56 protein-coding genes and 2 tRNA genes (2 of these 58 only partly in view) are annotated in these 55,954 nt (G+C 58.5%); 27 read left to right on the top strand and 31 right to left on the bottom strand.

What is annotated here, in order from left to right:
• The 4 genes from ACYQ0G_RS10785 to lptG form a co-directional block, all read left to right on the top strand.
• On the top strand, window positions 1-172 hold the 3' end of the coding sequence (locus ACYQ0G_RS10785) for a phasin family protein (RefSeq protein ID WP_460102424.1). 683 nt of this gene lie to the left of the window's left edge; only the last 172 of its 855 coding nucleotides appear in the window; the start codon falls outside the window, past its left edge; it ends in the stop codon at window positions 170-172.
• Window positions 173-381: 209 nt separating this feature from the next.
• Window positions 382-744, top strand: a complete 363-nt coding sequence (gene clpS / locus ACYQ0G_RS10780) for an ATP-dependent Clp protease adapter ClpS (RefSeq protein WP_460102850.1) — start codon at window positions 382-384, stop codon at window positions 742-744.
• A gap of 217 nt (window positions 745-961) precedes the next feature.
• Window positions 962-2,185 carry an LPS export ABC transporter permease LptF gene (gene lptF / locus ACYQ0G_RS10775; protein ID WP_460102422.1) on the top strand — a complete coding sequence of 408 codons (1,224 nt, stop codon included), beginning with the start codon at window positions 962-964 and terminating at the stop codon, window positions 2,183-2,185.
• A 2-nt stretch (window positions 2,186-2,187) separates the two neighbouring features.
• Window positions 2,188-3,285 (top strand): LPS export ABC transporter permease LptG, encoded by a 1,098-nt coding sequence (gene lptG / locus ACYQ0G_RS10770; RefSeq protein ID WP_460102421.1) that lies wholly within the window; start codon window positions 2,188-2,190, stop codon window positions 3,283-3,285.
• Between the two features lie 61 nt (window positions 3,286-3,346).
• Here the strand turns inward: lptG and ACYQ0G_RS10765 are convergent, their stop codons facing one another.
• The gene (locus ACYQ0G_RS10765) at window positions 3,347-4,438 is read right to left on the bottom strand and encodes a fatty acid desaturase family protein (RefSeq protein WP_460102419.1); all 1,092 of its coding nucleotides are present in this window, start codon (window positions 4,436-4,438) and stop codon (window positions 3,347-3,349) included.
• A gap of 153 nt (window positions 4,439-4,591) precedes the next feature.
• Here ACYQ0G_RS10765 and ACYQ0G_RS10760 point away from each other — a divergent pair, with 153 nt between their 5' ends.
• Window positions 4,592-5,758, top strand: coding sequence for an N-acetyltransferase (locus tag ACYQ0G_RS10760; RefSeq protein ID WP_460102418.1), 1,167 nt, complete (start codon window positions 4,592-4,594; stop codon window positions 5,756-5,758).
• A 130-nt stretch (window positions 5,759-5,888) separates the two neighbouring features.
• Window positions 5,889-6,317, top strand: coding sequence for a response regulator (locus tag ACYQ0G_RS10755; RefSeq protein WP_460102417.1), 429 nt, complete (start codon window positions 5,889-5,891; stop codon window positions 6,315-6,317).
• Between the two features lie 256 nt (window positions 6,318-6,573).
• Here the strand turns inward: ACYQ0G_RS10755 and ACYQ0G_RS10750 are convergent, their stop codons facing one another.
• The gene (locus tag ACYQ0G_RS10750) at window positions 6,574-7,320 is read right to left on the bottom strand and encodes a Crp/Fnr family transcriptional regulator (protein ID WP_460102414.1); all 747 of its coding nucleotides are present in this window, start codon (window positions 7,318-7,320) and stop codon (window positions 6,574-6,576) included.
• 149 nt (window positions 7,321-7,469) lie between these two features.
• Between ACYQ0G_RS10750 and ACYQ0G_RS10745 the strand changes: the two genes are divergently transcribed.
• Window positions 7,470-8,261 (top strand): response regulator, encoded by a 792-nt coding sequence (locus ACYQ0G_RS10745; RefSeq protein WP_460102412.1) that lies wholly within the window; start codon window positions 7,470-7,472, stop codon window positions 8,259-8,261.
• Window positions 8,262-8,438: 177 nt separating this feature from the next.
• Here the strand turns inward: ACYQ0G_RS10745 and ACYQ0G_RS10740 are convergent, their stop codons facing one another.
• Complete coding sequence (locus tag ACYQ0G_RS10740; RefSeq protein WP_460102410.1) at window positions 8,439-9,938, bottom strand: CHASE domain-containing protein; 1,500 nt, start codon at window positions 9,936-9,938, stop codon at window positions 8,439-8,441.
• 394 nt (window positions 9,939-10,332) lie between these two features.
• Between ACYQ0G_RS10740 and ACYQ0G_RS10735 the strand changes: the two genes are divergently transcribed.
• Genes ACYQ0G_RS10735 through ACYQ0G_RS10725 form a run of 3 tightly spaced genes read left to right on the top strand, consistent with a single transcriptional unit; the run spans window position 10,333 to window position 12,355 of the window.
• Window positions 10,333-10,515: a NepR family anti-sigma factor gene (locus ACYQ0G_RS10735; protein WP_460102408.1), complete on the top strand. Its 183-nt coding sequence runs from the start codon at window positions 10,333-10,335 to the stop codon at window positions 10,513-10,515.
• A complete protein-coding gene (locus tag ACYQ0G_RS10730) occupies window positions 10,515-11,123 on the top strand; it encodes a sigma-70 family RNA polymerase sigma factor (protein ID WP_460102406.1) in 609 nt (202 codons plus the stop codon). The genes ACYQ0G_RS10735 and ACYQ0G_RS10730 overlap by 1 nt, the downstream gene beginning before the upstream one ends.
• A 53-nt stretch (window positions 11,124-11,176) precedes the next feature.
• Window positions 11,177-12,355 (top strand): AI-2E family transporter, encoded by a 1,179-nt coding sequence (locus ACYQ0G_RS10725; RefSeq protein ID WP_460102404.1) that lies wholly within the window; start codon window positions 11,177-11,179, stop codon window positions 12,353-12,355.
• A gap of 56 nt (window positions 12,356-12,411) precedes the next feature.
• On the opposite strand, the gene ACYQ0G_RS10720 is transcribed toward ACYQ0G_RS10725, so the two are convergent.
• Entirely contained in the window at window positions 12,412-13,023 is a 612-nt protein-coding gene (locus ACYQ0G_RS10720) for a superoxide dismutase (protein ID WP_460102403.1), read from the bottom strand.
• Window positions 13,024-13,200: 177 nt separating this feature from the next.
• On the opposite strand from ACYQ0G_RS10720, the gene glmM reads away from it, so the two are divergent.
• The 3 genes from glmM to thiD are packed head-to-tail and all read left to right on the top strand — an operon-like array spanning window position 13,201 to window position 15,579.
• Window positions 13,201-14,538 carry a phosphoglucosamine mutase gene (gene glmM / locus ACYQ0G_RS10715; protein ID WP_460102401.1) on the top strand — a complete coding sequence of 446 codons (1,338 nt, stop codon included), beginning with the start codon at window positions 13,201-13,203 and terminating at the stop codon, window positions 14,536-14,538.
• A complete protein-coding gene (locus ACYQ0G_RS10710) occupies window positions 14,538-14,765 on the top strand; it encodes a DUF1272 domain-containing protein (RefSeq protein WP_460102400.1) in 228 nt (75 codons plus the stop codon). Before glmM ends, ACYQ0G_RS10710 begins: the two co-directional genes overlap by 1 nt.
• Window positions 14,758-15,579 carry a bifunctional hydroxymethylpyrimidine kinase/phosphomethylpyrimidine kinase gene (gene thiD, locus ACYQ0G_RS10705; RefSeq protein ID WP_460102398.1) on the top strand — a complete coding sequence of 274 codons (822 nt, stop codon included), beginning with the start codon at window positions 14,758-14,760 and terminating at the stop codon, window positions 15,577-15,579. The genes ACYQ0G_RS10710 and thiD overlap by 8 nt, the downstream gene beginning before the upstream one ends.
• Here thiD and ACYQ0G_RS10700 read toward each other — a convergent pair.
• Entirely contained in the window at window positions 15,576-16,463 is an 888-nt protein-coding gene (locus ACYQ0G_RS10700) for an LOG family protein (protein WP_460102396.1), read from the bottom strand. The two genes, thiD and ACYQ0G_RS10700, sit on opposite strands and share 4 nt — an antisense overlap.
• A 51-nt stretch (window positions 16,464-16,514) precedes the next feature.
• Window positions 16,515-16,590, bottom strand: a tRNA-Trp gene (locus tag ACYQ0G_RS10695).
• An 89-nt stretch (window positions 16,591-16,679) separates the two neighbouring features.
• Between ACYQ0G_RS10695 and aat the strand changes: the two genes are divergently transcribed.
• The gene (gene aat / locus ACYQ0G_RS10690) at window positions 16,680-17,363 is read left to right on the top strand and encodes a leucyl/phenylalanyl-tRNA--protein transferase (RefSeq protein WP_460102849.1); all 684 of its coding nucleotides are present in this window, start codon (window positions 16,680-16,682) and stop codon (window positions 17,361-17,363) included.
• Here aat and ACYQ0G_RS10685 read toward each other — a convergent pair.
• Genes ACYQ0G_RS10685 through ACYQ0G_RS10670 form a run of 4 tightly spaced genes read right to left on the bottom strand, consistent with a single transcriptional unit; the run spans window position 17,312 to window position 19,302 of the window.
• The gene (locus ACYQ0G_RS10685; protein ID WP_460102393.1) at window positions 17,312-17,818 is read right to left on the bottom strand and encodes a DUF2155 domain-containing protein; all 507 of its coding nucleotides are present in this window, start codon (window positions 17,816-17,818) and stop codon (window positions 17,312-17,314) included. The genes aat and ACYQ0G_RS10685 overlap by 52 nt on opposite strands.
• Window positions 17,800-18,195, bottom strand: a complete 396-nt coding sequence (locus ACYQ0G_RS10680; RefSeq protein ID WP_460102390.1) for an NADH:ubiquinone oxidoreductase subunit NDUFA12 — start codon at window positions 18,193-18,195, stop codon at window positions 17,800-17,802. The genes ACYQ0G_RS10685 and ACYQ0G_RS10680 overlap by 19 nt, the downstream gene beginning before the upstream one ends.
• A gap of 52 nt (window positions 18,196-18,247) precedes the next feature.
• Window positions 18,248-18,697 carry a DUF192 domain-containing protein gene (locus ACYQ0G_RS10675; RefSeq protein WP_460102389.1) on the bottom strand — a complete coding sequence of 150 codons (450 nt, stop codon included), beginning with the start codon at window positions 18,695-18,697 and terminating at the stop codon, window positions 18,248-18,250.
• A gap of 26 nt (window positions 18,698-18,723) precedes the next feature.
• Window positions 18,724-19,302 (bottom strand): regulatory protein RecX, encoded by a 579-nt coding sequence (locus ACYQ0G_RS10670; protein WP_460102386.1) that lies wholly within the window; start codon window positions 19,300-19,302, stop codon window positions 18,724-18,726.
• A 130-nt stretch (window positions 19,303-19,432) separates the two neighbouring features.
• On the opposite strand from ACYQ0G_RS10670, the gene ACYQ0G_RS10665 reads away from it, so the two are divergent.
• From ACYQ0G_RS10665 to ACYQ0G_RS10640, 6 genes are all read left to right on the top strand, one after another.
• Entirely contained in the window at window positions 19,433-21,166 is a 1,734-nt protein-coding gene (locus tag ACYQ0G_RS10665) for a fatty acyl-AMP ligase (protein WP_460102385.1), read from the top strand.
• A gap of 318 nt (window positions 21,167-21,484) precedes the next feature.
• Entirely contained in the window at window positions 21,485-22,732 is a 1,248-nt protein-coding gene (locus tag ACYQ0G_RS10660; protein WP_460102383.1) for a toxic anion resistance protein, read from the top strand.
• Between the two features lie 10 nt (window positions 22,733-22,742).
• Entirely contained in the window at window positions 22,743-23,501 is a 759-nt protein-coding gene (locus tag ACYQ0G_RS10655; protein WP_460102382.1) for a hypothetical protein, read from the top strand.
• The gene (locus ACYQ0G_RS10650; RefSeq protein ID WP_460102381.1) at window positions 23,501-23,803 is read left to right on the top strand and encodes a polyhydroxyalkanoic acid system family protein; all 303 of its coding nucleotides are present in this window, start codon (window positions 23,501-23,503) and stop codon (window positions 23,801-23,803) included. Before ACYQ0G_RS10655 ends, ACYQ0G_RS10650 begins: the two co-directional genes overlap by 1 nt.
• A 186-nt stretch (window positions 23,804-23,989) precedes the next feature.
• Entirely contained in the window at window positions 23,990-24,514 is a 525-nt protein-coding gene (locus ACYQ0G_RS10645) for a biliverdin-producing heme oxygenase (protein WP_460102379.1), read from the top strand.
• Entirely contained in the window at window positions 24,511-27,063 is a 2,553-nt protein-coding gene (locus ACYQ0G_RS10640) for an HWE histidine kinase domain-containing protein (RefSeq protein WP_460102376.1), read from the top strand. Before ACYQ0G_RS10645 ends, ACYQ0G_RS10640 begins: the two co-directional genes overlap by 4 nt.
• A 6-nt stretch (window positions 27,064-27,069) precedes the next feature.
• On the opposite strand, the gene ACYQ0G_RS10635 is transcribed toward ACYQ0G_RS10640, so the two are convergent.
• From ACYQ0G_RS10635 to ACYQ0G_RS10615, 5 genes are all read right to left on the bottom strand, one after another.
• Complete coding sequence (locus ACYQ0G_RS10635) at window positions 27,070-27,789, bottom strand: class I mannose-6-phosphate isomerase (RefSeq protein ID WP_460102375.1); 720 nt, start codon at window positions 27,787-27,789, stop codon at window positions 27,070-27,072.
• Window positions 27,790-27,860: 71 nt separating this feature from the next.
• Window positions 27,861-28,877, bottom strand: a complete 1,017-nt coding sequence (locus ACYQ0G_RS10630) for a mannose-1-phosphate guanylyltransferase (protein WP_460102373.1) — start codon at window positions 28,875-28,877, stop codon at window positions 27,861-27,863.
• A gap of 891 nt (window positions 28,878-29,768) precedes the next feature.
• Window positions 29,769-32,321, bottom strand: a complete 2,553-nt coding sequence (locus tag ACYQ0G_RS10625; protein ID WP_460102371.1) for a TonB-dependent receptor — start codon at window positions 32,319-32,321, stop codon at window positions 29,769-29,771.
• 245 nt (window positions 32,322-32,566) lie between these two features.
• Window positions 32,567-33,496, bottom strand: coding sequence for an isopenicillin N synthase family dioxygenase (locus ACYQ0G_RS10620; RefSeq protein ID WP_460102369.1), 930 nt, complete (start codon window positions 33,494-33,496; stop codon window positions 32,567-32,569).
• 87 nt (window positions 33,497-33,583) lie between these two features.
• Window positions 33,584-34,903 carry a NupC/NupG family nucleoside CNT transporter gene (locus ACYQ0G_RS10615; RefSeq protein ID WP_460102367.1) on the bottom strand — a complete coding sequence of 440 codons (1,320 nt, stop codon included), beginning with the start codon at window positions 34,901-34,903 and terminating at the stop codon, window positions 33,584-33,586.
• A 149-nt stretch (window positions 34,904-35,052) separates the two neighbouring features.
• Between ACYQ0G_RS10615 and ACYQ0G_RS10610 the strand changes: the two genes are divergently transcribed.
• A complete protein-coding gene (locus ACYQ0G_RS10610) occupies window positions 35,053-35,742 on the top strand; it encodes a queuosine precursor transporter (RefSeq protein WP_460102365.1) in 690 nt (229 codons plus the stop codon).
• On the opposite strand, the gene ACYQ0G_RS10605 is transcribed toward ACYQ0G_RS10610, so the two are convergent.
• Genes ACYQ0G_RS10605 through ACYQ0G_RS10595 form a run of 3 tightly spaced genes read right to left on the bottom strand, consistent with a single transcriptional unit; the run spans window position 35,743 to window position 38,708 of the window.
• Window positions 35,743-36,258: a DUF421 domain-containing protein gene (locus tag ACYQ0G_RS10605; protein WP_460102362.1), complete on the bottom strand. Its 516-nt coding sequence runs from the start codon at window positions 36,256-36,258 to the stop codon at window positions 35,743-35,745. It lies immediately after the preceding gene.
• A 48-nt stretch (window positions 36,259-36,306) separates the two neighbouring features.
• Complete coding sequence (locus ACYQ0G_RS10600) at window positions 36,307-37,296, bottom strand: radical SAM protein (protein WP_460102360.1); 990 nt, start codon at window positions 37,294-37,296, stop codon at window positions 36,307-36,309.
• Window positions 37,293-38,708 carry a dihydrolipoyl dehydrogenase family protein gene (locus ACYQ0G_RS10595; RefSeq protein ID WP_460102358.1) on the bottom strand — a complete coding sequence of 472 codons (1,416 nt, stop codon included), beginning with the start codon at window positions 38,706-38,708 and terminating at the stop codon, window positions 37,293-37,295. The genes ACYQ0G_RS10600 and ACYQ0G_RS10595 overlap by 4 nt, the downstream gene beginning before the upstream one ends.
• A gap of 78 nt (window positions 38,709-38,786) precedes the next feature.
• Here ACYQ0G_RS10595 and ACYQ0G_RS10590 point away from each other — a divergent pair, with 78 nt between their 5' ends.
• Entirely contained in the window at window positions 38,787-39,839 is a 1,053-nt protein-coding gene (locus tag ACYQ0G_RS10590; protein WP_460102355.1) for a methyltransferase domain-containing protein, read from the top strand.
• Window positions 39,836-40,849, top strand: coding sequence for an SDR family oxidoreductase (locus ACYQ0G_RS10585; RefSeq protein ID WP_460102353.1), 1,014 nt, complete (start codon window positions 39,836-39,838; stop codon window positions 40,847-40,849). Before ACYQ0G_RS10590 ends, ACYQ0G_RS10585 begins: the two co-directional genes overlap by 4 nt.
• Here ACYQ0G_RS10585 and ACYQ0G_RS10580 read toward each other — a convergent pair.
• The 7 genes from ACYQ0G_RS10580 to ACYQ0G_RS10550 form a co-directional block, all read right to left on the bottom strand.
• Entirely contained in the window at window positions 40,846-41,568 is a 723-nt protein-coding gene (locus tag ACYQ0G_RS10580) for a glycosyltransferase (RefSeq protein ID WP_460102351.1), read from the bottom strand. The genes ACYQ0G_RS10585 and ACYQ0G_RS10580 overlap by 4 nt on opposite strands.
• Window positions 41,565-42,140: a TIGR04282 family arsenosugar biosynthesis glycosyltransferase gene (locus tag ACYQ0G_RS10575; RefSeq protein WP_460102350.1), complete on the bottom strand. Its 576-nt coding sequence runs from the start codon at window positions 42,138-42,140 to the stop codon at window positions 41,565-41,567. Before ACYQ0G_RS10575 ends, ACYQ0G_RS10580 begins: the two co-directional genes overlap by 4 nt.
• A gap of 45 nt (window positions 42,141-42,185) precedes the next feature.
• Window positions 42,186-42,261: transfer RNA gene (locus tag ACYQ0G_RS10570), tRNA-Lys, on the bottom strand.
• 111 nt (window positions 42,262-42,372) lie between these two features.
• Window positions 42,373-42,876, bottom strand: coding sequence for a 2-amino-4-hydroxy-6-hydroxymethyldihydropteridine diphosphokinase (gene folK, locus ACYQ0G_RS10565; RefSeq protein WP_460102349.1), 504 nt, complete (start codon window positions 42,874-42,876; stop codon window positions 42,373-42,375).
• A gap of 19 nt (window positions 42,877-42,895) precedes the next feature.
• Entirely contained in the window at window positions 42,896-43,759 is an 864-nt protein-coding gene (aguB, locus tag ACYQ0G_RS10560) for an N-carbamoylputrescine amidase (protein WP_460102347.1), read from the bottom strand.
• Between the two features lie 11 nt (window positions 43,760-43,770).
• On the bottom strand, window positions 43,771-44,544 hold the full coding sequence (locus ACYQ0G_RS10555) for an SIMPL domain-containing protein (protein ID WP_460102346.1): 774 nt from the start codon (window positions 44,542-44,544) through the stop codon (window positions 43,771-43,773).
• A gap of 81 nt (window positions 44,545-44,625) precedes the next feature.
• The gene (locus tag ACYQ0G_RS10550; protein ID WP_460102344.1) at window positions 44,626-45,462 is read right to left on the bottom strand and encodes a class I SAM-dependent methyltransferase; all 837 of its coding nucleotides are present in this window, start codon (window positions 45,460-45,462) and stop codon (window positions 44,626-44,628) included.
• A 103-nt stretch (window positions 45,463-45,565) separates the two neighbouring features.
• Here ACYQ0G_RS10550 and msrA point away from each other — a divergent pair, with 103 nt between their 5' ends.
• On the top strand, window positions 45,566-46,105 hold the full coding sequence (gene msrA / locus ACYQ0G_RS10545) for a peptide-methionine (S)-S-oxide reductase MsrA (RefSeq protein WP_460102342.1): 540 nt from the start codon (window positions 45,566-45,568) through the stop codon (window positions 46,103-46,105).
• Window positions 46,106-46,160: 55 nt separating this feature from the next.
• Here the strand turns inward: msrA and ACYQ0G_RS10540 are convergent, their stop codons facing one another.
• Together ACYQ0G_RS10540 and ACYQ0G_RS10535 are read right to left on the bottom strand one after the other, a co-directional pair.
• A complete protein-coding gene (locus ACYQ0G_RS10540) occupies window positions 46,161-47,027 on the bottom strand; it encodes an OmpA family protein (RefSeq protein WP_460102340.1) in 867 nt (288 codons plus the stop codon).
• A gap of 265 nt (window positions 47,028-47,292) precedes the next feature.
• Window positions 47,293-48,531, bottom strand: a complete 1,239-nt coding sequence (locus ACYQ0G_RS10535; protein WP_460102339.1) for an RsmB/NOP family class I SAM-dependent RNA methyltransferase — start codon at window positions 48,529-48,531, stop codon at window positions 47,293-47,295.
• Window positions 48,532-48,587: 56 nt separating this feature from the next.
• Between ACYQ0G_RS10535 and ACYQ0G_RS10530 the strand changes: the two genes are divergently transcribed.
• Complete coding sequence (locus ACYQ0G_RS10530) at window positions 48,588-48,746, top strand: DUF1674 domain-containing protein (RefSeq protein WP_460102337.1); 159 nt, start codon at window positions 48,588-48,590, stop codon at window positions 48,744-48,746.
• On the opposite strand, the gene ACYQ0G_RS10525 is transcribed toward ACYQ0G_RS10530, so the two are convergent.
• From ACYQ0G_RS10525 to ACYQ0G_RS10510, 4 genes are read right to left on the bottom strand one after another with little or no spacing between them, the layout of a single operon-like run.
• A complete protein-coding gene (locus tag ACYQ0G_RS10525; RefSeq protein WP_460102335.1) occupies window positions 48,743-50,131 on the bottom strand; it encodes a cytochrome P450 in 1,389 nt (462 codons plus the stop codon). The two genes, ACYQ0G_RS10530 and ACYQ0G_RS10525, sit on opposite strands and share 4 nt — an antisense overlap.
• 44 nt (window positions 50,132-50,175) lie before the next feature.
• A complete protein-coding gene (gene hemH / locus ACYQ0G_RS10520; protein WP_460102334.1) occupies window positions 50,176-51,198 on the bottom strand; it encodes a ferrochelatase in 1,023 nt (340 codons plus the stop codon).
• Complete coding sequence (locus tag ACYQ0G_RS10515; RefSeq protein ID WP_460102331.1) at window positions 51,195-53,474, bottom strand: molybdopterin cofactor-binding domain-containing protein; 2,280 nt, start codon at window positions 53,472-53,474, stop codon at window positions 51,195-51,197. Before ACYQ0G_RS10515 ends, hemH begins: the two co-directional genes overlap by 4 nt.
• On the bottom strand, window positions 53,453-54,418 hold the full coding sequence (locus ACYQ0G_RS10510) for an Mrp/NBP35 family ATP-binding protein (RefSeq protein ID WP_460102330.1): 966 nt from the start codon (window positions 54,416-54,418) through the stop codon (window positions 53,453-53,455). Before ACYQ0G_RS10510 ends, ACYQ0G_RS10515 begins: the two co-directional genes overlap by 22 nt.
• A gap of 117 nt (window positions 54,419-54,535) precedes the next feature.
• Between ACYQ0G_RS10510 and hflK the strand changes: the two genes are divergently transcribed.
• Window positions 54,536-55,657 (top strand): protease modulator HflK, encoded by a 1,122-nt coding sequence (hflK, locus tag ACYQ0G_RS10505; protein ID WP_460102328.1) that lies wholly within the window; start codon window positions 54,536-54,538, stop codon window positions 55,655-55,657.
• Between the two features lies 1 nt (window position 55,658).
• A protein-coding gene (gene hflC / locus ACYQ0G_RS10500; protein ID WP_460102325.1) for a protease modulator HflC crosses the window boundary here: on the top strand, window positions 55,659-55,954 show its 5' portion. The gene runs 538 nt beyond the window's last position; 296 of the gene's 834 nt are visible here — the first part of the coding sequence; the start codon lies at window positions 55,659-55,661; its stop codon lies beyond the right edge, outside the window.

The following is a 55,954-nucleotide window of genomic DNA, read 5'->3' as shown; positions in this document are numbered from 1 at the left end:
GCCGACCGATCTTTTCCAGCTCCAAGGTGAAATCGCGCGTCGCAACTTTGACGCTATGGTCTCGACTGCATCGAAAAACACCGAAGCTATGCTCAAGCTGGTGAACGAAGCATTCGCTCCTCTGTCGAGCCGTATGAGCCTCGCCGCAGAAAAGGTGCGAACGACCGCCTAAGGCAATTTGCTTCATTCAGCCGGGCCTCTCTCCTCTCTCCATCGCCCGGTAGATTAAAGGGTCGGATGACGTTCGATGTCATTCGGCCCTTTTGTTTCGACCAATCGCTCCAGTTCGCCAGCCATCACGATGTCGGCTTGAGTGCACAATTGGAGCAGGATTGTTTACACGCTTGCGATTTCGCGAACCGATACGATATTGGCGCCGTAATGATCCATCCTCTTCCAAACCAGACTACGCGCGGTTCAGCCGGAGACGACGACCCCGGTGAAGGTGACGGTCAGGCCAACGTCGCGACAAAAACGCGTGCGAAACCAAAGAAGCCAAGTCAGTACAAAGTCCTGCTGCTGAATGACGATTACACTCCAATGGAGTTCGTTGTCATCGTGCTCAAACGGTTTTTCCGAATGGATATGGAAGAGGCCACGCGGGTGATGCTCCACGTCCATCAGAAGGGCGTCGGCGTGTGCGGAATTTTCCCATACGAGGTTGCCGAAACTAAGGTGAACCAAGTGATGGACTTCGCTCGTCAAAACCAGCACCCGCTGCAGTGTACCTTGGAAAAAGCCTAGGCCTTTTCCTCGGTCCTATTAGCAAGGACCGACAAGCGCGTCGGCACTCGCGCGGTGAGAGTTTCCCCCTTTACATCGCACAGCAAGATCCATCTTCGCGCCCAAATGCCCGTATCTCTCACAGAGCGCGTGATGGCGTCACCGCCGGTAACGCATGACGCGGGGTTTTTTTCGCGCTAGGGCCTCTGTCTCAAGCGACCTACAGGCCGGATACCGAGTGTTCAATTTCATCCCCGCAATCGACCGCTACATCTTCCGCCTGGTTATCGTGCCAATGCTTGGTGTTTTTGCGCTCGCCGCCTCGCTACTCGTGCTCGACAAGATGCTTCGCCTGCTCGACTTCGTGGCTGTCGAAGGGGGGCCGGTAGGGGTCGTATTCAAGATGCTCGCCACGCTCATGCCGGAATATGCGAGCTTGGCCATTCCCCTCGGCTTGCTACTCGGCATTCTGCTCGCGTTTCGCAAATTAGCGACGACCAGCGAACTGGATGTGTTCAGGGCCGTCGGCATGTCATATGGCCGATTACTGCGCGTACCTTATATGATTACCGCTGTACTTATGGCGGTCAACATCGCCCTGGTGTTCTTCGTCCAGCCCGTCAGTCGCTTCACTTATGAAAGGCTGGAGTACGACTTACGCTCCGGCGCCCTTGGTGCCTCCATAAAAGTCGGTGAATTCAACACGATTGCAGATCGTATGGCTCTGCGTATCGAGTCTAGTGAGGACGATGGCCGGGAGTTGAAGGGCATTTTCGCACGCGTTGCCAACGACAAAGGACAGGTGCTTTCGATAAGTGCGAAGTCCGGGGCCTTCCTCGCGACGACAGATAATCCCGATACCATCATTCTGCGCCTGACTGACGGAACGATAGTTCAGGATACCGGCAGTCAAGATCCCCGCGTTCTGACATTCACCCGCCACGATTTGCCGATCGACCTGCCAGCAATCGAGGAATTCCGTGCACGAGGCGAAGACGAGCGTGAATATATTCTCCCCGAACTATTACGGATGGGCTGGGCTGACGATGAGCCCAAGATCAAGCGCGCTGCTTCGCAGGCCAGCTTCAACTTCAGATTGGTGGAAGTGGTGATGATGGCGCTCATGCCGTTGCTGGCAGTTGCACTTGGCATTCCACCCAAACGAAGCACGAGCGCCTTGGGTGTCTTTATCTCCATCGTGATGGTGGTCGCCTATCACAAGGTCAACCAGTATGGAGAGGATGTGGGCGCGTTGGGCATGGTAGATCCGATATTGGCTCTCTGGATCCCGTTTCTGTTGTTTGCGGCGTTGATTCTGTGGATGTATTATCGGGTCGCCTTCGTTCCCGGCGGCCAGGCAATTGGCGCACTGGAGAACTGGTTCTCGAAAGTCGCCAAGCGCATCACAAAACTGTTCCGAAGGCGGCGCAAAGTGGTGCTTGATGGAGATATCGAGGCCTGATCATGCAGCTGGACTTCTTTCCCTCTCGCACTCTCACCACCTATCTTGCCAAGCTTTTCCTTGTCAGGATTCTTGCAGTACTAGCCATGCTGGTACTGGTGCTGATGATGCTCGACTTGCTATCGACCAGCGGAGAGATCCTGGCTGTTCCTGGAAATGGCCAAGGCGAGTTACTCACCTATGCCGGGCTCCGTATCCCGCAACTGATACAGCGGTTTCTCCCCTATTCGGTATTGCTGGCCACGCTGATCACTTTGGTTACGCTGAACCAGAATTCCGAAGTGATCGCGATGAAAGCCGCAGGACTTTCCGCCCATCAGGTGCTGGCACCGTTATTGCTTACAGCTTTGGTCATGGGCGCAGTCAGCTTCATCTTTAACGAACGTGTCGTTACCCGTTCAACGGCGACGCTCAAGGCTTGGGACGCAGCCGATTTCGGGCCGATCCCGGAAGAATCCCAGGTACGCGCCAATGTCTACCTGACCGACGGAGCCAATATCATCACCGCCGCCCAGCTCACTGGCAGCGGAAAGAACATCCGTATGCGCGATGTTACTTGGTACCGTCGCAGTGCGGACGGCGCTATCGTGGAACAGGTCGACGCCGCAAGCGCGCACTATGCCGAACCAGGTTGGCAGCTGGACGACGTTACGCGTTTTGATATTGCCAGCGCCTCCCAGCGCAAAACCAAGCGTATGACGGTGGGAATGGAGCTTACCCCCTCCCAGATCGATCTCGCAAAGATAGATCCCGATGCGGTGCCCTTCTGGCAGCTAGGTGACCAAATTGCGGCATTTGAGGAAGCTGGACGTAGGACAGGGGAAATGCGAGCCAAATGGTGGCACAAGCTATCAGGCCCCCTCTCTTCATTTTTGATGCCACTCTTGGGCGCGGTAGCGGCCTTTGGGCTTGCCCGATCAGGCGCGCTGTTCGTTCGGGCGCTTATCGGCATGGCGCTTGGGTTCGCTTATTTCGTGGTAGACAACGCAGCGCTCGCTCTGGGGAACTTCGGTGGCTACCCACCATTCCTTGCGGCTTGGGCCCCGTTCTTCCTGTTCGCGTTGATCGGAGAAACCGTCCTGATCCGAACGGAGGAGTGACGGTGCCACTTCCCCTCGTTTTTAGAGCAATCGGTTCATAATATCTAACCGAACAGCAAGGTCAGGGACGACCGCGCATGGTGTTCCGAGCAATTCGCGCGACGAGAACACTCATTCCGGCGTGATTGGCGCCCGCGTAGGTAGATCCCTCGCCCAGTTCACGCGCAAGACGGCGATGCGCTTCGGGTAGCGAATGATAAGGCATCGAAGGCATGAGGTGATGCAGAGCATGATAGCGCAATCCAACAGGTGCCCAAACCTCCGCGATAAACCCAGGCGGTGGCACATTGACCGAGTCAAGGAACTGAGCCGTAACCGTCATGGCATCGCCTTCGTTTTCCCACAAATGGGCAACGAGAGTGCGCAGTTGGTTAAGCAGCGCCACTATGGAAGCAACAGAAAGGGCAATCAACAGAGGCTTCCACCCAAACGCGAACACGCTTCCGATCAGCAACCAAGACCAGACAAAGCCGCCCAGTTCCTGCAGCAATACACGCAACCGCAAATCCCCTTCAGCCGGTCGGCGCCGGAATTCCGGGTTAATCGCCAGCGCGCTCGCCCTCTGCCATGTCAAACGGCGGACGGCCGGAATGAGCGCACCTAGCGGAACGAGAACCGCGAAGCGGAACAAGAGAGCCACTGGGGCAAGAATGGCGACGACAACGAATAGCGGAAGGCTCCACGGCTTCATGAGCGCTAACGGCAAATACTCCGGATCAGCGACTGTACCGTATTGCGTGCGCTTATGATGCAAAGTGTGCACCTGCTCGTACATGAAGGACGGAGTCAGCATTGGAATGCCCACCAGCGCGTTCCAACCGGTACGAAACCCGGGCATTGCGCCGTTCCGGAAATGCGAAATCTCATGGATAAATAATAGCGCCCGATAAAGCGCAAGAACGGCAACCACCGCGAGAACGATCGCAAGAGCAGTATTCTCAATCAGGATAGCCCCAGCCAGAGCACAATAGCCGATGAGCGCAGATCCGGCCATATCTGCCCAGTACACTGCAGCCCGATGATCGGCGATATCCTTGGTTAGATCGCGAGCTGCGCGGAGCATCGCCTTGTCGTCGGCGATCTGCGTCAGCCAGCCTCGCTCGCGATGGGAAGCTGCCTTTCCGGCAGCGGGAAAATTTGGTTCTGCGTTCATAATCTTTGGTTCCGAAGCTGCGCCCTTAGCGCAGAACAGCATGGGATTACAGCGTGCGCATTCGATCACTGAAATCGTCGGCCGATGAGGCTTCCTTGACTTTTAAGTGGTGCCATAGACAGGGCTAACCGCGGCTGAACAAGGACTATACGCGTGAGCAAAAGCAATATCGTCATCGTATCGGTAAAGGGCAAGAAAGATCGGGCAGACTTCGTCGATCTAGGCCGTAAATTTGCGATCCGAGAACCGTATTATGTTCCCCAGCTGCGCTCCGAGCAGCTTGAGCTCGTCGATCCGGTTAAGAACCCATTTTTCCAACACGCAACTGTCGAGCTTTTCATCGCTTATCGTGATGGGCGCGCTGTAGGACGCATATCAGCACATATTGATCACCTGGCCTTGGAGCTGCCACGGGAACAGGGCATGGGACCGGGCACCGGCATGTTCGGTTATTTCGATGCCGAAGACGAAACGACCGCACATGCGCTTCTTTCGAAAGCCAGCGAATGGTTACGGTCGAGAGACATGGCGCGCATGCTGGGCCCGATCTCGCTCTCCATCTGGGAGGAACCGGGGCTACTCGTCCGAGGGCAAGATCATTCACCAATGTTCATGATGGGACATCATCCGGCACATTATCAGGACTGGATGAAGAGCTTCGGCTTGTTGGAAGCAAAACGACTCTACACCTTTGATCTCAACATCGTCCAGGAATTCCCAAAGCTCGTTCAGCGAATTGTGTCGTCGGGAGAAAAGAACGATCGCATCGTCATCCGCCAGATCGATATGCAAAACTGGGACGAGGAAATTCGCACCGTTCTTCACATTCTCAACGATGCATGGTCGGACAATTGGGGCTTCATACCGTTTACCGAAGCCGAAATCTCGCATGCCGCGAAAAAAATGAAGCCGATCATCAAGCCAAGCCTCAACATGATCGCCGAACTCGACGGAAAACCCGTAGCATTTATGATGGTGCTTCCAGACATGAACGAAGTTCTGAAGCAGACCGATGGGAAGCTTTTTCCATTTGGCTGGATCAGGATCCTGCGTTGGCTCAGGAAACCCATGGGCGCTGGAATGCGCGTGCCGCTTATGGGCGTACTTAAAGAATTTCAGAACTCGCGCCTTGCAAGCCAACTCGCCTTCATGATGATTGAATTTATCCGTCGCAGCGCCACAACTGATTACAACAGCAAGCGCGCCGAAATCGGATGGATACTCGACGACAACAAGGGAATGGTAGCGATCGCGGACACTATAGAGAGCAAGATCAATCGTGAATACGTGATCTATGAGAAATCTATTTCTGCGCTCTGAGGCCGTGGCCCATTGGCCACAGCACTCCAGTGGATTAGCCGCCATGGGAACTCGTAGACTTCGCCCGCCGTTCCATGGGAATACAGCGTCCCTTTGCGGCGCTAACCATTGGTAGATTGATAAGGGCCGCGTGAACACTAACTCAATCTCAGCCCGCCTTCCTCGCCATGTGCTGGTCGTCGAAGACGATGCAATAATCGGACTGACGATTGAGCAAACACTCACCGATGCTGGCGTTATCGAGGTGGAAATCTGCCCCACCACTGATGAGGCTTTGGCCGCACTTCGCCGCAAGCAGCCCGAAGTTATCATTCTTGATGTGCATTTGGCTGACCGAGACGACGGTTGGGCGATTGCGGAACTGGTCAGAACGCTAGGCCCCGACAGCCCGCGTATCGTGTTTTCAACGGGTATGCCGGAAGACATTCCCGAAGAGATTGCAAGCATGGGAACCGTCTTGGAGAAACCATACGAGCCGGAAGTTCTCGTTCAACTCCTTCGGGAGCCGAAGCGCGAGGGTATCATCTCGCGTTTGCGGAGCAAGCTGGCACACGATTGAGCGAAAATCCTCGCATAAGAGGGCAATCTCGGCATAAGCCTAAATTGATCGAGATCACCTTTGATCGGATTCATGACCCTTTTAATGAGCAAAAAAAAGGCCTCCGCTCTTTTTGAGCGAAGGCCTTTCGGGATCGTATCACCTGCCGCTTGGACGGGAGGGGGGTCTCGGCGGTGACATAAGGTAAATGAGCCAGCAGATATCGGGTTCCCACCACGTGAGAATTTTTTCAATCCCGGCAAACACACCCGTTGATCTAGATGAAAGGTCGATCGCTATCATCGCTTCGTATGATCCCTACCAGATCTGCAGCACTATTCATGTCGGGCACGCAAATCTCTTTTTGTCCCCAATGTACCAGCCCCTCATTGTGAAGCGCCCGAATCGTTCGGTTAGTATGTACCAGCGACAGCCCGAGCATATCCGCGATCTGTGATTGCGTGATCGGGAGAACTAGCTTGTTACCCTCATCAGCAACCCCGGTGGCCTGTGCCCGGTCAATTAACCAAACCGCTAGAAATATGACTCGCTCTCTCGCGCTGCGCTGGCCCAAGGAAACGATATGGTTCTCAAGCGCGGTTTCTTCCTTTGCCGCGAGCCATGTCACATCATAGCCCAAGCGAGGATTGTCCTTGATAAGTTCAATAAAAGCGCTGCGATCGAAAACACATAGACGCGCTGGTGTGACAGCTTCGACCGAATGGGTGCTGGGATCATCGAATGCTGCCTGCAGGCCCACAAGATCCCCCGGAAACATGAAGTTTACGATCTGTCTGCGACCGTCTTCCAAAGAATGAAAACGGATCAGCACGCCATCGAGAACCGTGAAAAGGTGCGTGGCGCTGGCCTCCTCTGCCAAGACGGTTTCGCCTCTGTCGACGAGTAATTCACCGCCTTTGATCCGATTGATATACTGAGTTTGCGCTTCATCCAGCCGGCGTAGACCGCGGCGTTCTTGAAGTGGACAGTGAACGCAATTATGTGGATTGGCGACGTCGAGCAAGGCAGGCCCCCATGCCTCAGTTGATACAAGCTGATCTCGTTTCCGTCGTAAGAAAAAATCCGTTTGTCAAATCACAGGATTTCCCCGTGATTGCCGGAACCTATGCTGATACGGGGCGTTCAGCACGCGCAAACCACGGAAGGGGTTATATGTCGCTTGGTGACCAGATTGCTAAAAACTTACCTTATCTTCGCCGCTACGCGCGGGCTCTGACCGGCTCGCAAGCTACCGGAGATGCCTTTGTCCGCGCCACCCTCGAGGCGGCGCTGGCTGATGAACAGCTCAAGTCTTCTCTGGAAGGCGGTCGCGTTCCGCTTTATCGCGCTTTCAATAAGGTGTGGTCGAGCGCCTATATGGACGTTCCCGATATCGATAGTGAACAGGGCCACGAAGGTGCTGCTCAGGATCGCCTGAAGTCGATAACGCCCCTCAACCGTCAGGCCCTTCTTCTGACCACACTGGAAGACTTCTCTGTCGAACAGGCAGGCGAAATCATGGAACTGGAAACCGACGAGATCGAACGTCTCGTACAGGAAGCCGTCGGTGAAATTGATCGGGAGAGCGCGACCAGCGTTCTGATTATCGAGGACGAGCCGCTCATATCCATGCAGCTCGAAGATCTCGTAACCTCGCTCGGTCACGAAGTATGTGGCACTGCCGCCACGCGTACTCAGGCCCAGGAAGTCGTGGCTCAGAAAACGCCGGGGCTAGTATTGGCCGATATCCAACTGGCCGATGGCTCGTCGGGGCTGGATGCGGTTGACGACATTCTGGCCATCGATAGCGTTCCGGTGATCTTTATCACTGCCTATCCTGAACGCCTCCTCACGGGTGATCGTCCTGAGCCTACCTATTTGGTAACGAAGCCGTTCCAGGAACAGACTGTTCGCGCCGCAATCAGCCAAGCGCTCTTCTTTGGATCGAGCCGCCCGCTGGGCTGACGAAATAAATCAAAATCTGTAGGCCGCCGGGGGAAATTCCGGCGGCCTTTCTGATTCGCACCCAATATTCCTGAGTTGGCAAGCTTGATGAATGCCGGTCCTCTAAAAATTCGGGCCCGGATAAGCTACATCGCTTAGCGCTACCGTCTCATCGCGAGAACCGAAGGTATCGGCTTCTTATTGTCCGATCTTAGCTACGGAATATTTGCTACGAAGTGCAAATTCGCCTGGCTCGCGCACTGCCGTCATCAATCGGCATCTCACACCCTCAGGATCGAACTCCAATTCCACCGGATGACGAAGTTCATGGGCAACAATCTTTTCGATGAGATCAATGCCGAACCCGCGCTTTGTCGGGGGAGCTACACTGGGTCCGTTGCTCTCGACCCATTCGATACGCGCCAGGTTTGGATTTACGAGCTCCCAGCTGATAGATACCCGTCCGCCACTACATGATAATGCACCGTATTTCGCTGCGTTGGTGGCCAATTCATGAATGGCAAGGCCAAGAGATAGGGCATCATTCGGCGCCAACTCGACATCGGGGCCAGTAGCAACGACCTCGTGATCGTTCGCATTGGTGTAAGGTGCAAGTTCGACCGAAATGACCGCTGCAATCGGCGTCGTGCCCCACTCCGATTGCGTCAAGAGGTCGTGGGTGGCCGACAGCGCGCGGATACGATTGTCGATACCCTCCGCAAATTCGTCAAGAGTTTCCGCCCGACGGCGAGTGAGCGACACGATGGAAAGCACATTCGCGAGGGTGTTTTTAACCCGATGATTTAATTCACGTGTCAGAGAATTACGTATTGAGTTCTGCTGTGCGAACCACTCCAAGGATCGACTGTCTTCCTGGGCCTGCTGCGTGAGTAGACGAGCGACAACAAGGAGAAGGCTCGCAACGGCCAGACCGAACAGCAGGGTAATTAAGGACAATGGCGATAGAGCCATATCCCTTTTTGACTGTACAACGAGCACCATGTGCCGATTTGCCAGATCGACATCGCGTTCGACGGTATGGCCATCATCCGACCAATTTTCCGTTTCGACCATCATCAGCGGTTTACCGCCAGATACATCGTAAAAGCGAAGTGCCGCTTCCGGCGATGCGATTAGCTCGGAAGCGGATGAGAGAAACTGGGAAGCATTAAAGGGGCTATAAACGAAACCTTTTAGGCTGCGCTGGGAACCACTTCCGTCGAACACGGGCATATAAATGATGAAGCCGAATTCGTCAGGACCGGTGTCCTGCACAAGGTTCACGCGCCCACTCGCGGTAGGACGGACAGTGCGTGTTGCCTCATCCATCGCCGCACGTCTCGTAGCTTCTGAATACATATCGAAGCCGAGCGCCCTGCGATTACGTAATGTGTCAGGCTGGAGGAAGAGAATTGGCACAAGCTGGCTGCGCGGGTCCTGATCTAGCGTAGGCCTCACCTGCATCGGACCAATTCGTCCCGAACTGAGCTGCGCTTCCACAGCAGGAAGCTGGCTATCGGTAATCGCGGGTGCCCACCCGATCCCCTCTGCCCCCCGATAATCAGCATCAAGCCTCAGCTCCGAGACGAATTGACGAAAGACATCACTGGTGACGTTTTGTTGTGACCCAAATAATGCCGCGCCAGCGCGCAGAAAGGAGGAACTGGAGTAAGCTCGCCTCTCGATAGCTGAAACCATAGCATCGGCCTGACGGCTGAGATCGGCGCTCTCCCTCACCCTCTCGCCTCTTTCGATGGCGAACACGCTGAGAACGGTGACCGCTGCCACTAGAAGGAAAATAGCTAAGGGTACGGCTCGTGGATAATCCACGAGCCAACGTCTTTTCCTCCCCCGTCGCATGAGTTGTTCTTGTACCAGCGGTATGCCTCGCGAATTCTAAGCCCAGCTTTGCCCATCTATCCGCTGACTGAGAGAAAGTTCCTCTAAATTTCCTGAATTGAACAATAAGTCGAGATTTGTCGGAACCTCTTGCAAGTGACGTCGTTGTCGCACAACTAGGGATCATGATTCAAAGGCACGGGGCGGTAGAAACCTTCCCTCCGGAGAAGGCTAAGGACAAAATCTTTACACAATGACCGTTGATAACTCTTCCGCAAGCAAGCCCGGAACGGGCGCGGGCAAGGAAGCGAAAACTGGCGAAGGCGAGCGCCCCGATTGGGCGCTTGGACTTCGTCGGCTTTATGATTCTGTAGTCGAAGAAGATCTTCCCGACACATTCAAGGATCTCCTTTCTCAACTGGACAGTAAGGACTGATGGGGGCTGAACAACGTACGGCCTCCGAGAAGGCCGATTTCAAAAAGGAACTGACCGATGTCGTTCCTCACTTACGCGCTTTCGCCCGCGGTCTCTGCGGCCGCGCGGACATGGCCGATGATCTTGTACAGGAAACCCTGCTGAAGGCTTGGGCCGCACAAGAGCGGTTCCAGCCCGGAACGAGCATGCGCGCATGGACATTTGTAATTCTGCGCAACGCTTATCTTACCGATATGCGTCGCAACCGCTTCCGTGGGGAATATGATGAAACCGTGGCGGAGCGGATACTGACGGCGCCTGCCGGCCAGGAAGAACCAATCCACTTGTCAGATATGCATCGCGCCCTGCTCACACTCCCGCCAGAACGCCGTGAAGCTCTTCTTCTGGTAGGAGCTGGAGGGTTTTCTTACGAAGAAGCTGCTAACATTTGCGGCTGCGCGGTTGGAACGATTAAAAGTCGTGTTGGACGCGCCCGTTCCGCTCTGAATGCGATGCTAGCCGATGGGTCTATTCCAAAGCGCTCGATAGACGACGATACAGCACATCGAGCTATACTTGAGGAATTGGACGATGTCGCTGCAGGACAGGGCTCTACTTCGCGGAATTGATGGCGAAGCCAGTTCCCTTGTTCGCTTGTCGATCAGGCGCGAGATAAGCTCAAATGACTGACAGCGAGATCAAACAGGAAGGTCTTCCTCCCTCCCTTGGTTCGCAGGGAGACGGTCGCTTTTCGCTCGCCGAACAAGAGCTGCGTTTGATCTCCGCGTTGGTTCTCCTGATCGGCATCGGGCTGTTTCTCGCCCTTCCCTTCGTCCTTTCGATCGGATCGGTAGTCTTTCTTCCGGTTGTCACCGCGATTATCCTCACCGTCATTCTCTCTCCTCTGGCGGACAAGCTAAATGGATGGGGACTTCCCAACGCACTGTCTGCATTAATTTCATTACTGGTTTTTTTCGCGGTCCTGCTGCTTGCGCTCGCTCTGATCCTGCAACCTGCCATTGCACTTTTCGACCAGTTGCCAGCGATGCTGAAGCAAGTCGGCGAACGCTTTACCCAGCTGCGAGACCAGTTCGCATGGATCGGGCAGATAAACGAACAGCTCGCCGAATTAGTGGACCGCGGCGAGTCGCAAGAAGTCGTCGTTGCCACGCCGAGCTTATTGGAAGAACTCGCTTTTGCGACACCTAGCTTGGTGATCGAAACCATTCTCACCTTGTTAATGGCGTTCTTCATGATCGAAGCCCGTATTCGGCTTCGTCAGCGCTTACTGTTTGGCCGGACGAATTTTGGAACCAGCATCAAGGCTGCGCGCGTACTTCGCGAAGTGCAAGACCGAGTAGCGGCGTACATTCTGACGGTCGGGTGGATCAACGCCGCCGTTGGCATCATTGTCGCGCTCGGCGCTTGGGCACTTGATGTCGATGCCCCGATCATGTGGGGCGGCCTCGCCGCAATTCTGAACTTTCTGCCCTACATCGGCCCTACAGTGATGGGTGGACTGCTTGCTCTCTTTGGCATCGGAACCGCAGAAACCATGTTTCTGGGGCTAATACCCGCGGCAGCCTATCTTGGCCTGCATACGATCGAGGCTAATGTGGTCACACCATCTATACTTGGTGCGCGGTTCACTATGAACCCGGTCATGATCCTAATTGCGTTATCCTACTTTACGTGGATCTGGGGCGTTTTCGGCGCCCTTCTATCGGTCCCTATATTACTGATGCTGACCGCATTGTTCGATCATGTCGGAAGGCCCAACCTCGTGGGCTTCATCTTTGGCGAACCGCTTTTTGCCAACAATCTGCTGGATCTTTCTGCCGAATCCGACACCGAAACATAAAAAAAGCCGCCGTGCCATCGCACAGCGGCTTTTTGGGTCTTTGAGGGACTGGCTGCTCAGCCAGGATATTCCCAAGTGGTGCCGCGGGCAAGATTATCGCTCGCGAAGCTCCAGTTAAGCTTGTCACTAACAGCACCCAGATATTCAGGACGTGCGTTCTGGTGATCGAGATAATAAGCGTGTTCCCACAGATCGATGACCAATAGTGGATTAACACCGTCCTGATCCGCCAGCGTATCACCGTCATGGGTTTCTTCGATAGTCAGCTCGCCATTCTTTACCGCGAGCCAAACCCAGCCGCTGGCAAAATGCCCAGCCCCGCGCTCTTTGAGCTCATTCTTGAGTTCGTCGATCGAACCGAAAGCCTTGTCGATCATGCTCTTCAGTTCATCTGAAACAGCGGTTTCTTCGCTGGCCATCGAATGCCAGTAAAATCCGTGATTCCAACTCTGAGCAGAGTTGTTGAAAAGGCCCTGATCACTACCGCGAGCCGACGAAATCACCTCTTTGAGTTTCTTACCCTCAAGGTCGCCGCCTTCGATTGCAGCATTTGTTTTGTCGATATAGGCCTTGTGATGCTTGCCGTGGTGGTAGCTCAGCGTTTTCGCCGACACAGCTGGTTCAAGGGCGGTGTCTTCATAAGGAAGGTCGATAAGCTCGAAAGCCATGGAATGGTCCCCTTTAAGAATTGGTGTTGATAAATTGGGTGTTCGAAACCCTAACGCACATCAGAGCTTGTGGTTGCACATGGTCAAGACAATAGGAACACAACTGTCTGGATAGGGCTTTTCTTTAGGCGACACTGGGCTCTGTAGGCTCACTCAGGATTTTTACGAGAGGTAGCGATGGTCCGCAAATTTTTTGGCACTGACGGTATCCGCGGTCGGGTGAACGACGGCGTTATGACCGCAGAAAATGCAATGAAGGTCGGACAAGCAGCGGGAACACACTTTCTCCGCGGCGACCATCGTCACCGAGTTGTCATCGGTAAGGATACCCGCCTGTCAGGGTACATGGTCGAAAGCGCCCTAGTGGCAGGGTTCGCCAGCGTCGGAATGGACGTGATCATGACCGGCCCTCTACCAACGCCCGCAATTGCCTTGCTGACCCGAGAAATGCGCGCAGACCTCGGAGTCATGATCTCTGCCAGCCACAATCCCTTCGAAGATAATGGGATCAAGTTGTTCGGACCGGACGGCTTCAAATTGTCCGATGCGGCAGAGATGGCCATCGAAACGCTGATGGGACAAGAGCCGTTGCTCGTAAGGCCAGAAATGATCGGTCGTGCACGGCGTATTGATGATGCGAGCGGAAGATATATTCATGCGGTCAAGCAATCGGTTGCAAGCGACATCCGTTTCGATGGCCTTAAGGTCGTCGTCGACTGTGCGAATGGTGCGGCCTATCGCGTTGCCCCCTCTGCCATCTGGGAGCTTGGAGCAGATGTCGTTGCAATGGGCGTCGAGCCGAACGGCACCAATATCAATCGCGGTGTGGGATCAACTTCGCTCGATGCGATCAAGTCTCGGGTTATCGAGGAAAAGGCAGATATCGGAATAGCCCTAGACGGCGATGCGGACCGGCTCATTGTGATTGATGAAAAGGGCCGAGCGGTTGATGGGGATCAGATCATGGCTTTGATTGCCTCACGCTTGCATGAGCGCGGCGACCTTACTGGTGGCGGTGTCGTTGCGACCGTGATGAGCAATCTTGGCCTCGAACGTTATTTACAAGGTATCGGCCTCTCACTCGAGCGAACAAAGGTGGGTGACCGTTATGTGCTAGAAAGAATGCGCGAGGGTGGCTTCAACGTAGGCGGTGAACAATCGGGTCATATGATTTTAACCGATCACGGCACGACGGGTGATGGCACAGTAGCCGCATTGCGCGTACTCGCCAGCCTCGTCCGGTTGGGCAAACGAGCGAGCGAATTGCTGCACGTTTTCGATCCGGTTCCCCAGCTTCTCAAGAACGTTAGGTATTCAGCTGGCGTTCCACTGGAGAATGAAGCTGTTAAAAAAGCGGTAGCCGATTCTGAAAAAGAACTAGAAGGCAAGGGTCGCCTTCTGATTCGGCCCTCCGGCACCGAGCCTGTCATTCGAGTCATGGCCGAAGGTGATGATGCAGGGCAGGTGGAAAAAGTGGTCGACCGTATTTGCGACGCCGTGAAGGCCGCTGCCTGATGCTGGAGATGCGAACCAACTGCGAGAAGTGCGGCGCGCTTACCCCGGCGGAGGCGCCCGGTGCATTCATCTGCAGCCTCGAATGTACGTTTTGCGCTGATTGTGCGGATACTTTGGATGATCTTTGCCCCAACTGCGGGGGTGAACTTATGGACCGGCCGACGAGAAGTTCTCAACTACAGAAGAAATACCCAGCCGCCACTGTCCGGATGGACGAGAATGGCTGATCGGCTGCAAGCGCCTCGTATTCTGGCGATTGCCGGATCCGACTCATCCGGCGGAGCGGGCATTCAAGCCGACATCAAAACCGTTACCATGCTTGGCGGCTACGCGATGACGGCCATAACAGCCGTCACTGCCCAAAATACTATGGGCGTTCAGAACGTCGAAGTGTTCGGCACCGATTTCGTGCTGGAACAAGTTGAAAGTTGCCTTTCGGACATCGGCGCGGATGCCATCAAAATCGGTATGTTGGGATCGCCCGAAATCGCGCTGGCGCTGGCGGAGCGACTGAAGAGTTTCGCCGGAGCCATCGTATTCGATCCGGTAATGGTCTCGACGAGCGGTGCGATCTTAGCCGATGACCATACTGTCGAAGCGTTCAGTGCATTGATGCAGATCGCTACCATCGTAACGCCAAATCTGCCGGAATTGGCGGCTCTTACCGGACGCGCGGATATACCTTCCGACGAAATTTTCGATGCTGCACGCCAACTAGCCGACGCTCAGGATGCGATCGTTTTGGCGAAGGGTGGTCACGCGGATGGTGATCAGGTTATTGACTACGTCGTATCGGCCAGCGGCAAGATTGCCAGCTTTGGCCACGAACGGATTGAGACCAATCACACTCATGGCACGGGCTGCACGCTTTCCTCAGCGCTTGCCACTATGCTGGCACACGGCCAGCCACTCACCCACGCCGTGCGCATAGCTCGCGCTTTCACACGAGCAGCCATCGAAAACGCCCCCGGTTATGGCCATGGAAACGGCCCTCTGGGCCACCAATCAGTCAGGAAGCTTGAGCCGGGCGAAGCGCTCTAGCGATCAAGTTCGTAAAACGCCGAAATATGGTCCCAGGCATCCTCCGCCGTTTCGCACCAGCGGAACAGTTCAAGGTCCTTTTTCGAAATCGTGCCCTCTTCGGCGATTGCTTCAAAATTGACGACCCGTTTCCAGAAATCCTCACCAAACAGTAGGATTGGCATAGGCTTCATCTTTCCTGTCTGGATGAGCGTCAGCAGTTCAAAGAATTCATCGAACGTTCCGAAGCCCCCCGGGAAAACGGCTACAGCTTTGGCGCGCAGCAAAAAGTGCATCTTGCGCAAAGCGAAGTAATGAAAATTCAGTGAAAGGTATGGCGTGACGTAGGTGTTTGGCGCCTGCTCGTGAGGCAGGATGATATTCAGGCCAATGCTTTCGCCACCGGCGTCGCTGGCACCGCGATTGGCTGCTTCCATGATCGAGGGGCCGCCACCCGAACATACGACGAATTGTCGTTTACCATCCTCTATGATCGACTTTTCCGTCACTATGCGCGCGAGCTTGCGTGCTTCGCCGTAATACTTGGATTTCGCTACCAAGCTTTCAACAACCCTGCGCTCGTCCTCGGGCAGATCCTTGGCGCCCGCAAGTGCCTCGTCGGCGGCTTCCGGAGGTGGGATCCTCGCGCTACCGTACATTACCATGGTGGAGCCAACCCCAGCCTCGTCGAGGATCATTTCCGGCTTCAGCAATTCCAGTTGAAAGCGTACGGGGCGCAATTCCTCGCGCAGCAAGAACTCTTTGTCCTGAAACGCGAGTTTATAGGCTGGATGCGCCGTCTGCGGCGTTTGCTTGGGCTGTGATTTCTCGAATTCGGCCTCTTTTTCGGCCGGGTAGAACTTGCGATCCTTGAGATCGCGCTTCTTATTTTCTTCTTCTGTCATGTACCGCGCGATAGTGCGGACGTGGGTCAGCGACAAGTCATGAGAAGAAAATGGCAGGGGTGACAGGATTCGAACCCGTGGCCCTCGGTTTTGGAGACCGATGCTCTACCAGCTGAGCTACACCCCTGCAGCGTCAAGACGGCGCGCATTAGTATGGGTAGCGAGGAATGGCAAGACGCGTATCGCACCCGAGTTCAAACTGTTAGAGATAAATCCATGCATGCCCCCCCTTCCGACCTCATTCCGGTTGAACTCCTGTTGCGCGCCTATCGCAGCGGTGTGTTTCCGATGGCGGATCATCGAAGCGATCGGGAAGTCTATTGGGTCGAGCCTCGGGAACGGGCCATCATTCCGCTCGACGGGTTTCACCTTTCGCGAAGCCTCCGCAAGGTGATCCGGCAAGAGCGCTTCAGAATCAGCTGCGACGAGGACTTTGCGGGCGTGATCTCAGCGTGCGCTCAGCCCCGCGAAGAACTTTCCGAAAGCTGGATCAGCCACCAGATCGAGGCGAGTTACATTGCCCTCCACGAGGTTGGGCATGCACATTCGGTCGAGGTGTGGGACGCTGATACATTGGTTGGCGGCTTATACGGAGTGGCGTTCGACCGAGTATTTTGCGGAGAGAGCATGTTCAGCCGCGCTACCAATGCTAGCAAGGTCGCTCTTACCTGGTTGGTCGCTTCGATGCGTCGCGCTGGATACGTGCTTCTGGATTGTCAGTTCATGACCGGACATTTGGGGTCAATGGGTGCGGTAGCCATGCCACAAGCTGCCTACCTCGAGCGACTCTTTGAGGCCAAAGGGTATCCTCTTATGAGCTTGCCCGACGCATTCGCCGAAATCCTGGCTCACTCTTCGCCAGGGAAGTCCATCGCGCAGGATTTGACCCAGACATCATAAATCGGGTGCTCGACCACGTTCAGCGCCGGTTTGTTCTTGAACAGCCAGCCTGAGAAAACCTTCCGAAAATCATTTTGAGTCCCGCGCTCGCGGACGAGCATTTGCACGAAGGCGCCTTCGTCCTTTTCGAACTCCCACGGTGCAGTGCGTTCGCAGGCGCGCAATCGAATGATCACGTCGCCCACACGTTTTTGCTCGCCGGGCTTAAGTTCCAGATCTTCGCTTAAATTGTTGCGCTTGTTCAACAAGCCGATCGTGGCAACACGTTCGTCCATCGGCGTGCCGATGCCGGCCTCATTTCCTGAAATTTCAGGGAGGTCGATGCTTTCGAGCTCTTCGGGTATCTGCGTTTGTACTGGCGCCGGCTCGGGCGGATCATCCGAGCAGGCGACGACCAGCGACACCGCCACGAAAAGCGCGACCGGCCGAAACATGATCAAGCGTCCGGCGACCAAGCTTCGTAATCGCCTACCGCACGGGCACGCTTACCGCCCCGCTCCAACGCGCCCTGCGGACGGTAGGCCGTAGCCGTGCCGGTTGCGTTGGGCGTGTAATCGGTTTCCCAAATCCGCGCTGGCGGAAGATTGCTCTCCGGCACATCGTCGAAGGCACCATGCAACCAGCCGTGCCATTCGCTCGGCACGCGGCTTGCATCGTTCACGCCTTCGTAGATCACCCAGCGGCGTTCGCGCTGGCCCTTCTTCGGCTTGGACCGGAAATAGGCATTGCCCTGCGCATCGGTGCCGACCTGTTCGCCGTTGCGCCAGCTCCAGAGGTGCGTGCCGATGGTCGCGCCATTCCACCAGGTGAAGATTTTGCCGAGGAAACTCATGGTCGTGCGCCTAGCCGATTCGTGTCCTTGCGCCAAGCTTCTCGTGAGCGTTTCACCACGCAACCCGATCGCCCGGCTCAATACCGAGTTCGGCCGCACGCCCACCGGCAATCTCGAGCACCGCGCTCGCAGAGCCGACCGAATAGACCTGATCTTCGGAATAGGGTTCGGTCATTGCAGCGATATTGGAGATACGGCCATCCAGGCCAATGAAAATGATATCGAGCGGAATGGGCGTGTTCTTCATCCAAAATGCGCGCGCTGTCGGCTGCTCGCTTGGGAAAATCATTGCCTCGTCGGGGCCAAGCTCGGTGCGGTACATCAGGCCTTTCGCCTGACTTTCCGCAGTGTCGGCCATCTCCGCGACGAACTCATGCGCCCCGTCCTTTCCGGTGACGGCAACCGGAACGAGTTCCAGCCCGGAGACCGGGTGGATGTACTGATCCGCTGGTGTAACTTCGGCCCGATCGGCCGCGACATCGGCTGCGGGCGAACAGCCCATGATTACGGCGATCATTAGGGTGGGAATTAGTCTCGTGCTTCTTCGACCCATTCTTCCAGCTCCGCTTCAGCGTTCGCCTCGACTACTCGCCGGGCATGATCGAAGGAATGGCCTGCTCGGAGAGTGGCCGCAAGCTGCTTTTCGCGCTTCTTGCGGGCTGCGTCCGCATTTTCGCCAACATCGCTCATTCCAAACAATCCGAACCGCCTACGTCTCGCATAAGCAACTGCAGCATTTCGTGCCTCCCATTCCCCTGGCGCGTTGGTCTGGCGCAAGTCTTCACCTAGGCCATCGGCCCGCAACTTTTCTTCTACGCGGCGGGCCCCGTACCCCCTCGCTAGCAAACCGGTTGCTTTCGTCCGGGCATAAGCCTCATCATTGACGTAGTTCTTTTCTGCAAAACTGGTGACGAGACCGGCAACATCGGGCTCATTCTCGCCTTCCCAACCTCGTTCGCGCAGTTTGCGGCGTAGATAGGTTTCCAGCTTTCCTGACGACGTTGCGAAGCGAGCCACATAATGAAGCGCGAGGTCGTTCAGCCGCACACGGTCGAGCGGTTTTGGTGTGCGACGAGTGCGCCTGCGTGTTGCATGACCATCAGCCATCGGCCATATTCGTGCCACAAACCCCTTCGAATGGGAAAGTTTGATTAGCCTCCGATATGGATAAATGGACGCTATTCGTCTGAAGGTCGCCTTCTAAGGGCATTGTTTTCAAAAGGTTACAAGAGAAAATATGACCGACGCCGTTTTGACGCCGACGCCGAATGATTGCGATCTTCCCCGCCGACGGAGCGATTTCGCCACGTTTAGCGAAGCTATCGACTACGCAGCGCGCAGCGCGAAGGGTCTAAATTTTCACGATATGCGCGGGGCCCTCGAAAGGGTTTATCCATTCTCTGAGATGCGCGAAGATGCGCTTTCTCTCGCCTACAAACTGGTTGCCGCCGGCATCGGCAAGAACGACCGAGTTGCACTTGTCGCCGAAACCGGTCCGGAATTCTCCGCTCTGTTCTGTGCGTGTATCTATGCTGGCGCCTGGCCGGTCCCGCTGCCTTTGCCGACCACCTTTGGCGGAAAGGACAGCTATATTGATCAGTTGTCCGTCCAGCTGGAGAGTAGCGACCCGACAATCCTTCTCTATCCCCCCGACATCGCCGAGATGGCCAAGGCCGCGGCAGACAAGCAGGGCTGCGATGGAGAAAGCTGGGATGTTTTCGCAAATCGCGAAGGCCCCGAAGTCGAACTTCCCGAGGCGAAGCCCGACGACATAAGCTATCTGCAATATTCCAGCGGATCTACGCGCTTCCCCACCGGGGTCGCGGTGACTCACGAAGCATTGCTCCATAACTTGCGCGGTCATGCCGAAGCGACGGACATTGGCGCAGGCGAACGCGTGGTGAGCTGGCTTCCGTGGTACCACGACATGGGTCTGGTAGGCTGCTTGTTGTCCCTGATCGCCAATCAGGTCAGCGGCGATTACCTGAAGACGGAACATTTTGCACGGCGTCCCCTGGCATGGCTCGATCTCATCAGCCGCAACAAGGGCAATTCGCTCAGCTATTCGCCCACTTTCGGCTACGATATCTGCGCACGCCGCATCTCCAGCCAGAGCAATGTCGCCGAACGGTTCGACCTGTCGCGCTGGCGCACTGCCGGTAACGGGGCCGACATGATCCGTCCCGATGTGATGCAGAACTTCGTCAACGCCTTTGCCGATGCCGGGTTCAAGGCGACGGCCTTCACGCCCAGCTACGGGCTGGCCGAGGCCACTTTGGCCGTCACCGTCATGCCCCCGGGCGAAGGCATCCGCGTCGAACTGGTCGAGGAAGAGCGCCTGTCCGGTCGCCCGCGCGATCTTTCGCGTCCGGCCCGCTATCGCGCCATCGTCAATTGCGGCAAGGCGCTTCCCGGCATGGAAGTGGAAATCCGCGGCGAGAACGGCGACGCGCGCGGCGATCACCAGATCGGCAAAGTCTGGTGCCGCGGCAAGAGCGTGATGCATTCCTATTTCCGCAACGAGGAAGCGACCGAGGAATGCCTCGTGGATGGCTGGCTCGACACGGGCGATATGGGCTATCTTGCCGATGGCTATCTGTTCATCGTCGGCCGCGCGAAGGACATGATCATCATCAACGGCAAGAACCACTGGCCGCAGGATATCGAATGGGCGGTGGAACAGCTGCCCGGCTTCAACCACGGCGATATCGCCGCCTTTTCGATCGAGACCGAAAATGGCGAAGAAGCGCCTGCCGTGCTGGTCCATTGCCGCGTCTCCGAACCGGACGAACGGATCAAACTGCGCGACCAGATTGCCGACAAGGTCCGCGGCGTGACCGGGATGAGCTGCGTGGTCGAACTGGTGCCGCCGCGCACGTTGCCACGGACGAGCTCAGGCAAGTTGAGCCGCGCGAAAGCAAAGAGGCTCTACCTTTCAGGCGAGCTTCAGCCTCTCGATCTGGCTGCATAGGCTAAGCTCACCAAGAGTGCGCCAGCCGCGGTGAGATAAGAGCAATTCCATGAGCTGCCGAAGTTCTTCCGGGAGTTCATAACCTCGAGTCTGCTTATAGCTGATGGAGCGGGTGGCGCGCCGCCCCAAAGCATGGCCGCGCCACATTGGCCTCATTACATTTATGAGGGGCGGCACAGCCGTATCTTGCGATGTACATCGCCCGAAACATTTTTGTGTTTTGTCCGAACGTATCGCTCGCTACGCTCTCAGAGCTTGAACATCCTGTCTTATGTAACTAATACAGGAACGGAACAGATACGGAGGTTTCCGCTAGTCATGAGTGATGCCAAACCGCGGGCAGAAAAGGCAAGCGCGCCTGCCGCTGCACCCACTTCGACAATGGCTCCGCCAGAGTTTGATCTCACTCCTCCTGATCCAGTGCCGGCTGTCTCGGCGGAAAAGGCCGCTGGCCTCGTCCCGGTGTCGGAAGAAGTGAAGAGCAAGCTGGATTCGAAAGTCGACAGCTTCGTTGACGATCTGATCGCGCAGGACGCCAACTCGCCAGAGTTCGGAAAGAAGGTCGACCAGCTCACGAACATGGGCCGCAAGGAAATCATGGCGGCTTCCGGCATGTCCAACAGATTCCTGGACCGCCCGGTTCGCGCGATGGACAAGGATGAAGGCGTCGGTGCGAACCTCGCTGAACTGCGCCGCGTCGTCGAAGATCTCGATCCGGGGAAACGAGGCAAGCTTTCGGGTACCCGCAAGATTTTGGGCATCATCCCGTTCGGCAACAAGCTGACCAACTATTTCCGCAGCTACCAGAGCGCGCAGACGCATATCCAATCAGTTCTTTCCAACCTCGCAAGCGGCAAGGACGAACTGATCATGGACAATGCAGCTATCGATGTTGAACGACAGAAGCTATGGGAAGCGATGGGCAATCTGGAACAGATGATCCACATTTCCAAAGCGCTCGATGCCAAGCTTGAGGACAAGGCCGCCGAACTCGACGCAACCGATCCCGCCAAGGCAAAGGCTGTACGGGAAACGGCTCTTTTCTATGTCCGCCAACGCACTCAGGATTTGCTCACCCAGATGGCGGTCAGCGTACAGGGCTATCTCGCTCTCGATCTCGTTAAGAAAAACAACATCGAACTGGTCAAGGGTGTCGATCGCGCAAGCACGACCACGGTAGGCGCGCTCCGCACCGCGGTAACGGTTGCGGAAGCGATGACCAACCAGCGGCTCGTGCTCGGCCAGATTACCGCGCTCAACGATACGACTGCGGGCATTATCGACTCCACCAGTACGATGCTGCGCGACCAGACTAGCAAAATTCATGAGCAGGCAGCGGCCAGCACCATTCCGCTCGAAACGCTGCAGCGTGCTTTTCAGAACATCTACGACACCATGGACGAGGTGGACCAGTTCAAGCTTCGTGCGCTCGACAGCATGAAGCAGACGGTTGACGTCCTATCTGGCGAGGTCGAAAAATCGAAAGGCTACATCGCCCGGGCAGAAGGTCAGGCTCAAGCGCAAAACCAAGTGGCCGAAAGCGGCTTGCTGAGCATCGAAGGCTAGGGGTCACAAGGTGAACGACCTTACCCGAGAGACTGAAAGAGTTCTTTCCGAGAGCAAGGCTCTGGTTCGGGACAACCGCGAAGGTGGGCGGCATCGCCGCGCGCCCTCGCTCGGCCAGGGATCGGCCAAAGCCAAACGCAAGCATCTAATGCGCAAATTACGCAACCTGCTGCTTGCCGTGTTTGCGATTTGGGTTGCCGGCGGGATTGCAGGAGCGATCCTTGGCGGCATCGGCTTCTGGGGCGTGATGGCTGTGGTTTTGGCTACCGTGATCGCGATTGGGATATTCTCTAGCTTTCCGAAGCTCAAGACGCCGAAGCGGGTCGATATCAACAAAGGAACTGTGCAGCAGATGGTCGGGCAGACTGAACTGTGGCTCGAAGCACAACGCCCCGCCCTGCCGGCGCCCGCAGTGCGTATCGTCGATGACATGGGTGTGCAACTCGATGCGCTCGGTCTGCAGCTCGACGGTCTCGATCAGAACCACCCCAAGGCACGCGAAGTACGCAGCCTCGTCGGTGAGCAATTACCGCAAATGATCGACAGTTACCGGCGCATCCCGGCAAACCTGCGTACCGAAAAGCGCGCCGGAGCGACACCGGACGAACAACTCACCGACAGCTTAGGCAAGATCAGCGGCGAAATTGACTCCATTACCCGGCAGCTTGCCGAAGGCTCGCTAGACGATCTGGCAATCAAGCACCGCTATCTCGATTACAAGTTCGGGGAAGGCGCGGACACCGCTCCGCAACTGGAGAACAAGAACTGATGCGGGTGCCCTTGGAACACAATCTCGGCAAGGAAGAAGTGCGGCGTCGCCTGCACAGTCGGAGCCACGAAATCGGCGATGCTATCCCCGGCGGCGTTGCAGACGTTACGACCAGTTGGCCTAATGAAGACTGCATGGCTCTCGACATCAAGGCCATGGGCAACGTCATGCGCGCACAGGTTCTGATTGAGGACACGCAGGTGATCTTTGAAGTAGATTTGCCCCCTGCCCTGTCGTTCGTCGAGCCGATGATCGCAGCTGCGATCCGTAAGAACGGGCAGAAGCTCTTGGCAAACAAGTAGGCGTTTAAATTCGATCCAGCTTCTCGTTCGAGCATCCATTTGCGGTGTTTGGAACAAACCCCGACCGAGAGCGCTTTCTATCGCGGAAAATGCCGGTTTTTATCGGGTTAAGGTATCGCAGGTTATGCGCAACGGACAGCGCATTTCTTGCGCACACGAATGCGGGGTCGAATTTTGAGAAACCAATTGCGGGACGCTACTGGCGATATTCACGCCCGGCTCGATGAGACTGTCGGCCACATGCCGCTTTCCTCCGATGCCGACTACGGCGCTTTTCTAAGAGCCCAGCACCGCGCGAGACTGGCAGTCGAGAAGGCACTCCAGGGTCAACCTCCCTATGGGCTGGCTACCCCCCCTTCACAAGCGAAGCTCCTCGAGCTCGACCTTGATGACCTCGGGATTCATCCTTCCTCCCAGATCGAGGACGTTGCATTTGGAAGTCCGTTCGAGGCGCTTGGCGCAGTGTGGGTGATAGCGGGCAGTTCGATGGGAAACAGGACGATGCTTCAGCAGCGTCGCAAGAAAGGGCTGGCCGGACCTCAACGCTTCCTTGAAGACTCGCGTCTCGGCGTCTATTTCGTCGAACTCCGCGCGATACTCGGTGAAGATCACGATCACCTCCGTGTTGCCGAGGCGATTGCGGGTGCCACGAAGACATTCGAGGTTTTCGAACGCGCCTTCACGATCGAGCGATTGGGAGTCGCTGCATGAATACCGAGAATATGGACGTCGACCTTTCCAACTGTGACCGCGAACCGATACACCAGCTCGGTATGATTCAGGGCTTCGGTGCCCTGATCGCGATCAATTCCGATTGGTTCGTAGGACAACGATCCGCTAATCTCGAGGAGATGCTGGGCCTCGACGAACCTGTCGAAATCGGCGCCCGGATGTCTTCTTTCGTTTCCCAGAAGGCTTTTGAGCGCCTTCGCAGCGCGGTTGCAGCACTCCTCGATCCCGATCAGGTCGGTCGGCTCTTCGGCCTCGATCTTGTTGGAGATGGAAGACTTTTCGATTGTGCCGTCCACTCGACAGGCGCTTACACGATCATCGAGATAGAGCCGCACGCCGAAGGAGACGTCAATCGTCAGATCGGCCTCCTTCGCCCCATCATGGCGCGTCTGGAAAAGTATCAGGGCGCTGACAGATTGCTGGTCGAAGCTGCACGGCAGCTTCGCATGTCGCTCGATATTGACCGGGTCATGGTCTACAGATTCCACAAGGATCTGTCGGGCGAGGTGGTTGCCGAAGCCAAGCGCGAAGATTTGCATGGCTTCCACGGCCTTCGGTATCCCAAAACCGATATCCCGGCACAGGCACGCGAACTCTACAAGCGCAATCGCTTTCGTATCATCAGCGATGTCACTGAAAAGCCAGTCCCGATCGAGCCAGGCTTTACGACCGAGGGCGATCCGGTCGACTTGTCGATGAGTACCCTGCGCGCGGTGTCGCCGATCCATATCGAATATCTGCGTAACATGGGTGTGGGGGCGTCGCTGTCCATTTCGATCATCATCGAAGGCAAGCTATGGGGCCTGTTCGCCTGCCATCACTATTCGCCTAAAATACTACCGTATTCGCAGCGGACCTCCGCGGAGCTTTTCTCCGAACTGTTCTCCATGATGCTGGAGCGTACCCTCTTTCGCAAACGGGACGAACAGCGCGACGCCGGACGCCGAGTCCACGACCGGCTTATGCGTGATATTGCTGCAGGAACGCCTCTAGCCGAGAGCCTTCCTATGCTCACTCCGGTCATTCAGCAGATCATTCCGCACGACGGTGCCAGCGTTTTCGTCGAAGATGTGTATGATTCAAGCGGCGCGGCTCCCAATGAGGAAGAGTTCCGCGCCATAGTTTCAGGTCTCAACAGTTCGGCCACCAGTCGGGTGCTGGCCATTGACGCTCTGGCCGAACGTTTGCCGAAAGCCGAACGGTTTGCCGACCGCGCTGTTGGCGCTCTCGTAATCCCCGTATCACGCACTCCGCGTGACTACCTCGTCCTCTGGCGCCGGGGATTGACGCAGACGGTAACGTGGGCAGGAAAGCCCGAAAAGACTGTCGAATATGGTCCGAATGGGCCCCGCCTCACGCCCCGGAAGAGTTTTGAGGCGTGGCAAGAATCTGTTGAAGGACGCAGTGAGCCGTGGACGGACGGGGAACTACAAGTCGCTGAAGGTCTACGGGTCACCCTGCTCGAGATTATCTTACGCCTCACCGACGAAGCAGTGAAGGAGCGCGCCAAATCGCAGGCGCAGCAAGAACTGTTGATCGCAGAGCTCAATCACCGCGTTCGCAATATTCTCAATCTTATCCGCGGCCTTATCAATCAGTCCAAGCACGAGGCCGGGACGATCGAGGAGTTTTCAGATATCGTCGGTGGTCGGATATCATCGCTAGCTGCCGCTCACGACAATATCACGAAGGGAAATTGGTCTGCAGCTCCGCTTAGCGAATTGATCGATACTGAAGCTCATGCTTATTTGAGCAGACAGAAAGATCGATTGCGGGTGACGGGGCCAGAGGCCATGGTTTCGCCTGAGGCCTACACGGTCTTGGCTCTAGTCATCCATGAGATGATCACGAATTCCGCCAAGTATGGTTCGCTTTCGGACAGTTCGGGGCATCTTGATATAGCGATAACGCGCAACTCGGATAATTCGCTACAGATCGACTGGAAGGAGTCCGGGGGCCCCCCCGTGAAACCGCCAACCCGCCGTGGCTTTGGATCGACCATCATCGAACGTTCGATCCCATTTGAATTGAATGGCGAAGCGAATGTCGATTACCGGCTATCGGGCCTGGAAGCTTCGTTCTGCATTCCATCTCGCTGCGTCGAGTGGAATGGCGAGCTCGTCGGCGAGCCGGACGGAGACAAAAAGATGCAAAATGAGGACGGCGCTCCACAGGATGTCCCCGATAGCGTCCTTCTGGTCGAGGACAGCATGATCATCGCTCTCGATACGGAAGATTGTCTTCATGAACTCGGCGTCGGCGAGGTTCATGTTCAGAGCACAGTCGCAGGCGCCCTCTCCTTCTTGGAGAAAACGTCACCCGGCCTGGCGATCCTCGATTACAACCTTGGAAACGAGAGTAGCGAGCGTGTCGCGGAGAAGCTGGCAGAGCTGGGTGTCACCTTCTGGCTGGCAACAGGGTATGGAGAAATGGAAGATCGCCTGGAAGAATTGGGCGCTTCTGGTTTGCTGACCAAACCATATGGGAAGGCGGAACTCGCGAAGATTCTGGCGGGACCGGAGTCCTGATCAAATCTACACGGCCGCGAATAAGAGCGCTCGTTCGCAATCTTTGAGATCAATCCTGCGTAGATCGTGTGCCCAACCGGCGCTGCCTGGATAGATCTCAATCTCTCCTATTCGGCAGGACCCTGCCAGGGGCAGCACCTGAACAGCGCTCGCGAAACGTTCACGGATTTTGTGACCAGGCTGCCCTACCGATTGGGCCACGTGAAAATGCCGGCTTTCGAGCAAGATCTGCTCTTCTTCTGGGCTAACGGCGCGCTGAAAACTCTCGGCGGATGGCGGGTCCGCCAGAGATTGAAGGGCCTGCTCTAATTGGAGTTGCCTGCCCCGCCCATGATCGTAGAGGCGATAGGTCGTATCCACGTTCTGCTGCAGTTCCACCAGAGTGACCCCTGCGCCAATTGCGTGGACCGTACCGGATGGAACAAAGATGAAGTCATTCTTCTTGACGGAATGCCATTGGAGCAAGTCTTCCAGCATCCCTTGCATCGCGGCCTCTCGGATCTCCAGCTCGGAAAACGGCTTCCGGAAACCTATGGCCACACGAGCAGCGTCGTCGGCGTCCGTTACCATCCAACACTCATCCTTCCCGGCATTTTTCGGACAGGTTTGTTCGGTCGGATGCAGCTGTATCGAGAGCGTATCACTGGTGAACAGGTATTTACCTAATATGGTTTGAAGGGCGCCGGGCGCCTGGAAGTGAATTTCGCCTATCTCCGTGTCCTGCATTCCATATGGTGGAGGCAGATGCCTACGACCCCAAGGCTTAGGCACAAAGGATACCCTCAAAGCGCCGCCGGTCACTCAAGGTCGCCGTCAAGGTAACTATCCAGCTTGCTGGCACAGTCTGGCGAAATGACGAGGATCTCATCCCCGTCCGCCACTATGATGATGTCTTCCAACCCTATCGCGGACACCCTAGGCCCATCGGAATGAACCATAACGTCCCGGCAGTTTTTCAATCGACTGGTCCCTTCTGAGACATTGCCTTGCTCATCAGAAGGCAAGCTGGCCATAAGGGAATGCCAGTTGCCAACGTCCGACCATTCCATGGCAGTGGTGACGACCGCGGTATTTTCGCTATGTTCAAATACAGCGTAGTCCACACTTTCACCGGTGATTTTTAGATAGGCGTCAGCGGATGGGTAGAATCGTTCATCCACCACCTTTCCACGCTCGACGGACTGTCTAACCAAGTCTGAAGTGCCCGGACGGAATTTATCCAGTTCAGCTAGAAAGTCAGAGGCGCGAAAAACGAAAATACCTGCGTTCCAAAACACATCTTTCTGAGCAAATAGCGCTGCAGCTTTGCCAGCGTCAGGTTTTTCCAGAAAGTTTGCGATCTTATATCCCGGGTCGAGGCGGTCACCCACTGTTATATAGCCATATCCGGTTTCTGGGCGTGCCGGCTGGATACCTAGGCAAACCAGGAGTCCCCGGGTTGCAAGCTCTGCCGCTTCTGCAATGGCTTGGCGAAAGAGTGCATTATCCCCAATCTTGTGATCGCTTGGGCAAACAAGAAGGATATCTTCCCGGTTCGCGAGATGCGCGGCCAAGGCAATCGCAGTTGCAGTGTCCCGTGGTGCTGGCTCCACCACAAGCCGGGATGACCCTGCTTGTTCAGCGGCCAATTCAGCGTGCTGTTTTCCGCAAACGATTATTGGTTGCGAAAACATAGGATGTGATATCCGGCCGATTGCCTGCTGAAAAAGGCTACGTTCGCCTGTTAGTCCCAAGAAAGGCTTTGGCCGACTTGGCCGACTGACTGGCCAAAGACGCTTCCCTGAGCCGCCGCACAGGATCACCGGCTGGATCATCGGATATAAACCTTGCCCATAGCATGGGCATAGCCGCCCTAGCTAAGCTTGTCAGTTAAAGAACCGTTGACGGTATAGGAAGCTAGATGCGACCGGGTTACCCTGTGTATCGCGTGCCGGCTCGAACCTGATGTTCTGGTAGGACAATTCGCAAACACGTGCATCTGTCGCCGGAAAGGGGCTGGCTCGATAAATGTTGCATCCAGTCACCCTGCCTTCTGCCGAGACCGAAAGTCGAACGATTACCGACTTACCGATTCTGGCATCTCGTCCGCCGGGTGGGATCGGGAAGGAACTAGAGTCGGAGATGCTCTGAACGAGTACAGGTTTTGTTGCAGCGACCCCGCCTTGCCCATCGCCGCCGCTACCAGCTCCGGTACCCAAGCCATCCCCTGCAGCACCGGTACCGTCCCCCGACTCAGTCGCACCGGAAGTCGAAGCGTCTCCATCAGAAGACGCGCGTGGCACTGGCCGATCTTGTCTGACCTGCACCTTAGGTGTTGGAGCAGCCACCGGCTTCGGAATAGCCTCCTTACCCGGCTCTCCCTGATAGCCCTGTTCCGGCTCGGGTTCAGCTTCGATGGCTGGTGTCTCCTCTTCCGGCGCGGTCACAGTAACGGTGAATGCAGAGACCACTGAACGCTCAACGTTCACAAGAGAATTTGGTGCGAAGCTTCGCACCAGGAAGTACAAGATTGCAACATGCAGGAGGATAATGGCTGCAACCGCCCAAGGATTTATCCGACGTGTTGCGTTCGTAAAGTTGGTCGGTGTTCCAGACATTGTTCTGAAAACGTCACAGCGTCCAACACCGTTCCAACCGATCTAGCGGGCATCAATTAAATGGGGCGGCCCCAGAAGGCCGCCCCAATCTTAACCATATGGAGGGGCTTAGTATCCGATTACGAGGGAGACACTACCAGCTCGCGGAGCACCGATCTGCGCAAAGCCGAAATCGTCCAGCGATCCGCCGAAGTAACCGATGTAATATTCGTCAAAAGCATTTGTCAGATTGAACTGGAGAGCGACGTCACCTCCGGTCGGGAACTCACCCAGAAGAACCCGGGCATCGAGGTCGACCAGAGTGTAAGACGGTGCCTTATCTTCGTTCAAGTCGTTGATGAAGCGCGGTCCAGTGTGTTTGACCTGTGCTCCCAGCTCAAAGTTGCCGAAGGATATCTGGCCGCGACCGCCGAACGAGAAACGGGGAGCACCCGATTCGCGATTACCTGCGGTTGCGAGGAAGCCGTCATCCGTCTGCACATCTTCTTTGATTTCAGAGTCGTTATACGAACCGAATACATAAAGAAGCGTATTGTTAGTAGGGCGATAGGCGATCGAACCGTCTACCCCGTACTTATCTACCCGGCCCAAGTTACGGAAAACGACTGCGCCTTCGCCGTTGTTCGCATTCGGATCGAATGCGGAGGCCAGACGATTATCGTACAGAGTATAATAACCGCCCAATTGCGCTTCCACCCGACCGAGGGTGTAACGAACGCCCAAGTCGAAGCTGTCAGTGGTTTCTGGAACAGGGCGAGCCCGCTCGGAGTCGGCTAGATAGAGCGAGTCATAGAGCGGGTCGGTACCGGGGACTGACAAGCCTTTTGCATAGTTGCCGAAAACCGAGAACCCGCTGGCGCCAGCTTCGTAAATGAAACCTACATTAGGCAGGACGTCATCGTAATTATATTCACGGGAAAGCGGAGCCACGTGATCCGGATTTGCCGCTTCGTAAGCTGTCAGATCGAAGCCCGGGTTAGGGCAATCGACGAAACCACTTATCGAGGTAGTGTAACAGTTCTGGTTGAGCTCACGTGTGAAGAACGGCGCGCGAACTCCGAGGATTGCAGTTAGATCTCCGAAGGTGCCGCGATACTCACCAGAAACTTGATGAAGGATCGCGTAGGAAAGACGGTCACGCTTGTTCACCTCGTTTCCGTTCACATCCAGTAACGGATTATCGATCGCGAACTGATCGCTGATTTCGCCATTGCCGAGCATATAGGTGATTTGGCCAGTCTGACGGTGGCGCGCACGGTCCCACGTGTATGCGAGACGCACGCGGTGGTCTGAGTTGATGTCGTAGATAAGGTTCGCGACGACACCATAGCGATCGGTCCGAGTCTGGCTCGGGTCGTTACCGGCAATTTCATCGTCGAGGTCGCCATCGCCATTCAGGTCACGACCGAAGAAATAGCCACCATTGAAAGCCCCGGTGTACCCGACACCGTCTACTTCGAAGAAAGATTCACGAAGATCGTCAGGTCCGCCTCCGTTTGCCTTCACGTATTGATAGCTCGGGTCGAACGTAAACGTGAGATTGTCGGTGATCGAAAAGAGCGACGAACCACGAATGTTGCCGGTGTCCGACGGGTTGAACCGACGGTAGAAGGCCGCACCACAGCTTGGTTCACGGTCGCTATAGTCAATGCCTTCACCAGGGCTGCCAATGCCGCCCGCTTCGACAGCGAGAACATTCGGATTCACGCCACAAGGGTAAACGCCCGTCTGCTCATAAATCTGAAAACGACCTTCCTTGTCATTGTAGGTCGCGAGTACATTGCCGTCATCGTCCGTGATATCCACAAAGCCATTATCTGCAATTGCAAGCAGATCCTCGAGGCTTTCCGAACCCGCGAAGTTGTTGCGGTTCTGATTGAAGTGGCCAGAAACCGAAATAAAATCGCCGTCCGAACCAAGATCCTGCCAGATACGCGCATTGAACTGAGTTTTGTCGATGCGACCGTAGGGATTGTAGGGTACGCCGTAGGTCGTATAGCTAACCGAACCAAAAGCCTTGGTGCCCATCCCGGTAATATCGCCAGTGTCGACCATGAGAAAGCCGCGAGTGTACACGGTATCCTCAGCGCCTTCGGCGAGAACATCACCGAAAGTCATCGTGGCCGTGAGGCCCAGCGTATCGCTCGGCTCGCGAGTGCGAATGTTGATGGTTCCGCCTGTCGCCGAAGCGGTTGGGCTGTCCACATCGGTAGTACCGAGATTAACGTTAACTTCTTCAAGAACCTCGGGGTCAACCTGCTGGTTCGTATAGAGAGCATAGTTGCCCGAATCGTTCAGCGGGAGGCCATCCAAGGTTTGGGATACCCGGTCGGCACCAAAGCCCCGAATGGTAAAACCGCCGCCGGAAGAACCCCAAGGGTCGTTGTTCTGAAAACTAACGCCCGGAACAAGGTTCACGATGTCATTGACGGTCTGTCCAGGGCGCTGGCGACGGATTATCTCTTCATTAAGGACCTGCTTCGCCTTCGCGGTATCGGGAATTTCAACGCCGCCAACTCCATTGAAACGGGCGCCCGTAACGATGATCGCATCATCGTCTTCTTCGAAGTCGACCGAACCGGTGGACTGCGCAAACGCTGGCGTAGCTGCCATGGCGGAAAAACTGATCGCGCTTGCGGCCAGGAGATACTTGAACTTCATCGGAGAAGACCCCTTCGTCTCTTCAGATTGGATATATCGGTTAGCACTGGAGATGCGCCGCCCCGCTAGGCTGGCGATGTTTCGCCAAAGCTATCCTTTTGTGACAGAGTCAAGACAACCACAGGCGCAGGTTGGGCCGGCAAGAGGCATGGCCGAAAAACACATGTGTTTTCTGTGCATTACTGTTGTTGCAAAAAGCACACAGGCAGTAAAAACTTTCTCTGGCAGCCAGTTTTCGGCCGAAGTCAGGCCAGATTGATCTCGCGCAAGCGCTGCATCAGGTAATCGTGACTCGATATCGGTTCGGGATGGTCCGCGGGGTTTTCCGCATCGATGCATGACGGCAAGGCCTCGATCACATAGTCTGGCCTGAAGTGCAGGAAGAAAGGCATCGAGTAGCGTGCCCGATAGGCTGCTTCACCACGCGGGTTCACCACTCTGTGGGTCGTGGACCGGAGCTTGTGGTTGGTCAGACGGTCCAGCATGTCGCCAATATTGACGACCAGTGCGCCCGCTGGCGGGTCTACCGCTAGCCATTCCCCGTCCGACGTCAGCAGTTCCAGGCCAGCTTCTTCTGCCCCAAGCAGCAAGGTAATCGTATTGATGTCACCATGGGCAGCTGCGCGAATGGCACCCTCGGCCTCCGCCCCTTCCAAGGGCGGATAGCGCAAGAGCCGCATGACGGAGTTTCCATCTTCGACCGTTGGTACAAAGAAATCGCGCGGCAGATCGAGATGAATTGCGATCGCTTCGAGCACGCGACTGCCCGCCAATTCAAATGCAGAATAAAGCTCGCTGAATGTATTGCGGAAGCCTTCAACTTCCTCGGGCCAGACATTGTCCGGCATATATTCGGAGAGCAGATGGCCGGCTGGCAATTCGCGACCGACATGCCAGAATTCTTTGAGATCATGTACCTTCGCGTCTTTTGCCTTTTCAGTGCCGAAGGGAGTATAGCCTCGCGCACCGCCGCCACCGGGAACATGATAAGCTTTCTTCACATCGTCTGACAGCGCGAAGAAAGCTTTCGAAAGATCTTCCGCTCGATCGATCAATTCCTGCGGAATACCGTGATCGCGAATGACCGCGAAGCCATATTCCTCGAAACTGTGGCCGATTTCCTTGGCGACTTCCTCGAGCGGGCGAGCGATGGATACACTGGCAATGTCAGACATCGCGTCGCGATACGCGCGCCGGCAAGAAGGTGCAATAGTGCCCGGTCGGGCGGCGATCCACTCGCATCTCCTAGTGTCAGCGATTGGCTAATACGGCAGGAACAGCCCTGCCAGAGCAGCACTCATCAGATTGGCGAGCGAGCCTGCAGCAAGAGCCCTTAGGCCGAGTCGTGCGATGACGGGCCTCTGATTGGGTGCCAGGCCGCCGGTCACTGCCATCTGGATGGCGATAGAGCTGAAATTGGCAAAGCCACATAATGCGAAGGTTACGATTGCACGGCTACGATCATTCAGCGCCGTCCCATCCAGAGCACCGAGATCGATGAACGCGACGAACTCGTTCAGCACGATTTTCGTACCGAACAACCCCCCGGCGACGCCTGCCTGATCCCAAGGAATGCCAAGGAGATACATTACCGGAGCGAACACCCAGCCCAGCACCATCTGGAAGCTCAGCGCGTCGTAGCCGAATAGGCCGCCGGCCCAGCCTAACAGTCCGTTAGCCAGCGCGACCAAAGCCACAAAGGCGAGAACCATGGCTCCCACAGCGACAGCAAGCTTCACTCCGGTCTGCGCGCCTTGCGCGGCTGCCTCGATCACATTGGCGGGTTTTTCACCATCCTCGAATGTTTCGGCCACCTCTACTTCGTGCGCCTTTTCGCTCTCGGTAATTGCAGCTGGGCCCTCGCCGCTGATACGACCGCGCGGCAGGGAAAGCTCGCCCTCTGCCTCGGGAGATGGTTCTCCATCGTCAGGCATGATGATCTTGGCCATCAGAATGCCGCCCGGTGCAGACATGAACGCTGCCGCCAGCAGGAACGGCAGATAATCATTCCCCAGCAATCCGGCATAGGCGGCCAGAATGGTCCCAGCGACACCAGCCATTCCCACGCTCATCAAAGTGAACAGGCGCGATGGCGCGAGTGCGGCGAGATACGGCCGAACCACCAGTGGACTTTCGGACTGGCCGACGAAAATATTCGCAGCCGCACCAAGCGATTCGACTTTCGAAATTCCCGTAACCCATCCAATCGCCCCGCCGACCCAGCGCACCACACGTTGCATGATTCCGAGATAATAGAGGATCGAGACCAGCGCCGCGAAGAATATGATTACCGGCAAAGCACCCAAGGCAAACGTATTCGACAAGGGATTATTCTCGGGCGCACCGAAGAGGAACTGGGTTCCTTGGTCTGCATAGGAAAGCAGCGCAGCGACACCGTTCGACATTCCGTGAATGACCGCCCTGCCCCCGCTGGTACCAAGGACGAGGAACGCCATGAGAGCTTGCAATGCGAAAGCGGCCCCCACGATGCGCAACTTGATCCGCCTCTTGCCGGTCGACAGCAGGAAAGCGATGGCAAGGATCACCACGATCCCAAAGATATTGATGAGTACTGGCGGCACGCGGACCCCTTCGCATTGCACTAGGGACAACTGGGACTAGTTGCGGATGAAATCGGCCGCTACCTTGCGCGGCGGCACCGCTTAGTCAATTTATGCCCGCAATTCCAGCTTCGGCTGTCACCAGACATGAAAGCATACCGACCTTCATCATGACCGAACAGCATGGCGAGATTCGCATAAATGCCGCAGCGACACCGCTAGGACTCTTCGTCTATACTCTAGTCTATGGCGGGATGACGGTGCTTGCCGGTGTGCTCGCGTTCAAGCAGGTCCAGCTTTACCCCACCGATCTCGCAGTCGAATCCGGCATATTCGCCTTCTTGTTGCTGGTGGTGATATCGAGCACGATCGCCCAGCTTTACGGTGAAAAACTCGCAAATCGAATTGTTTGGTGGGGGTTTCTGCCCCTCCTGATCGCAGCCCTTCTTATGCAGCTCGTACTGCACCTCCCGGCGTCACCCGAAATGGCTGGTGGTCGAGCGGAGGATCTTGCCGCTTTCGAGCGCGTACATGCCACCATCTGGCGGGTATGGGCGGCGGGGCCGGCCGCCTATCTCGTTTCCCTGCTGTTGAACGTCTGGATTTTCGCCAGATTGCGCGGAACCGATGAGAACACGAGCACCGTCTCTCTGATGATGCGAGGAGCGATCGCTTCCGCGCTCAGCCAGGCAATCGATTCGGTGATCTTCATCACGCTGGCCTTCTATGGGCAATTTCCCATCGGAAACCTTCTGGTCGGCCAGATAATCGCCAAGGTTCTACTAAGCTTTGTGCTGGTTCCGTTCCTGATCACCGGCGGAGTAGCTTTTGCCAAATGGCTGGACACACGAAAAAGCTAATTAGGGTCTTTCGATTCCCTCGATGATGCGGTCTTCCAGCGTATCTCCATGAAGGACCGAGATGTCTCCAGTGGTTTCTAGTACCACCGCCCTTACTTGTTTTAATTCAAGCACGTTTGCTTCGCGAAGCTTGGCAAACAGATCACTCTCGGCGACGCGTGAGACGTTCAGGGCTTTGTCGATGACCTTGCCGTCATACATGAGGATTATGGGGCCGTTTTGGATCGCGTCCTCGAACGCTTGCGAATGGCGTCTGATCCGGGCGATCAGATATTGTACGCCGAACAAACCGCCCGTTGCCAGCAGGGCCTGAGCAAAAGCCGTCCATTCGCTTGCTTGCACTGCACCAGCAAGCAGAGAGCCGGATGCGATCGTTACGACGAAATCGAAGTTCGTCATTTTGGAAAGGGTCCGCAGGCCGATCATTCGGATCAGGGCGGTCACCCAGGCGACGCCGATTATTGAGAGGATCGCTGCGCGGGCAACGATATCGAGCCAGGTTTCTTCGAAGAACATGGTCCCGCAACGCGCGGGATGCGAAACCCTTCCCGAAACTGCCAGATATCAGGTTGAGCAGCTTGCTCCGCCGAGCACGCAGAAGCGGGCGCAGTGGGGATGGTTCAAGGGGACATCGCGATCGGCTTCGGCAAGGGTCTCGCCCAGATCGAAGCCGGGATCGTAAGGGATGAGGGTGCAGGCGACCACGCGCGGTGCGCTTTCCCCCTTCCGATGCACGACCATCCGGCTGGAGCTGCACATGACATCGGTCGGCGACTTGCCAAGAATGTCCCAGCAAGCGGTGGTGATTTCGGCAATGTCCTTGTCGGCATCCATCTCTGGGAAGAGGACAAGTTGGCTAACATCATCCATATCGATGGCGATGCCCTCCTGCTGGAAGAGGGCGGCGTAGTGGTGGCGGGCGGTGGGGTCGTCCTCGCCCGGGAGGAGGCGGCCGGCGACGGCGATCGAGAAGCCGTTCTGCGACAGCCAGCGCAGGCCGTCCATCGCCGCATCCCAGCTGCGCGGCCCGCGTTCGGCCTCGTGGACCGCCTTGCTGTAGTGATCGAGGCTGACGCGCAGGGTCAGCCGGTCGCCGTGTTTCTCGCGCAGGGCCAGCAGCGCGGCCTCGTGGCGGCGCATCGGCTTCATCGCATTGGTCAGCACGAGCGCTTCGAACCCGCGGTCGAGCGTCTCGCCGAGCATTTCGAGCATCCCGGGGTTCAGGAAGGGTTCGCCGCCGGTAAAGCCGATCTCGCGCGTGCCCTTGGCGGCTGCCTCGCCCAGGAACCGCACCGCATCGGCGGCCGACAGATAGACCAGCGCATCGTTGGTCGGGCTGCTTTCGATGTAGCAGCTGGCGCAGGCAAGGTTGCACAGCGTCCCGGTGTTCAGCCACAGCGTGTCGAGGTGTTTCAGCGGCACGCTGGCCCGCGGTTCTCCCTTGGCGGTGACCTGCGGATCGCTGAACTTTTCGCGCGGCAGGCTGGCGGCCTCCACGGCGAAGGGCGAAGGTCCGGCGGGCGCATTGCGCGATCTGGTCCGGGCATCGCTCATGCAAGGCGCCTCCGCATGCGGGCGACGAACCGTGCCCATTTCTTCGGGACCGTTCCGAACACCGTCGGCTCCCACGCGCTGAAAGCCGCCGCTTTCGAGATCTCGCTCCGGGTGGGATAGGCGATCATTGCCGAACCGAGTGCGAACGTGCTGCTTTTGCCCGTAATCGATTGGGCGAAGGGCAGCAGCAGCTCGCCCGCATTCTTGCCGACTATGCTGGCGCCCAGCACCTTCTTGCCCTTGAGGACCAGCTTGAGCTGGCCTGCGTCATTCCCTTCGGCAAGCGCCCGCTCATTATCGTGGAAGCTCTGCGTCACCACGCTGACCTTCTTGCCGTGCCTGCTGCGCGCGTCCTTTTCGGTGAGGCCGATCTGCGCCACTTCCGGATCGGTATAAGTGCACCACGGCAGGGCCGACCAGTCGACCTTGGCGGGCAGCCCCAGAGTAATCTCCAGCGCGACGTTCGAGCCTTCATAGCCCGAGACATGCGTCAGCCGCGGCCCGTCGCGGCAATCACCGATGGCGTAGATGCCCTTCACCGATGTCCGGCGGCGATCGTCCACCACGATGCCGTTGTCGTTCATCGCGACGCCCGCTTCCTCCAGCCCGAAGCCGGTGCAATTCGCCCGGCGCCCCGTGGCGATCAGCAGATGCGAGCCCGCGATCGTCTGGTCCCCGGCCGTGAGGCGAAAGCCCGTGCCATCCGGTTCGACCTGCTGCGCAAGGCCCTTTACGAAGCGCACGCCCTCACGCTCCATCGCGGCGCGAACCACGGCCACGCTGTCGGGATCGTCACGCCCCATCAACTCGCCCGGCTCCACTACAGTGACCGCGCTGCCCAGCCGCCGGAAGGCCTGCGCCATTTCCATGCCGATCGCCCCGCCGCCCACGATGACGAGATGATCGGGCAGTTCCTCCAGATCGAACAATGTCTCGTTGGTCAGATAGGGCACATCGTCCAGCCCCGCGATCGGGGGAATGGCAGGCTTCGATCCGGTGGCGATCACGATGCGCGGCGCGGTCAGCGTGCGCCAGCCCACCTCGACCGATTGCGGCCCGGTGACCTGCGCCCAGTCGCGAAACACCTCGCAGCCCATCTCCTCGAACCGCTCTTCGCTGTCGTGATGCGCGATTGCGGCGATGGCATCGTGGATGTGCTTGTGCACCCCGCCCCATTCCACCGCCGGTTCCGCCAGAGTGACGCCGTGGCGCGTGGGCACCCGCGCCTCGCCCGCGCGCGCGGCGGCAGCAATCAGCGCCTTCGACGGCACGCAGCCATCGTTGAGGCATTCGCCGCCCATCTTGCGCGCTTCGATCAGCGCAACGTCGAGCCCGAACAGCGCGCAGCCGCCCGCAGCAGTCAGACCGGCAGCACCGCCGCCGATAACGATCACGTCGTGAGTGAATTTCATCGCTTGCTCCCTAGGCGAATATGCCTGACAGGCGAAGGGACTTTCCCGAATGCAGCTTTTCGAAAGGCCCACAGCCCCATGAACCTGGCCAATTCGCAGGATTATTACGGCAAGGTACTTGCCTCTTCCGCCGATCTGAAAACCGATGCCTGCTGTACGGCAGAAGCGCCGCCGCCAGCCGTGCTGGATGCGATGCGCAATGTGCATGAAGACGTGCGCAGCCGCTATTACGGGTGCGGCCTCGTTGCCCCGCAGGCGATCGAGGGCTGCCATATCCTCGATCTTGGATCGGGCAGCGGACAGGATGCCTATATCCTGGCGCAGATGGTGGGCGAAAACGGTTCCGTCACCGGGGTCGATGCCACGCCCGAACAGCTGGCTGTCGCCCGCACCCATGAAGACTGGCACCGCGAACGCTTCGGCTATGCCAGGCCGAACACGCGTTTCATCGAAGGCGATATCGAAAAGCTGCTGGAGCTCGATCTGCCGGAAAACCATTTCGACGTGATCGTATCCAATTGCGTGATCAATCTGGTGGCGGACAAGGGGGCCGTGTTCGAAGCGGCGCACCGCTTGCTGAAGGATGGCGGCGAACTCTATTTCTCCGATGTCTATTCGGATCGCCGCGTGCCTGCCGAATTGCAAAGCGACCCGGTCCTGCACGGCGAATGCCTTTCGGGGGCGCTGTACTGGGGCGATTTCATCGCGCTGGCGAAAGCGGCGGGCTTTGCCGATCCGCGACTGGTGACGAGCCGCCCGCTGGGCATCGACGATCCGCAGATCGCCGCCAAGCTGGCCGGCATCGGTTTCCATTCGGCCACCTATCGCCTGTTCAAGCTGCCCGGTCTCGAAACCCAGTGCGAGGATTACGGGCAGGCGGTGCGGTACAAGGGCACGCTTGCCGGGAGCGAGCGTGTCTTCGAACTGGACGGCCATCACCTGATCGAGGCCGGACGCATGTTCCCGATCTGCGGCAATAGCTGGAAGATGCTGGCCGATACGCGCTTTGCGCAGCATTTCGATTTCTTCGGCGATTTCTCGGTCCATTACGGCGTCTTTCCCGATTGCGGGGTCGCCATGCCTTTCGATAGCGGCAGCGGAGCCGAGTATCAGCCGGCTGCCTGCTGTTGAGGATTCTCGTCACGGGCGCCGCCGGCCTTCTGGGCGGCGAGGTGTGCAAGCGTCTGCTCGGCGCCGGGCATGCGGTCACCGGCCTCGTCCATCGCAATCCCACCGTCTGCGGGAATGACGGGCAGGCGGTGGAGATCGACACGCTTGCCGGTGACGTGTCGGCCCCCCGCTTCGGTTGGGACGCGGATCGGTTTGCCGAAGTGGCAGCCGCGCACGACCTGCTGATCCATTGCGCGGCGACTGTCCGGTTCGATCTTGCGGAAGAGGCTTACCGCGCGGTCAATGTGGACGGGGTGGCGCATGCGCTGGCGCTGGCCGAGGCGGGCGGCATGGATTTCCTGCACATATCGACCGCCTATGTCTGCGGCGTGCGCAATGGCACCATCGACGTCCACGATCCCTTGCCCGAAACCGGCTTTGCCAATGGCTATGAAGCCAGCAAGGCCGCAGGCGAACGGTTGGTGCGGGCCAGCACGGTGCGCTGGGCCATCGTGCGCCCATCCATCGTGGTGGGCGATTACGAAACCGGCGCTATCCGCCAGTTCGACACCACCTATGCAGCGTTCAAGCTGATCGCCGAAGGGCGGGTGCGCCAGATGCCCGCGCGCGAAGACGGCACGCTGGACTTCGTACCCCTCGACCATGTCGCCGAAGGGATCGTCACCATTGCGAACCGGATGGAAGATGCGGCAGGCGGCACCTATCATCTCGTCTCCGGACAGCCCTTGCCGGTGACGGCCTTTGCCAGGGCGATCGGGGCCTACCCCCAGTTTCACGCACCGCGACTGGTCAAACCGGAAGATTTCGATCCGGCTTCGCTACAGGCGCTGGAGCGGCGCCTCTACAAACGCGTGGCGGGCCTTTACGCCAGCTATTTCCAGCGCGACCCGCATTTTTCGGATGCCGAATTTCGCAAGCTGTCCGGCCGGGGCTGCCCGCCCACCGGGCCTGCCTATATCACCCGGTTGATCGACCACTGTATCGACGTCGGCTTTCTGCCTGCTGCCTAGCGCACGTCGGGATATTCCCGCGCCATGCGATCGCGCAGGCCGAAGGCCCAGAGCATGCCGACCTTGAAATAGATCCAATTCGCCTTGAGCGGGCCCCAGGCGGCGATCCTGCGGTCGGACGTATAGACGCGGCGGCGGACCATTTTTACCCGGCCCAGCGCCGCCAGCTTCACGCACAGATCGGCCTCTTCCATCACGGCATCGCCCGGCGTGCAGCCGCCCACGGCAAGGAATTGCGCGCGCCGGAAGAACATCGCGTGATCGCCGAACAGCAGCCGCACGCCGCGCAGGAACAGATGCGGCCTTGTGATCAGCGGCGCATACCAGGTCTTCGCCCAGTTATGGACCGTGGTGCCCCAGCGGATTTTCTGCGGCCCCGCGATGACGGGCATGAAACTGGCGAGCGCGATGGCCGGATCGCGCAAGGTGTTCTCGATCACGGCAACCATGTCGGATGGCGGGGTGGTGTCGGCATGGACGATGCAGACCAGATCGCCTTTGGCATGACCCACCCCGTGATTGATCTGTGTCGCCCTGCCCTTGGCCGAAGCAAGCACGCGCCATCCGGCAGCGCGGGCGATCGATACGGTGGCATCGCTGCTGCCGCCGTCGACCAGCAGGATTTCGTGCGGCGCTGGGTCGAGCTTTGCCAGCGTATCCACCAGCGCGGGAAGCGCCTTTTCCTCGTCCAGCGTCGGCACCAGCACGGTGACGGTCATTCGAACTCGGGCCACTGGGCAAGGTCTTCGGCGGTGTCGATATCGGCCAGCTCGGGCAGGATTGCCTGACCATGGCCGCGCGCCGCCAGCCGGGCGAGCGTTTCGGGCAGCACCTTGGGCGTGCTCCATTCCATGTCCTCGAACAGGAAGGGCACCGGCTCGCGGTAGCCGATCAGGTAATATCCGCCGTCATTGGCCGGGCCGAGCACGACCCGCCGATCCTCCAGCGCACCGGCCGCAGCACGGAGCAGCGGCGCGGTGATGCCGGGGCAATCGCTGCCGATAATGAGAGCGGGCGCTTCCACCCGTGCCATCCGCGCGCCAAGATCGCCATCGCCTTGGTCGACCACCGGCACATCATCGCCGAACAGCCCTTGGAACGCGCCGATCTCTCCGCCAGTGACGCGCAGTTCGAATTCGAGCCCGCTTTCGCGTGCGACCTCCACCGTCAGGGCGAGCAATCTGGCATAGAGCCGCGCCGCGCCTTCCTCGCCCAGCGCGGAAATGAGGCGCGTCTTCACCTTGCCGGGGACCGGCAGGCGGGCGAAAATGGAAAGGCGGGGGGAAATCATCGCCGCCACCTTAGCGCCTGTGCGCCGCGGGTGAAGGAGAAAACGTGGTGAGCCGTGCTGGGTTCGAACCAGCGACCTACTGATTAAAAGTCAGTTGCTCTACCGACTGAGCTAACGGCCCGACCACGCGCGGCTCCCTAAGCAGGTGGCTCCAGCTGGTCAAGCATGGTTTGTCCTGCTTTTTGGGATGGGGGCTTTTAAAGCCGGGACAACGGGCGCCCGGCTGCCCGATTTAGCGGGGCATTACGCCGGGCTTGCTCTGGCGTGCGGCCAGCTGCCTCAGCGTCAGTCCCGTCATGGGATCGCGCCATTGCGAGGCGATCTGCGCCGCCGGACCGACGACGAAATCGCGCTCGCGGAACAGCGGGTGGGGGATGGTGAGATCGGGTGATGCCCAAGCCCCGCCGCTCCACAGGATAATATCGAGATCGAGCGGGCGCGCCCGCCACCGCGCGCCCCTCCGGCGGCGCCCGAAGTCGGCTTCGACCGATTGCAGAACGTCAAGCAGGCGGGGCGGTATCAGACCGGTTTCCACCTCGATGACGGCATTGGCATAGCGCCTGATCGAAGGCCCCACCGGACGGCTGGCGATGATCCGCGACACCGCCGCAATATCGAGCTCCATCTCGGCCAGCCTGTCGATGGCAGCGCGCAGGACCTTCCCCGGCCCGCCCACGCCGGGAACGCGCATGTTCGATCCCAGCGCGACGAGATACCGATGGCGCGGCTCGGCCATCACGCCGCTGATCGCGCCATCAGATATCCTCGGCGATCCGGCCATAGAGCTGCGGGCGGCGATCGCGGAAGAACCCCATTCCGGCCCGATGCTTCGCCGCGCGGTCGAGGTCGAGGGTGGCGATCAGCGCCCCGCTTTCCGAGCCGCCGAATTCCTCGATCAGATCGCCCCATTCGTCGGAAATGAAACTGTGGCCGTAAAAGCTTTGCTGCCGGTCGGCAGGCCCTTCGTGACCGATGCGGTTGGCGGCGCAGACTGGCATGCAGTTCGACACTGCATGGCCGATCATCGCCCGGCGCCACATGCGGCTGGTGTCGAGATCGGCGTCATAGGGTTCCGACCCGATGGCAGTGGGATAGAACAGCACCTCCGCCCCCTTGAGCGCCATGACCCGCGCGCATTCGGGATACCACTGGTCCCAGCAAATGCCGACACCGATGCGCGCACCGAACAGGTCCCACACCTTGAACCCGTCATTGCCGGGGCGGAAATAGTATTTTTCCTCATATCCCGGCCCATCGGGGATGTGGCTCTTGCGATAGGTGCCCATGATCTCGCCATCGGGGCCGACCATCGCCAGCGTGTTGTAGTAATGATGGCCGTCGCGCTCGAAGAAGCTGGTCGGGATGGCCACGCCGAGCTTTTTCGCCAGTTCCTGCATGGCGATCACGCTGGGATGCTCCGCCGTCGGGCGGGCGCGGGCGAACAGCTCCTCCTCCTCGTCGCGGCAGAAATATTCGCCGGCGAAGAGTTCGGGCGGCAGGATCACCTGCGCGCCCTTGCCCGCCGCCTCTTCTACAAGGGCGGATACGGCGGCGATGTTGTCGGCTTCGTCCGCCCGGGCGAGCGGCAGCTGAAGGACGGATACGGTGAGTTCTCTCATGGCGAAGAGCGTTATTTCTCCCGCAGGGCGAAGTCCACCTGGATATAGACCTGGCTGCGCGTCGTGCCGACCATCATGCCGGGCGAACCCTCTTCCGGCCGCGGCGCTGTGCGCACCATCGGCGGCGCAACCGGCGGAGGAGCGACAGACGCGCTTTCGACCATCGCATCGTTCATCGCCTGCGCGCCGCGCAGCCATTGCTGGCCCTGCTGGCCGCCCGCATCGCGGATATAGAGCACGCGGCTGATCTCCATGTCGGCAGCCTCTGCATAGGCCTGCGCCCGGCTCCGCGCGGCCTTGTACGCATCGGCATAGGCGAGATTGGCGACTGTTTCGGGATCGCTCATGGTCAGGCTGGGGCCGGACAGGACATTGGCCCCCGCCTCGGTCACCGCGCTTACCGCCGCGCCCGCACGATCGGGATTGTCCATCGTGACCTCGAAGACGTTGGACGCCTGATACTGTCCCTTCCGATCGCCCCATTCGACCCGGCGGACAGACACGTTCTGCGTCTGGATGTCATCTTCACTCACACCCAGTTCGCGCAAGGCGGCAACGATCTCGGCAATCTTTTCGGCATTTGCCTCGCTCGCCTCGGTGGCGCTGCGCGAGAAGGTTTCGATCCCGGCATTGAACTGCGCGCGGTCGGGTTTGCTTTCGGCCTGGCCACTGGCGCTGACGGATAGCAGCGTTTCCGAGTGCTCGACGCCGCGCACGTCGTCCGCCCGGTTACCGCATGCGGAAAGCGCGAGCGTGGCGGCGGACAGGAATAATACTTTACGCATGAAAAACCCCTGATGAAATACGATAACATCAGGGGTTTCTCATGTTGGAAATTAACTGCTGCTGTCAGCCGTTCTGTTCTCTTACGTCCGCTTGCGGAAGAGCAGCGTCATCCGGTCACTTTCGCCGAGATCCTTCAGCTCTTCCTTCTTGCCGCCCCAGCTTGGCGGCATCTGCCAGACACCGCCTTCGTGATTGGCCGGATCGCGCGGGTTGGCATTGATCTCGCTCATGCCGACCAGATCAAAGCCATGCGCCTCGACCAGCGCGATCACATCGTCCTGCCGCAGGTAACCGTTGCCGCCCAGCGTATAATCGCCCGGCGCATCAGCATTGGCACGATGCTGGACGATGCCCAGCATGCCGTCATCCTTCAGCAAGCTGCGCAAGCGGGTCAGTTCGGTATAAAGCGCGCCCGAGCGAAGAAGGTTGTGCATCTCCCGGAAGATCAGGACCCGGTCGACAGAGCCATTCATTCCTTCTGCCAGATCCTGCGAGCCATGCACTTCGACCGGTGCGCCGGTCAGGCCCCATTGCGGATAGCTTTCGGAGAACTGGCCCGGGAGCTTCCCAAAATATTCGCCGAAGCGACTGGAATCCGCCGCGTCCGGATCGGGTGTCACGCCGATATAGCGGCCATTCGTGCCGAGATAGGGCACGAGCACGCGGGAATACCAGCCGCCGGCAGGCATATAGTCGACCACGGTCATACCGGGTTCGACACCGAAGAAGTCGAGGGTTTCGAACGGGTGACGATACTGATCGCGGGCCCGGTCGTCCGCGCGGTTTTCCTGCGCCAGCGCGGCCATGAGGGCCTGATGCCGGCTATGGCGTTCGGCCATCGGGCCTTCGCTGTGATGATCGGCAACCGCCGGAGCGGCTAGAGCGAGGGCGGCAGCCCCGGCGAGCAGTAGGCGCATAGAAATTCTCCCCATGTGAAACGAATGCTGTCCTCCTGCCCCCGCCCGCAACCGATGACAAGCGTCGGCAGTCTTCCTACATCGTTGGCCAAAGGAGATACGAATGGCTCAGGAACAGATTATCGTGGCCGGCGGGTGCTTCTGGTGCACCGAGGCGGTGATGAAAGACGTGATCGGCGTGACCGAGGTCGAAAGCGGCTACATCGGCGGGGACAAAGCCGATCCGACCTATAAGGAAGTATGCAGCGGAACCACCGGCCATGCCGAGGGCGTGCGCGTCACCTATGACAGCGATCGCATCAGTCTGGAGCAGATCCTCGACGTGTTCATGGGGACCCACGATCCGACCCAGCTCAACCGGCAGGGCAATGACGTAGGCACCCAGTATCGCAGCGCCATCTTTCCGGCGGATGACCAACGGGAAGCTGCCGATGCGGCGATCGCTCGCTGGAACCAAGAGCATCCCGGCCAGGAGGCAGTCACGACGATCGAGAGCGGCGACTGGTATCCGGCAGAGGATTACCATCAGGAATATTGGGAAGGCGAAGGCCAGCGAAACCCATACTGCCAAGCGGTTATTCCGCCCAAGCTGATGAAGCTGAGGAAAAGCTTCCAAAAATATCTCAAGGCAGACGCCGAATAGAAAAAGGGGCGGACATTGCGGTCCGCCCCTTTCCTTTTGGCAGGAGAGAGTGTGCTTAACCTTCCTCGGTCGCCTTGCTGACGAGGATGTTGACCGAAACACGGCGGTTTTGCGCTTTGCCATATGCAGTCGAATTGTCGGCTGCCGGATCAGATTCTGCCATGCCGGTGGGCGTCAGCATGCGCCAAGGCTTCCAGCCGCATTCCTGCTGCAGGAAATTCACCACACGGCTTGCACGGCGTTCGCTGAGAACCTGATTGTAATCCTGGCTGCCATCGGAATCGGTATAGCCCACTACCAAGAGGAGCGCGTTGTTCATCGCTTCTGCGTCAGCCGCGATGGCACAGATTTCCTGGCGGCCTTCGGGCGAGATATTCCATTTGCCGCTATCGAAATAGACGTTCGTCACGCCCTTCACATTATACTGGTCGATATTCGCCATACGGCCGCGCAAGGCTTCGGCAGCAGCGGAGTTGGCATCGATATCGGCGCGGTGTTCGGCAAACTGCTGCTGGGTGGCGCCGCGGATCATCGCGGCTGTTTCAAAGTCGCTGCCCTTGAGCTTGATCTGCTTGGCGACCAGTCCGCCGTCGAACTGCAGCGTTTCCACTTCGACCGGAATGCCGTTCATCAACTGGCTGGTCTGAAGCGTCTTGCTGCCGAGGCCGAGGAAGCCGCCCTTGGCCCTGACTTCCGTGCCATCATCGACGATGATCGTGGAGTTCTGGCCATCTTCCATGGTCACCTGAATGGTGTCGCCGTTTCGAGCCGTGATGATGCCTTCCACTTTGGGGCCATCGGACAGGGCCGAACCGTACACGTCGATATCGGAATCGTCCTGCGCCATGGATGGCGCTGCCATGGGAAGCGTGAACGCGGAAAGCAGCAGGGGAAGAGCCGCGGTTTTCTTCAATGCAGTCATTCAAATTCCTCCGTCTAGGGCCGCCACCCGAAGATACGGGCAACGGCTCATGAACCCGTGACGCAGGTGCCGCCCACGGGTTAGAATACCTCTACTCATCAAGCTTAACGCCCGAAGAGTGCGGGTGCGGTTGCGCCCAATGGAGGGTTGGGTGCTGATCCCGGCCTTGCTCGAAAATGAACAATGGCAAGAATAAGGCAAAGTCGGAGGCAGTTTGGGCTGCCGCTGCGATAAACCGATCCGCCATAGTGACGGATCAGGCGATTCAGGCTTCTTTTCGGCTCATCGAAATGAAGAAACCGTCGAGCCCGCCCACCTCAGGCAGCATGCCAGGATCGGTCCTGACCGTACCGTCCTCCGCTGGCGTGAGAGCGGCGGGAAGTGTCGCGGCATCGATTGGCTCGAGTCGAAGACTATCCGGCAGCGTCTGTTCTTCGCCCTCCGGCCGTTCGAGCGAACATGTCGCATAGATAAGGACGCCCCCCGGCTTTAGCCATGCTGCCGCCTTGGCGATCAGCGCGGACTGCAGTTCAGCCATATCCTCGATCTGGCGCGGTCCGATCCGGTGCAGCACATCGGGATGACGCCGTGCCGTGCCGGTCGCCGTGCAGGGTGCATCCAGCAGGATGGCATCGAACTGATGCTTCGGCTCCCATGACAGCGCGTCTGCACGGACCACACTGGCCTTCAGCCCGGTGCGGGCCAAGTTTTCTTTCAAGAGGCCGAGGCGGCGTTTCGAAATGTCGAGCGCGGTGACTTTCCACCCCTGTGCCGCAAGCTGGAGGGTCTTGCCCCCGGGCGCTGCACACAGATCGAGGACCTGCCGCCCTTCCCCCGCGCCAAGCAGATGTGCCGGCAGCGATGCAGCAAGATCCTGTACCCACCATGCTCCATCGGAAAAGCCGGGCAGCTTTTCGACATTTTCGCCGCGGGCAAGACGCAGGTGTCCCGGCATCAGGCTGTCCGCTGCAAGCTTTGCTTTCCAGACCTCGGTCTGCTCCGGATCCTTCAGCCGCAGATCGAGCGGCGGGGGCACGGCGAGACCCGCGGCAATGGCTGGCGCTCTCTCGCCCCAGCGTGCGGCCACGTCTTCAGGCAATGTTGGCGCGGGAGGCAAGGCAGCCTCCTGTTTGGTCAGCGTCGAGAAAACGCCATGGGCCAATCTGCGCGGACCGCCAGCCAGCAGCGGCAGACAGGTTGCGATGATGGCGTGGGGCGGCGTGTCGAGCCGCAGCCATTGCGCCAGCATCATGCGCAGAACCATGCGCGCCTTCGAATCGGGCGGAAGCGCGGTTTTGGTGGCGCTGTCGATCAGCGTATCGAGATTGACCAGCCAGCGCAGGACCTCGCTGGCGATTGCCCGGGCCAGCGCCCGGTCCTCGAACTTGCGCACGTCTTTCGTTGCGGCTGCAAATGCAAGATCCATGGTGTCGCCCCGCCGCAAAACGGCGTCGAGCAGGCGAAGCGCGGCGCGGCGCGCGTGAATTCCGGAAGGCTGTGCCATTGCCCCGCGCCCTACGCCTACTTGAAACCATGCGCCAGTCCGCGCATCTTGGTTATATGACCAAACGCGCAGACAAGCGGCCCGAGACCTTCGAAAAGCCCGATCACTGGACGAGCGAACCGCCGCCCAAGCCGGAGAAAGGCGAAGTCGACGAGGATCTCAGCCCGACCCGCTATGGCGATTGGGTCAAGGACGGCATCGCGATCGATTTCTAGATCCGTTCGAGGGCGATCCTGAGCCCGTCCTTGGGCTTGGGGATCGGCCATGCCTGCCAGTCGGGCTCCTGCTCCAGCGTCACGCGATAACGCGGCAGCAACTGGGCCAGCAGGATTTTCACCTGCATATAGGCAAAGTGCAGCCCCAGGCACATGTGCGCGCCTCCGCCAAACGGCACCCAGGCATATTTATGACGGGCCTTCACGGCTTCGGCGGTGAAGTGGTTGGGATCGAAGCCCTGGGGATCGGACCAGTGCTCTTCTTCATGGTGCACGAAATTGGCATTGATCCCGACATGCGATCCGGCCGGGATGCGATAGCCACCGAATTCGAACTCCCTCAGGGCGCGGCGCGGGGTCGATGGAACCGGCGGCATTATCCGTAGCGCCTCCTTGAAGGCCATCTCTACCAGTTCTAGCTTGCCCATATCCTCATAAGCTAGGTCGCGCGGCTTGCCGTCCTGACCCATCCCGCCGGTGACGCTTTCGATTTCCTGGCGCAGCTTCTCTTGCCAGTCGGGGTTCTTGGCCAATTGCCAGATCAGCGACGTGGCCGAGCTGGTGATGGTGTCGTGCGCGGCCATCATCAGGAAATTCATATGGTCGACCACCTCGTCGACCGGCATCAGGCTGCCGTCGTCATATTCGGCGGTGGCGAACTGGCTGAACATGTCCTGCCCTCCGCCTTCGGCGCGCCGGCGGTGGGTTTCCTGCGTAAAGAAATCGACCAGGAAAGCGCGCCCGTCGGTCCCGCGTTTCATCTGCGTAAACGGCAGCGGCTTTCTGACCGGGGCGACCGAAGCCTGGACCATGTCGATGAAGGCCGTGTTGATCCTGTCCGCTTCCGGGCCCCATTCGATGCCGATGAAGCTGTCCGCCGCCAGATCGAGCGTGAGCGTCTTGATCGCGGGGTAGAATTCCATCCGCCCGGCGCCCCAGTCCTCCACCTTGCGGGCGATGCCCCGGTTCAGGCTGCCCGAATAATGCCGCATCGGACCGGGCTTGAACGCGATCGAGAGCGCACGGCGATCGGCCCGGTGATGGTCGAAATCCATCAGCATCAGGCCGCGCGGGAACAACTGGTCCAGGATCGGGCCCCAGCCCTGTTCTGACGAGAAGTTCTTTTCGCGATCGAACAGCACCAGTTCGTTGGCGTCCGCGCCGATCATGGCGATGTTCCACCCGCCGAATGCCTTGCTCTTGTAAACCCGCCCGTAGGTATCGACCATGTGCTGCGTGAAAGCGTGCGGGTCCTTCAGCATCTTGAAAGTGTTGCCGACTACCGGCCAGCCACCTTCGCCGGGAATGTGCGCGAGCTGGTCGTCGGTCGGATTGCCTTCGGCCCAGTGGGCCGGGATCGGATTATGTGCTGCTAGAGTGGCCATGGGCAGGACTATGCCTCACCCAACATTAAGTGGCAATTAGCAATCTATATCCATCCTGAGAGCTCGCGCCGAAGCAATGTTTCAAGCATCGCCACGCCAGCATCCGAAGTGTTCAGGCAGGACAGCGCGGCAAATCGTTCACCGCCCGCCTCTAGAAATTGGTCGCGCCCCTGCATGGCAAGCTCCTCGAGTGTCTCGAGGCAGTCCGCCGAAAAACCGGGCGCTGCAATCACCATGCGCGCGGTGCCCTTCCCGGCTTCCTCTGCAATCACCGTATCGGTTGCCGGCTCGAGCCATTTGGCGCGTCCGAAGCGGGACTGGAAAGTCGTGCGAATCCGCATACCGCGCTGCGCAAGCCTGTCCTGCAGGAGGCGGGACGTTTTCTGACAGTGGCAGTGGTAGGGATCGCCCAGATGCAAGGTGCGCTCCGGCATGCCGTGGAAACTCAGCAGCAGCACCTCGGGCACGAAATCCAGACCATCCAGCTGGCGCGTCAGGTCTTCTGCCAGCGCATCGATATAGGCGGGATCGTCGTGATAGGGCGGCAGAGTCCGTAAACTCGGTTGCCAACGCATTTCCCGCAGCTTGTCCGCAGCCTTGTCCACAACCGTTGCCGTCGTGGCTCCGGAGTATTGCGGATAGAGCGGAGCAAGCAGAATGCGCTCGCAACCGGCGTCCATCAGGGCCTGCAGCCGGTCGGGGATTGAGGGCGTACCGTAACGCATCGCCCAGTCTACCGTCACGCCGTCGCCCAGCCGCGCCTGCATCGCTTCGGCCTGCTGCCGCGTGATGACGGCTAGCGGAGAGCCTTCCTCGGTCCAGACTTGCGCATAGGCGTGCGCGCTTTTCTTCGGTCGGGTGTTCAGGATTATCCCGCGCAGGATCGGCTGCCAGGCGATGGGAGGGATCTCGACCACGCGGCGGTCGGACAGGAATTCCGCAAGATACCGCTTTACCGGCCCCGCTTCGGGCGCATCGGGCGTTCCGAGATTGACGACGAGAACACCAACGCCGCCGGAGCGGACAGGCGGATGGTCTTTCGGAAGGTTCTGTTTCTGCCAGGTCATGGGACGAGGGGCAGACGGTAAGAACGCTCTCCCGTCAAGGCGAACAATGCATTGGCTATGGCAGGAGCGGCCACGACAACGCCCAGTTCGCCGGGATCGAATGGCTCGGCATCACTCTCGATAAAATCGATCCGCATGTCAGGAGTATCGGCAAGTCCGGGCAATCTCATCCCGCCAAACGTGCGCGGCACGGGATGACCATTTTCGAATGCAAGCGGCGCGCCCAGCGCCAACCCCATCCCGTAAACAAGCCCGCCCTCGATCTGCTGGCGCGCAATATCGAGATTCACGATGCGGCCGATATCTACCACCGCGCTCAGCTGGCGCACCTTGATCCCGCCTTCCCCTCGCGCGAGATGTGCCACACAGGCAATGTGTCCGGCTGCCGCTTCGCCCGACACCATTCGTACGGCAGCGACCCCTTCACCGGACCCTGGCTGCGCTCCGTCCCATTCGCCCAGCCTCGTTGCCCGGCGCAGAGCTTCCGCCAGCCGAGGCGCGGATCCCAGCATAGCCATTCGATAAAGAAACGGATCGCGTCCTGAAGCCTTAGCGAGTTCATCGATCAGGCATTCGGTGAAAAAAGTGGTGTACCCTTGCGCTCCACCGCGCATGCGGCCGGTGGGCAAGGAAATGGTTGCCGGAACATGCTCGACCGCGATGTGCGGAATTCCATATGGCGGAACCGCGCCTTCGATCGCAAAGGGATCTGCAGCACCCGAACTGTCTCGCCGCGCGGCATCGGGAAGATAATTGCCAAACAGGCGGTGCCCCGTCTCGCGCATCCACGAGGGGGAGGTAATTCGCGCTCTCCATGCCACTGGTTGCCCCTCAGCCCCCAACTTGGCAGCAATTTCAGCCGAAACCGGCGCCCGTGGCGGAACTGCCTGGAAATCCTGCACGCGAGACCAGGTGAGCTGTACAGGCCGCCCTACCTCTGCGGCGATCTGGGCCACTTCGATTGCATGCTGTTTTTCCAGCCGCGCATCGAAGCTACCGCCAGCGGGCATCGGGTAGAGCACGACATCGTAAACCGAAAGGCCCACCGCCTGTGCAGCCGCATCACGAGCCGCAGCGGGCGCCTGTGCCGCCATCCAGAGTTCCAGCCGCCCGCCTGCCAATCGCGCAGTCGCAGACGCGGTTTCAAGCGGGGCATGCGCGGCTGGAGCCACATCGAAACGACGTACAATCGAAGGTTCGCTCAGCATCGCATCAGGATCACCGACGGTCTCGATACGCTGGGCTAGATCCGCGGTCCTACCCGCTGCATCTTCAAGCTGTGCCTCAAGCCTGACCTGTTCGAGCGCGCCCGGCCCGGTGAACTCCGGACGCATCTTCGCCAATGCCTGGTCGGCGATCCACCAGCTTTCGGCGACTGCGGCGAGCCAGCGCTTGGAACGGACAACGGCTACTAACCCCGGCGTGCCGCCGGCAGCTCTCTCGCTGAACCGCAGGAGCTCTGGCAAACCCTCCGGGCCGTGGCGGATCGATGCATAGACCATTCCCGGGAGGCGGATGTCGCCGGCGAACAAATGGCTGCCGTCCACCTTGGAAGGCAGATCGAGCCGCGGATACATTCCCTGTGCATCGGCTTCGCCCGGAATCGGCTGTTCGAATGCAGGCATGGGACGCAGAGGCGCTGGATCGGGTGGATCGAGCCGGGCAGCCTCTTCGACCAGATCGCCAAACGCCATGCGCTGCTCGCCGTGAATGACGAACCCTTCTGCTACCTGGCACTGTTCGGGCTCGACCTCCCACCTATCGGCTGCAGCGCGGGTAAGCATGTCGCGCGCGCTGGCCGCTGCTTCGCGAAGCGGAAGCTCGTATGCGGCAAGGCTGGTGCCGCAGGCCGTGACAGTAAAGTCTTGGCTGCGCGCGAACCGCGCGACCGACCGGTCGCTTTCGGGTAACCAGCCTTTCCACAGCGAAGACCATTCTCGCGCCAGGGGTAGATTGGCGAAGCTGCCGGCGGGCGGCACAGGCTCGATCCCTATCTGGCGCCAGTCTGCACCAAGCTCGACCGCCGCGATCTGGCCGAGCACAGTGCCAACACCTTGGCCCATCTCAAGCTGAGGCTGGGCGATGGTCACGACGCCGTCACGCCCGATGACCAGCCAACCGCCGAAGATTTCCTCAGCCTCGCGCGCAACCAGAGGGCTGGCATATTTCCGTGGCCAATAGTTCCATGCGACCAAAAGGCCGCCTCCCGCCGCTGCCCCGACGAGCAATTTACGGCGCGAAACGGAAAGATCGTTTAGTTTCGTGCGGCCAGCCACGCTTGCAAACTTTTCGCTATCGCAAGGAAGGGCTCGGCAATGGTGCCATCAAGAGCCGCTGGCGGCTCGCCATGATCACTACCCTGACGGATTTCGATGTCGAGCGGGATCCGCCCAAGGAACGGCAGTTCGAGACGTTCGGCCGCGGCTTCTACGTTCCCTGCACCGAAGGGATTGGATACCTCTCCGCAAGAAGGGCACGCATATCCCGACATGTTCTCTACCAGACCAATCACCGGCACACCCGCGCTATCGAACAACTGTCCCGCGCGGGCGGCGTCGATAAGCGCCAGATCCTGCGGGGTCGAGACGAGCACCGCACCGGCAGGCTTGAACTTTTGCACCATGGTCAGCTGAACGTCACCGGTGCCGGGGGGCAGGTCGATAAGCAGGACCTCCGTATCCTTGCTCCAGTGGGCCTCGATAAGCTGACCAAGCGCGCTCCCCGCCATCGGCCCGCGCCATGCCAAGGCCTTCCCCGGTGCTACGAGGTGTCCCATCGATAGATGAGGGACACCAAATTTGCCTTCGATCGGGATCGGCTTGTTGTCGCGTGCTTCCGGCTTCTCGCCCTGTGTTCCGAAAATCACCGGCTGCGACGGACCATAGATATCGGCATCGACCAGTCCGACCTTCACGCCTTTGCGCGCAAGAGCGATGGCAAGGTTCGCAGTGAGGGTGGACTTTCCCACGCCGCCCTTGCCCGAACCGATCGCGATGATGACTGGGCCCTTCCGCTCAGCAGTCATCACCACCCGTACGTCGTTGACATCGGCGCGCCCGGACAATGCCTGTTTTATGGCAGTCTCGATCCGGCCACGCTCCGCTTCGTCCAATTTGCCGGCATCGACGACAAGCGTCGCCCTGCCTTCGTTCAGGACAGAGCCCGTTACGAGAGAGGCTATTTCGGGAGGAAGATCGGCGGAAAAGTCGGTGCGGCTCATGGCTGGCGCTGCTGTAGCATCGAAAAGCGCGCCGCAACCCCTGTTTTTCCGGCCAAGGCTGCTTATAAGACAGATATGAGAATTTTGGACGGGCTTGGACAGAGGATCCGCCTAGCGATGGCTGGCAACAATCCGTGGGGCGGGGGAAGCGATGATTCTTCCGGTTCCGGCAATGGTGATGCACCCAAGGGTGACAAAGGCGGGAGCGACGGACCGCGAAACCCGTGGTTGCCAACCGGTTCGGGTGGCAGCGGCGATGGACGCCGTGGCCCCAATATCGAGGACATCTTCAAGAATCGCGGGCCAGAAGGTCCGCGCCGCAAAGGCGGTGGCGGCGGTCCGGGCGGGCCCGGCTTCAGGATGCCGCAGCGCCCGGGTGGCAAAAGCTGGTTTCCCGTTGCGGTAGTTGCGATCGTGGGCATCGCGCTTCTCGCCACCAGCGCGCATTTGATTGACCCTCAGGAAAAAGCAGTCGTTAAGCGGCTCGGCGATTACAGCCGCACACTCGATTCCGGACTTCAGTTTACCCTGCCCTTTCCGATCGAAACCGTCGATGTCGAGAATGTCGAAGGGGTTCGCCCGATCCGCATTCCGGGCAATGACAATCAAGCCAAGCTGATCCTTACCGGCGACCAGAACCTCGTCGACCTGAGCTATATCGTCCGCTGGAATATTCAGGATCTCCAGCAATACAAATTCCGCGTCGTCGATCCGGAAGAGACGGTAAATGAAGTTGCCGAAGCAGCCATGCGCGCCGCGGTTGCGGAAAAGCAGCTCGACGAGACTTTTTCAGGTCAGGGCCGTGCCGCGATCGAGCTAGACGTCCGCGAGCGTATGCAGGCGACACTCGACCGCTATCAGGCCGGTATTCGCGTACTGGGTGTGGAAATCGAGAAGGCCGATCCGCCCAGCCAGGTGGTCGACGCTTTCCGCGATGTGCAAGTTGCCGAACAGAACGCCGATGCGGCGCGCAACCAGGCACAGGGTTATGCCCAGCAAGTCCTTGCGCAGGCCCAGGGTGAGGCCGAAGCCTTCGACAAGGTCTATGAACAGTACCGCCTTGCTCCTGAAGTTACCCGCCAGCGTCTCTATTATGAGACCATGGAGCGGGTGCTGAGCAATACGGACAAGACCATCGTAGAGGCCCAGGGTGTAACGCCTTATCTCCCGCTCCCGGAAATCCGGCGCCGGGCTCAGCAGCAGCCCGAAACCACTGTAACCGCACCGGGAGGCCAGTAAGATGCAGCGCATTTGGGAAGACCATCGCCTTTCGATCATCGTAGCCGCGGTGGTTCTGATCGGCTTGATGATGAGCCTGTACATTGTGCCCGAAGAAGAGCAGGTCGTCATCGTACGGACCGGTGAACCGCAGGGCATCGTGAACACGCCAGACGGCACAAAGGGCCCTGGCCCGTACCTTCGCGTCCCTTTTCTTGACCGTGTAGTGAGGATCGAGCGCCGGTTGCTAGATCTGGAAATGACCAATGAAGAGGTGCTTTCCAACGATCAGCAGCGCCTCCTGGTGGACGCCTACGC

This window comes from Qipengyuania triglochinis (assembly GCF_054655615.1).
The sequence above is the reverse complement of the archived record's forward strand: the minus strand, read 5'-3'. Positions and strand labels throughout refer to the sequence as shown.

Coding starts and splice junctions, on each gene's coding strand:
- clpS (WP_460102850.1), top strand. CDS start 382: ATGATCCATCCTCTTCCAAACCAGACTACGCGCGGTTCAGCCGGAGAC.
- lptG (WP_460102421.1), top strand. CDS start 2,188: ATGCAGCTGGACTTCTTTCCCTCTCGCACTCTCACCACCTATCTTGCC.
- ACYQ0G_RS10765 (WP_460102419.1), bottom strand. CDS start 4,438: ATGAACGCAGAACCAAATTTTCCCGCTGCCGGAAAGGCAGCTTCCCAT.
- ACYQ0G_RS10745 (WP_460102412.1), top strand. CDS start 7,470: ATGTCGCTTGGTGACCAGATTGCTAAAAACTTACCTTATCTTCGCCGC.
- ACYQ0G_RS10740 (WP_460102410.1), bottom strand. CDS start 9,938: ATGGTTTCAGCTATCGAGAGGCGAGCTTACTCCAGTTCCTCCTTTCTG.
- ACYQ0G_RS10735 (WP_460102408.1), top strand. CDS start 10,333: ATGACCGTTGATAACTCTTCCGCAAGCAAGCCCGGAACGGGCGCGGGC.
- ACYQ0G_RS10730 (WP_460102406.1), top strand. CDS start 10,515: ATGGGGGCTGAACAACGTACGGCCTCCGAGAAGGCCGATTTCAAAAAG.
- ACYQ0G_RS10725 (WP_460102404.1), top strand. CDS start 11,177: ATGACTGACAGCGAGATCAAACAGGAAGGTCTTCCTCCCTCCCTTGGT.
- ACYQ0G_RS10720 (WP_460102403.1), bottom strand. CDS start 13,023: ATGGCTTTCGAGCTTATCGACCTTCCTTATGAAGACACCGCCCTTGAA.
- glmM (WP_460102401.1), top strand. CDS start 13,201: ATGGTCCGCAAATTTTTTGGCACTGACGGTATCCGCGGTCGGGTGAAC.
- ACYQ0G_RS10710 (WP_460102400.1), top strand. CDS start 14,538: ATGCTGGAGATGCGAACCAACTGCGAGAAGTGCGGCGCGCTTACCCCG.
- thiD (WP_460102398.1), top strand. CDS start 14,758: ATGGCTGATCGGCTGCAAGCGCCTCGTATTCTGGCGATTGCCGGATCC.
- ACYQ0G_RS10700 (WP_460102396.1), bottom strand. CDS start 16,463: ATGACAGAAGAAGAAAATAAGAAGCGCGATCTCAAGGATCGCAAGTTC.
- aat (WP_460102849.1), top strand. CDS start 16,680: ATGCATGCCCCCCCTTCCGACCTCATTCCGGTTGAACTCCTGTTGCGC.
- ACYQ0G_RS10680 (WP_460102390.1), bottom strand. CDS start 18,195: ATGAGTTTCCTCGGCAAAATCTTCACCTGGTGGAATGGCGCGACCATC.
- ACYQ0G_RS10675 (WP_460102389.1), bottom strand. CDS start 18,697: ATGGGCTGTTCGCCCGCAGCCGATGTCGCGGCCGATCGGGCCGAAGTT.
- ACYQ0G_RS10670 (WP_460102386.1), bottom strand. CDS start 19,302: ATGGCTGATGGTCATGCAACACGCAGGCGCACTCGTCGCACACCAAAA.
- ACYQ0G_RS10665 (WP_460102385.1), top strand. CDS start 19,433: ATGACCGACGCCGTTTTGACGCCGACGCCGAATGATTGCGATCTTCCC.
- ACYQ0G_RS10660 (WP_460102383.1), top strand. CDS start 21,485: ATGAGTGATGCCAAACCGCGGGCAGAAAAGGCAAGCGCGCCTGCCGCT.
- ACYQ0G_RS10650 (WP_460102381.1), top strand. CDS start 23,501: ATGCGGGTGCCCTTGGAACACAATCTCGGCAAGGAAGAAGTGCGGCGT.
- ACYQ0G_RS10640 (WP_460102376.1), top strand. CDS start 24,511: ATGAATACCGAGAATATGGACGTCGACCTTTCCAACTGTGACCGCGAA.
- ACYQ0G_RS10635 (WP_460102375.1), bottom strand. CDS start 27,789: ATGCAGGACACGGAGATAGGCGAAATTCACTTCCAGGCGCCCGGCGCC.
- ACYQ0G_RS10630 (WP_460102373.1), bottom strand. CDS start 28,877: ATGATCCAGCCGGTGATCCTGTGCGGCGGCTCAGGGAAGCGTCTTTGG.
- ACYQ0G_RS10625 (WP_460102371.1), bottom strand. CDS start 32,321: ATGAAGTTCAAGTATCTCCTGGCCGCAAGCGCGATCAGTTTTTCCGCC.
- ACYQ0G_RS10620 (WP_460102369.1), bottom strand. CDS start 33,496: ATGTCTGACATTGCCAGTGTATCCATCGCTCGCCCGCTCGAGGAAGTC.
- ACYQ0G_RS10610 (WP_460102365.1), top strand. CDS start 35,053: ATGACCGAACAGCATGGCGAGATTCGCATAAATGCCGCAGCGACACCG.
- ACYQ0G_RS10605 (WP_460102362.1), bottom strand. CDS start 36,258: ATGTTCTTCGAAGAAACCTGGCTCGATATCGTTGCCCGCGCAGCGATC.
- ACYQ0G_RS10600 (WP_460102360.1), bottom strand. CDS start 37,296: ATGAGCGATGCCCGGACCAGATCGCGCAATGCGCCCGCCGGACCTTCG.
- ACYQ0G_RS10595 (WP_460102358.1), bottom strand. CDS start 38,708: ATGAAATTCACTCACGACGTGATCGTTATCGGCGGCGGTGCTGCCGGT.
- ACYQ0G_RS10590 (WP_460102355.1), top strand. CDS start 38,787: ATGAACCTGGCCAATTCGCAGGATTATTACGGCAAGGTACTTGCCTCT.
- ACYQ0G_RS10580 (WP_460102351.1), bottom strand. CDS start 41,568: ATGACCGTCACCGTGCTGGTGCCGACGCTGGACGAGGAAAAGGCGCTT.
- ACYQ0G_RS10575 (WP_460102350.1), bottom strand. CDS start 42,140: ATGATTTCCCCCCGCCTTTCCATTTTCGCCCGCCTGCCGGTCCCCGGC.
- folK (WP_460102349.1), bottom strand. CDS start 42,876: ATGGCCGAGCCGCGCCATCGGTATCTCGTCGCGCTGGGATCGAACATG.
- aguB (WP_460102347.1), bottom strand. CDS start 43,759: ATGAGAGAACTCACCGTATCCGTCCTTCAGCTGCCGCTCGCCCGGGCG.
- ACYQ0G_RS10555 (WP_460102346.1), bottom strand. CDS start 44,544: ATGCGTAAAGTATTATTCCTGTCCGCCGCCACGCTCGCGCTTTCCGCA.
- ACYQ0G_RS10550 (WP_460102344.1), bottom strand. CDS start 45,462: ATGCGCCTACTGCTCGCCGGGGCTGCCGCCCTCGCTCTAGCCGCTCCG.
- msrA (WP_460102342.1), top strand. CDS start 45,566: ATGGCTCAGGAACAGATTATCGTGGCCGGCGGGTGCTTCTGGTGCACC.
- ACYQ0G_RS10540 (WP_460102340.1), bottom strand. CDS start 47,027: ATGACTGCATTGAAGAAAACCGCGGCTCTTCCCCTGCTGCTTTCCGCG.
- ACYQ0G_RS10535 (WP_460102339.1), bottom strand. CDS start 48,531: ATGGCACAGCCTTCCGGAATTCACGCGCGCCGCGCCGCGCTTCGCCTG.
- ACYQ0G_RS10530 (WP_460102337.1), top strand. CDS start 48,588: ATGACCAAACGCGCAGACAAGCGGCCCGAGACCTTCGAAAAGCCCGAT.
- ACYQ0G_RS10525 (WP_460102335.1), bottom strand. CDS start 50,131: ATGGCCACTCTAGCAGCACATAATCCGATCCCGGCCCACTGGGCCGAA.
- hemH (WP_460102334.1), bottom strand. CDS start 51,198: ATGACCTGGCAGAAACAGAACCTTCCGAAAGACCATCCGCCTGTCCGC.
- ACYQ0G_RS10510 (WP_460102330.1), bottom strand. CDS start 54,418: ATGAGCCGCACCGACTTTTCCGCCGATCTTCCTCCCGAAATAGCCTCT.
- hflK (WP_460102328.1), top strand. CDS start 54,536: ATGGCTGGCAACAATCCGTGGGGCGGGGGAAGCGATGATTCTTCCGGT.